Source organism: Mesorhizobium sp. M1334, assembly GCF_040317995.1.
Classification (GTDB): domain Bacteria; phylum Pseudomonadota; class Alphaproteobacteria; order Rhizobiales; family Rhizobiaceae; genus Mesorhizobium.
The window spans coordinates 1-54,487 of sequence record NZ_JAMYLM010000003.1; the positions used below are offsets into that span (position 1 = coordinate 1).

Here is a 54,487-nt window from a genome sequence, read left to right on the forward strand (position 1 = left end):
TCGGCTTGGGCACCAGGCTCTCGGTCTTTCGATAGTTCCTCATCAGGATCACGACGAACGAAACCGACACCCCAAAATGTGCCGCCGCCGCACGCCGCGAATGGCCAGCCTCGACAAACCGCACAACGCGTTCACGCAAATCGAGCGAATAGGGCTTGGGCATGGCAAATCACCTCCTTAAGGAAGTGAATCACAAACCCGACGTTAGCGGAATCCTTCGCGATTCAACCTGAATGTCCGACGCTCTAGTCTCGAGGAAGTAGTTCCAGGCAGCTTGTAATCGCATCAGCTTCAACTGGTTTCTCCAGAAACGCACGGGCGCCTGCAGCCATCACCTTGTTTCGCGTCGCCTCGTTTGGGAAAGCCGTCATGAAGATCATCGGAAAAATCCGGCCTCTTGCTATCAGCTCCGCCTGAAGTTCGTCGCCCGACATTCCGGGCATCTGGATGTCAGTGATCATGCAGCCAGGATCGTCGGCAATTTTATCGTCAAGAAATTCGAGCGCCGACGCATAGCCACACACTTCATAGCCGAGAGATCTGAGCAGGCTGGCGAGCGAGCTTCGCACTCCGTCATCGTCATCGACGATCGCAATCTTGGGAATCTTGAGCATAATCAAAGGCGTTCATGCCGCTCGATTGCAGCAGGTCATCTCCACAGAGCCACCCGTCATCCATGAGGCACATTGGCCCGAAAGGAAATCATACGGAGGTTTGCACCACGCCGGTCAGCGACCTGAAATACCCAGCGCCTCTGCCTTGCGAACAAGGTCCGCGAGCGTGCGGACGCCCATCTTGCGCATGACATTGCCGCGATGGATCTTCACCGTGATTTCCGAAAGCCCGATCACGCCCGCCACCTGCTTGTTCATCAGGCCGGCGACGACATGACCCATCACCTCGCGCTCGCGCGGCGTCAACGTTTCATATTCCGCTCGCAGGCGATCGCTCTCCGTGCGCTCGACCCTCCTGACCCGATCCCGCTCGATCGCGCTTGTTACCGCGTCCAGCATGTCCTGGTCGCGAAACGGCTTTGACAGGAAATCGACGGCGCCGGCTTTCATGGCTCGGACCGTCATCGGAATATCGCCGTGACCGGTCATGAAGACCACCGGCAGTTCGATTCCCTGTTTCGTCATCTGCGACTGGAAGTCCAGGCCGCTGACGCCCGGCAGACGGACATCGAGGATGATGCAGCCCGGCGACTGGGGAAGGCTGGCTTGAATCATCTCGGCCGGACTGCCGAACAAGTAGGTCGACATCCCGACCGAACGGAACAGGCTGTCGAGTGCGTCGCGCACGCCCGGGTCGTCGTCGACGACGACAACAAAGGGAGATGGTCCTGTCGGAGACGAAGCAACTTTCATGGAAGTAGCCCTGTTCATGCGGTCGCGCTTGCATCGACGGAGGGTAGGGTCACGCGGAACGTCGCGCCCTGCCGCGGCAGGCTCTCAACTGTCATTCGCCCGCCATGCGCCTCAATCGTTGTCTTGCATATGGCAAGGCCCATTCCCATGCCGTCCTGCTTGGTCGTGAAAAACGGTTCGAACAATCGCTGAAGATGCTCATTCGGTATTCCCGGCCCGGTGTCCTGCACGATGATCTCGATGTCGTCCACCTCGGTTTTGGCGGCGGTTATGAACTGCATGCGCGCGCCGTCCTGCCCGGCCATGGCGTGCGCCGCATTGATCATGAGGTTGACCAGGACTTGCTGCAGCTGAACGCGGTCACCGCGTATGTTGGGAAGGTGAGGCTGCAGGTCGATCTTGAGCTGTATGTTGGCCTTCGCAATCTCACGCTGGACGAGCGCCACGGCGTCTTCCACCAATGCGGACAAGGCCAGTTCGTCTCGATGTGACGGCGCCTTCTTCAGGAAAGCCCTGATGCGCTTCACGATGTCGCTTGCCCTTCGCCCCTCGGCGACAGCGCGCCCGAGCGCGAACTCCACCTCGTTGAGCTCGGGCGGATCGCGGCGGAGCCAGCGCATCCCTGCCTCGCCGTTCGTCACCACCGCCATGAGCGGCTGGCTGACCTCGTGCGCAATCGACGCGGTCAGCTCACCGAGGGTGGCGACGCGCGCGGCGTGGGCGAGTTCGGCCTGTGCCTGCTGGATAGCGTCCTGGGCGCGCTTACGGTCCGTGATGTCCATTACGTATACCAGAGCCTTGTCGCCGTCGTCAGGTGAAGAGGGAAAGGTGATGGTGAACAGCACAGGGACGGCCTTCCCGTCGCTCGAGACCATCTCCGTCTCCCCCTCATAGAAGGCGTCACCGCGCGCAAACGCAACGAGCGCGCCCGGGAAAGTCGTATCGGCCGCACCCAGGACATCGTCCAGCGTGTTCAGGAACTGCGTGCGATCATCCACTGAAAGCATGGACAGGAACGCTGCATTGACGTCCACGATTCTGATGAGCCGTCTGGCGCGCGTGTAGAAGTCCGGGTTGGCGGCGAGATGGTCGGCAATCGAGGTCCCTTCCTCCGCTACGTTGGCAAGCTCGGCTTGGACTGCGCTCCAGTCTTCTTCGATGACGCCGATCCGGCTTGTATCGAACATGCGCCTGTAGCGCCGCTCACTCCTGACCAGTGCTGCATGAGCTGTCTGGCGCTCCGTTATGTCGGTGTGCGTTTCCAGGACGCCAACGCCGTTTCCGTGGCGGTCCCGCTGTATCGCCCACCGGCTGTCCAGCACGAGCCGCGCACCGGTTCGTGTCTGATGCTCTAAGATCCCCTCCCATCGCCCGCTTTTGAGCAATGCAGCTTCAACCACCGCCCGGTCGGCAGGGTATTTCGTACCGAGCAGTTCGTCCGCCACCCGACCGATCGCCTCGGCTGCGGTCCAGCCATAGACCTCCGCGGCAGCGTCGTTCCAAAAGGTGATGACACCGCGGATGTCGCGAACGAAGATCATGTCGTGCGAGAGGTTCAGCAAGCGAGCCTGCGCAGCCAGGGTTTCCGTGGCGGCCTGACTCTGGAGCGCCAGCGCGGTGGCGATGGCGATGGCCGCAAGGCTTACGGCCGCGCGTAAGGCGGGAGATCCGAAGCTCTCCATGGCGTGGGAAATGACATAGGCCAGCACCGTCAGTACGATGGCGCCAGCAGCGGCGACCAATACGTCCGCTCGCCGCGAGGTGCGGGCCGCAATGAGTACGACGAGCACGTAGAGTACCGCGATCGCTCCCTCGAGCGGCGACAGCACGTCGAACAGGAAGATGCCAAGCGCAAGGAGGACTGCCGCCAAGCGGTAGACGCTGTTGCTCATGCTATGTCTCGGTTTAGTGAACCGAAGTCGCTTGGCAAACCTGGGGAGCCGAGCGCCGAGATGGCCCGGCGTACTGCAGATGAGCAGAACAGCCGACCATCCGGCCACGGGCGTTCACCGGCTCGGCCGGCTGGAAGGTCTTATCGCAAAGGGGCCGCATTCCTCGAAATCCCTCCAGGTCATATCACCGCCTTCTGACAGCCCATTTTCGGGCAGGTAGAATGGCAATTCAACCGAAAAGACCGAGCCATCGTTCTCGACCGACTGGCCACAGATCGGATGGGGGGAGCAGGTCGGCGGCCTGACGCACGATTGTCAGACCGAGACCCAGCCAGTCGATCGGCCGTCTGGCCGCCCCACCCGACGGCGACGCTACCCGCTTCCGGTGATCGGCCTCATGAAGCTCGGCTTCACGGCGCTGTCTCGCCTGCGGCTTGCTCGATCAACTCCGCCACAGCCGCAGGGTGCGACACCATCACGACATGGGACGCGCCCTTGACGGAGACGGTTTTGCGCGCACGAGCCCGTTCAGCCATGAACTCGGAGACCCGTGGCGGAATGTTCTTGTCGGCATCGCCGTAGATGAACCAGCTGGGTATGGCTTTCCAGGCCGCATTGGCCTGGCGTTCGTTGAGAGCGGCTTCGGTGATCGGGCGTTGCGTTGCCGCCATCAGCTTCGCTTCGCCGACCGGGACGTCGGCTGCAAACTGGTCGTGAAACTTGTCCTGCTGGATGTACAGATCCGAGCCGCCTTCGGACAATGCGACTGGCTTGGCGAGCGTCGGGCCAAGCGAACTGCCGGGAAACTTGCCGGAAAGCTCCACGGCCGTTTCGCCGACCTCCGGTGCGAAGGCAGCGACGTAGACCAGCGCCTTCACATTCGCCTGGCCCGCGGCGGCTTCGCTGATCACTGAACCCCCATACGAATGGCCGACGAGTACGACAGGAGCCTCGATGCTGGAAGCAAGAGAGGCTATATAGCCGCCGTCTTTCTTGACGCCACGCAAGGGGTTGGCTGCGGCCACGACGGAGTAGCCGTCCTTCTCGAGGATAGCGACAACGCCGTTCCAACTCGACGCATCCGCAAACGCGCCATGCACCAGAACGACAGTCGGCTTTCCGGATTGCGCCTGTGCGCTGCCCAAAGTGGCGGCAATGATGGCCAACCCTGCCAGTAAGGTTTTCATTGTGTGGTCCTTTCGTGTTGGAGATAATTAGACAGCGGAGTTCAGAGCGAGGAAAGACGGCGACGCAGGCCGAGAGCCTGACCGGTCGTCCGTTTCGTCGCGAGGGAAGTCGGTCGACTGGCTTAGTTCCCGCCACCGTTCCAGCTCTTCCAGCCTTCTTAGATCCGCCTGCACGAGAATCTTCAGGGCATCGCTTCCCACTGGCAGTCGGAATGGCGGATCATCCATTGCCGCTATCTTCAGGATGGCCTGGGCCACGCGAGCCGGGTCGCCCGGTTGCCGACCGTCATAATTGCGCTGCATGCGGGCCGTCTCGCCCACCACTCGATCATATTCGGGGCGGCCCTCCTTGAGGGTGGTCGATACACCGGAGAAATCGGTTCGCATGCCGCCGGGCTCGATCACGGTGACTTTCACCCCGACAAGTCCCATTTCGCGGGCGAGGCATTCCGAGAACCCCTCAATGGCCCACTTCGCCGACGAATAGGGTGCGCGTCCAGGAGCCCCGATACGCCCTCCCACGGACGAAAACTGGATGATGTGCCCGCTGCGCTGCTCGCGCATGATGGGGATAGCGGCCTTGGTCACGATGATGGTGCCGAACAGGTTTGTCTCGATCTGCCTCCGAAAATCCTCCAGTGCAGTGTCCTCTACCGAATTGACGTTTCCATACCCGGCGTTGTTGACCAGCACGTCGAGCCCTCCGAACGTGTCGACGGCAAGCCTCACCGCAGCCTCGGCGGCGTTCGGATCAGTTACATCCAAGGGGAAGGTCCTGACCGATTCACCGAAGCGTGCGCCCAGGTCGGATATCTGTTCGGGATTGCGGGCCGTTGCGATAACCTTATGCCCGGCCTCGAGGACCGCTTGGGCAAGCGCGCGGCCCGTTCCTCTCGAAGTCCCAGTGATAAGCCATCTCTGCGTCATTTGTTGTCCCTTTCCATTTTCGCCGCCAAGCGCTCTGCACCAAACGCGCGTGGCTATGGTGCGTAGCGCGTGAAGACGTAGTCGTCGTTTTGGACGCGGGCCTCGTGGCAGGCGAAACATGTCTCGTGCTGCGCTAGGTCGACCGGCTTGCCATCAATGAAACGGCCGAAACCCCAGCCGCCACTCGCCGCGTATTTCTTCGCATCCTTGACCATCACCTGCACGGTCGTTGGGGCTCCCGGCACGGATGCCGATTCGAACTCCGCCGACTGGGTTCGCTTCCAGGCCAGCTTCACGAGAACGCTGCCATCGGGGAACGGCAGCGTGCCTTTCCTGTAGGCGTCCAGTGCGACCGCGTTTCCGACGACCGCACGGAGTTCGTTCAGCGGGTCGCCTTCCAGCGCGGGCGCGACCAGCTCCCATTTTCGGTATCCATCCGGAATTGTCACCCCGTAGATCGGGGATACCTGCAAAGGCTCTTGGGCGCCGGCCCTGTCAATCGCCACGCATGTGATCGCAAGTGCCGCGGACAAGGCTGCGACGGCTGCAATGGCCAGATATCGTTTCATCACGCTTCTCCCCTCAGAAGCCGTCTACGTCGACGATGGCCTTGGCGAACGCCTCCGGCGCTTCCTGCGGCAGGTCGTGGCCAATGCCGCCCGACACAAACCGATGCTCGTACTTGCCCGAGAACTTGCCGGCATAGTTGGCCGGATCGGGATGCGGCGCGCCGTTGGCGTCACCTTCCATGGTGATGGTTGGAACGCCGATCACGGGCGCCTTGGCGAGCTTTTCCTCCATCTCGTCATAGCGACGTTCGCCGTCGGCAAGGCCGAGCCGCCAGCGGTAATTGTGGATGACGATGTCGACGTGATCGGGATTGCGAAAGGCCGCGGCGCTCCTGGCGAAGGTCGCGTCATCGAAGTTCCAGTGCGGCGAGGCGAGTCGCCATATCAGCTTGGCGAAATCATCAGTGTTCTTCGCATAGCCGGTGCGTCCCCGATCCGTGGCGAAGTAGAACTGGTACCACCATTGCAACTCGGCCTGCGGCGGAAGCGGCGCCTTGTTGGCCGCCTGGCTGCCGATCAGATAGCCGCTGACCGAAACCATCGCCTTGCAACGCTGCGGCCAGAGAGCCGCAACCACATTTGCGGTGCGCGCTCCCCAATCATAGCCGCCCAGGATCGCCTTCTCGATACCGAGCGCGTCCATGAAGTCGACGAGATCGACGCCGAGCGCGGCTTGCTGCCCGTTGCGAAAAGTAGCGTCCGAACGGAAGCGGGTCGTCCCGTATCCGCGAAGATGCGGGACGAGGACACGGTAGCCAGCGCCGGCAAGAAGAGATGCTACGTCGACATAGCTATGGATGTCGTAGGGCCAGCCGTGCAGCAGAATGACGGCGGGGCCGTCCGCAGGACCTTGTTCCGCATAGCCCACAGAGAGCAGGCCGGCATCGACCTGCTTCAGGGCGGCGAACGCGGCCTTTGGCGATGTAGCTTGCGACATTGCCGGTCGCACCGCCACCAACTGCGCAATGGCCACGGCTGCGGCCCCGACCGCCAGGAGGCGACGGCGATCGAGGTCGATAAATTCAGGGTTGGTTCCGGTCTGCATTGGTGGCTCCAGTCGAGTCGGGATGAAGGGATTGGCGGCGGTGCGCGTTAGGCCAGAGTGATGGCCACTTCGATGTTGCCGCGCGTAGCTTTCGAATAGGGACAAGTCCGATGCGCGGCATCGACAATCGCCCGCGCTACGTCAGGATCCAGGCCGGGAAGGCTCACATCCAGGCGCGCGCTGAGGAAGAAGCCGTCGTCGCCGGAGTTCAGGTCGACCTCCGCGTCGATCGCGGTTTCGGCGGGCAAAACTACTTGCATCTTGCGCGCGGCGATCGCCATGGCGCCTTCAAAGCAGGCCGACCAGCCAGCCGCGAAGAGCTGCTCCGGATTGGTGCCTTCACCGGGGCCGCCAGGCGTGGAAAGCCTGACATCAAGCCTGCCGTCGGAGCTGCGCGAGAAGCCACCGCGGCCACCGGTGGTATGGACCCGGCCGGTGTAGAGCCGCTTCGGTTGCGTGGTCATCGTTTGCATCCTTTCTATGAAGAGCGTCAATCACGCAGCGACCTGAAGGCCGCTCGTATTTCGCGTGTGAAGATTTCCGGCTGTTCCCAAGCGGCGAAGTGGCCGCCGTTCTCCGCCTCGTTGAAGTAGATGAGGTTGTGGTAGCAGCGCTCAGCCCAGCCGCGCGGCGCACAATAGATTTCACCGGGGAACACGGTCACGGCGACCGGAAGCGCCTGAATGTCGACCGCGTTGAAGTTGTTGGAATGGTCTTCCCAGTATATCCGCGCGGCCGATGCACCCGTTGCGGTCAACCAATAGAGCGAGATGTCGTCGAGCATCTCGTCCCTTGTCAGCACACGCTCCGGCTGTCCGTCACTGTAGGTCCACTGAGCAAACTTTTCGTAGATCCACGCGGCAAGCCCAAGTGGTGAATCGACCAGCGAATAGCCAATGGTCTGGGGCCGTGTGACCATCATCGCCGCATAGCCGGAACTGTCCCTGTAAAATTTGTCGAGCGCGTCGAACGCCTTCCTTTCATCGTCGGGAAGGTCTTTCGGCGCTGGCCCGCCGGCCGCCAGAATAGCCGCGATCTCGCTTGGAACCGTACCCGGCATATTGACGTGAATGCCGATAAGCCCCGGCACGTTCTGCAACGCCATTCGATGCGATATCACCGAGCCGCAATCGCCGCCCTGCGAGACATAGCGATCATAGCCCAGCCGCTGCATCAGAAGCGCCCATGCTCTGCCGATGCGATCGGAACCCCACCCCGTCTTGGTCGGCTTTGCGGAGAAGCCGAAGCCGGGGATCGAGGGCACGACGAGGTGAAAGGCGTCCTCAGCATCGCCGCCGAAGGCTGTCGGATCTGTGAGCGGCCCCAGGACTTTGAGAAACTCCAGAATCGAGCCGGGCCAGCCATGCGTCATGATCATCGGCAAGGCGTCGGCATGTGGCGAACGAATATGGATGAAGTGGATCTCGAGCCCGTCGATTTCGGTGACGAACATCGGCAGCCGGTTGAGGTGAGCCTCGATCGTTCGCCAGTCGTAGTCGGTCGTCCAGTATTCGATGAGGTCGCGAAGCCGTTCAAGCTGGACGCCCTGCGAATGAGCTGTGACGGTCTCTTTGTCCGGCCAACGCGTCGCCGCCAGGCGCTGACGAAGATCAGCGACGGCTGCTTCCTGAATGTCGACGCGGAAGGGTCTTATAGCTGTGCTTTCAGCCGCAGCGGCCGTGCTTGACGGCAACAGGCCAACGGCGCCGGCAGCCGCAGAGATGGCGAGCAAGTGGCGTCTTGTAAGGATAGGCGACATCGTGGACATCGATCATTCTCTCGGGACAGGAAGTCTTCTTGCCTTAAGGTAGAGGCGACTGGACCGAGTGGCTGCTATACATAGATATGGATCGCTAGCACTTGTGGGTCGCAGAGCGTCGCCATCCAGCCTCGATCGGCCAATCGCATGTCATGGGACCAGCAGCAGCTTGCCCGTCGTCCCGCGGCTTTCCATGTCGGCATGGGCGGTTGCTGCGTCCGCCATTCCGTATTCGCCACCGATCCGGACACTGAGCCTGCCCTCCATGATCCAGTCGAAAAGCTGCGCCGAATGCGATCGCAGCAGTTCAGGCGTGTGGATGTGGTCGGAACAGACCGCATAACCGATCTTGATGCTTTTCGGTAATTGCATGATGTCGAACGGTCCGGGACCGCCGAGCACGGGCCCGTACCAGCAAAGGTCCCAGAATGGCGGAGCGCGTCGAGCGATCCCTGGAATGTCGTAGGACCCGACGACAACCCCGAGGGAACACCATGGAGGTCTTCGACGGCTTTCGGACGGCACTGGCCAGCAACCGCGCGCAGTTCTTCCTCGACGTCCCGTCGGGCCCGTTCTACGGCTTCAACCGCGAGGGTGCGACGGTCCATGAGGGCGTGATCCAGAACTGGTGGCGGCAGGGCATGATGGGTAGCGCCAAGGCGCACTACGATGGCATCAAGGCCTTCTCGGAAACCGACCAGACCGATGACCTCAAGGCGATCACCGTGCCGACGCTGGTGCTGCACGGTGAGGACGACCAGGTCGTTCCGATCGCCGCCTCGGCTTTGAAGGCGGTCAAGCTGCTGCCGAACGGCACGCTGAAGACCTATCCTGGTTTTGCGCACGGGATGCTCACAATGAATGCTGATGTGCTGAACGCCGACCTTCTGGAGTTCGTCGCCAACTGAAGTGGCTGCGGGCGCGGCTCCCGGCCCCGGCCCACAGTTCAAGTCGACGCTTAAAAGGTGTGCGTTCGTCGGCGCCGCGCTCATCGCGGTCTCAGTGGCTAGTCCTATTGCTGGGGCCGAACCAGACGGTCAGCAGCCGGCCCCAAACGCGACGGGTCAAGCGGCCTTCGGAAGGACGGCGCGATAGCGGCCGTAACCCACCTTCACGAGCAGTCCCTCGTCGCACATCCTGGATAGATAGCATCGGGGGATGCCGATGGCCGTGAGTTCAGCCGTGCGCACCTCGCCCCGCTCTCGCGGCAGAGCGACGGCCAGCTCCCTGAGCGTCGGTGTCGGGCCACCAGCGGTCCCGGTCGCGTTTGCGGAGTTTCGGTCCCACCGGCGCGTTCTTGCGAAGCGGAATCGCGAATTCATATTTCTCAGTTTCGACGATCCCGGGGAGCCACAATCGCCAGAAAAGTCTTGAAACCCAAGGATTGCAAGGGTTTCCGCTTCCCCAGAGATACACCGCGAGATACACTGCGGGGTACCCTGAGCATGAAGATTGACGTGAAGCATATACAGAAACGTGGCAAGGCTGGCTGGCGCTACAGGGGCAAAATCCCTGAGGAACTTCGGGCAATTTTGGGCAAACGGGAACATCTCGTCCCGCTTGGAGCGACCGAACAGCAAGCCCTTAAAAAATTATCCGAAGGTTCATGCCGAGCCCTAGAGACTCCTGCTATCGGCCATTGCCAGCAAGAAAGCGCCGTCCCTCAACTCCCCCCAACCATTGACCGCGTTGGAACAGTTCAAATCGGGGCAGCAGTATGTTCGCAGATTGCAATTGGACCCGGAATGGTCTGGTTCCGATGACGAACACGACAGCGAAACTCTCAGACGCGAAATAATCGCTGAGCAGATCGCCGCGAAGTATCCCCTGGACGATCAAGGAAACCCGACAGGGATTAGCTTCGAGGACGCCGCAACCCTTCGGGCGCTTATGTACGGCGCCCGACAAGGTCTCCCTGCCCCGACCTTAGAGGACGCCAAAAGGCTGTATCTGAAGGAGCGCGTCGGGGACGACGAAACGAAGCAAATGGAGCTTGAGCGGGTCTTCAAGCTCGTCAGGGCCGCACTGGGTACGGATCGCAAGCTGGCAAGCATTAAGCGCGCGGACGCCAAGGAAGTCCGCGATCACATGCTTGACGGTCGCAAAGCGTCTTCGGTAGATCGCTACTTGAACGTAGTTCGCGCGGTCATCAACCACGCCATGAGAGACTTTGACCTATCTGGCGTCACCAATCCCTTCATGAATTTGGAGGCCGCGTCGAAGGATAAGGCCGAGCCCAACAAGGACAAGCGCCGTCCTTTCACCTTGGACGAGGTCACCGCCCGCATCTCGTACCATGCCAAGGCGGACCTTCAACACATTTGGACAATTCTGAATGGCACCGGCTGCCGCCTCGCTGAGGTGTCGGGCCTGCGGGTGACGGACGTACACCTTGACCACGCGATTCCGCACTTAGGTGACCCCAGGTCGTTGGGTCTTGAGAAAGGCCGGCCGGTGGCAGCAATGGTCAGTTTCCTGCAATGCTAGATCGGTAAGTTCATGTCGGAAGTTGACGCTCTGCTCCCCGGACCTGGATGGCGAAGTAGAGCTGGTCGCCAGCGAACGCCAGTGCGCGATGGCGGCCAGTTGGTCTGAGCGTTATCTCTTCACGCACTGCCCGGAGCCGCCGGGATCGCAGACTTCTCCTACACCGCAATCGAAATCGCGTGTGCAGGCGGGCGGCGACAAGGGCGGGGCGAGGACGATATAAGGCGTATGGACCTTGTCGCCAGGCGGCACGAAAGCCGGCGCTCGCTCGCCTGCGTCACCGAGCGTGCGGATATAGAGATAGAGCGATTTCTTGTCCTCATCGCTCATCGCACGTACGTTATACCCTGGCATCGGTGGATAAGTCCCAAGGCCTCGAAGATATGAAACGAAGCCGTCGGCTGTGAGGTCGGCGGCCGTCAGCCGTAGGTTTGCCGCATAGCTGGTTCCCCACGGTCCCTGAAAGCCGAGTGCATTTCCCTTGAAAGCCTTGGCCGGATCGATCTTGCCGCCACTTTCGCTATATCCTTCGGTGTGGCAATCGTGGCAGCCGCCGATGATGGAGATGTAGAGTCCTCGCTCGACCGAAGGTTCCCCTGCCGCCGGCGCGGCATTGAGAACAAGCGCGGCAATGCACATCAACCAATATGCACGCATCACATCCCCTTCCTTGGTGCCGAACGGCTTCTGGAAGGGACTTGTGTCCGACGTTGTCGCGCTTTGTCATGTCGGCCGAGCTTCCCCGCCTGTCGCGCAACTCGGAGATGAGGGAATGGTTGCATTAGGGATAAGGGTGCTGGAGAGGGTATCGGGCTGATTGTTTGACGGACTGGCTTTGCGTTGTCGTCCGTGCCTATGAAGCATCACGCTCACCAGCTGGTTGCAATTGCCGTTGGCGCAACTTTCTGATGTGAATAACCCCACCACTAGCTATGAAGGCGATCTCCGCGCCTTCGCGCGGACCGGTCGCCTGGAAGAAGGTAACCTTGCTTTCCGGCTCAAGCGTGACGATCTCGCGCAGATCAGCACCGGCGATCATAGCTTGGCGCACGAAGTGGGTCGCGCTCTCCTCCACGACGTCGCAACGGGTGCAGAGGCCTGCGGGCAGGAACAGGCGGGCGTTGCGCGCCTTGAGTTCCAGGCCCTGCCATATCTGCGCACGGGTCAGCTTGGTCTCGCCTCGGGGATTCACCGGAACGGTGGCAGTCGAGCAAATCATGATATGTCTCCTGGACAGAACGTCGGTGATGGGGCTCAGACGGCAATTGCGGCCGCATAGTCGCGATAGGAGCGCAACGGCCGGCCCAGCAGCGCGGTCAGCCGATCGACATCGCCGGCATCGGGGACCATACCGTCCGTGAGGAAGCGCTCGGCCATCAGGCGCATGTCGAGCGCCATCCAGCTCGGCATGAACTGCCGCAGGTTCTGCTCGAAGCCGGCGGTGTCGTCGCCGGGATACGCGATATGGCGACCGAGGACGTCCGTCCAGATCGCTGCGACGTCCGTGCCAGTCAGCGTGTCGGGGCCGACCAGGTTGATGCGATTGAGCGGGAGCGGCGCGGCGGCCTGCTCACGGCGGAGGAGTTCGATCGCGGCGATCTCGCCCAGGTCCCGCGCGTCGATCATGGCGATGCCCTTGGCTCCGATCGGCATCGGATAGATGCCGTAGCCGATCACCACGTCCTTGATCGTGATGTCGTTGTCCATGAAGTAGGCGGGCCGCAGGATGGTGGCGTTGAGCTCCATCTGTTCGATCATCCGCTCGACGCCGAACTTGCCCGCGAAATGCGGCACATTGACGTAGATGTCGCTGTGGATCACCGACAGATAGACGATCCGCTCGATGCCGGCCTCACGGGCAACTGCCAGCGCTACCAGCGCCTGGGTGTATTCGTCGGCCACCACCGCGTTCAGCAGGAAAAGGGTGGAGACGCCGGAGAACGCCTTGCGCAGGGAATCGACATCGAGCAGGTCGCCCTGCACGACATCTACGCCAGTGGGGAAATTGGCCTTCGAGGGATCGCGAACCAAAGCGCGCACATCGGCGCCACGCTTCACAAGCTGTTCGACTACGTTGCGGCCGACATTGCCGGTCGCTCCGGTAACGAGAATGGTCATGGGATTACTCCTGAGTTGAGCCGGATGGCGTCCCAGAAAATTAGTGATCCACATTTGTGTCGGTAGGCATTATATCTGAACACGCCGTCCCACAGGTGGAACACATGGATCTACTTGCCCTTGCTGATTTCAATCTGGTCGCCCGCCACGGGGGCTTCGGTAAGGCCGCCCGCGCCGCCGGGCGCCCGAAGGCCACCTTGTCCCGACGCGTGGCGGAGCTGGAGGCGAGTCTGGATCTACGGCTGTTTGAGCGTGGCGCGCGCGCGTTAAAGCTGACGGAAGAAGGACGCGCGCTTTTCGAGCGCGCGGGCCGGTTGCTTTCCGAGCTCGAAGAGACGACGGCGGCGATCGCCTCAGGCGGCGAAAGGCCACGCGGCCGGTTGCGGATCAGCGCCCCATTGCTGTTCGCACAGACCGCGATGGGGAAGATCGCCGCCGGCTTCGCCCTGAAATACCCGGAGGTCAGGCTCGAGGTCACTACCGAAGACCGCGTCGTCGACATGATCGAAGAGGGATTTGACCTGGTGATCCGGGTCAATCCGGATCCGGATGAGAGCCTCGTTGGGCGAGCCTTTCTGCGTGATCGGCTGGTGGTCGTGGCAAGTCCTGACCTCGCCCAGCCGGCCGAAGGGCTGGCGACCCCGGCCGTCATGCGTTCGACAGATCGCAGGGTTTGGGACGTGAAGACGCCCACCGGCCGGTTAACAATCGCGATCGAGCCCGTCCTTGCGTTGTCGTCGCTCATCATGGTCCGGGATGCAGTGCGAGCGGGCGTCGGCGCGGGACGCCTTCCAGTGTCGCTAGTGAGCCATGATCTGGCGGACGGAACGCTGGTACTTTGGGGCGATGTCGAGGGACCCGACATCGCCCTGTGGACACTCTATCCCTCTCGGCGGCTGCTGAGCGCGCGCGTCTCCGCATTCCTCGACCATCTGAAACGCGCCTTTCCCATGGGGACACCTGACGAGCTGGCCGCCTATATCGGCAAATGACTCCCAGGAAACTGGCTAACCAAGCTGATGCGTTACTCCATAAATCTTTCAGCGTTACTTCACATCCGAATTACGAAGTTACGGTGACTGTGCACGTTTTGCCGCGGCATTCAGGGGCCTTTCCGCCGCAAATCTCGAATGCGCGTTTTTTAGCCTTGCCTGACCGGCAGCGCCTTTTCCCCGGAATCGACCGCCCTATTTCGCCTCGACAGGTGGGTGGCTGCTTGCTGGACGAGTCCTTGCGGCGAGTACGGCATGTGCTTCGAGGTACCCCACATGAACTTCCACGATCGGCACCTATTGAAGTTGCGGGTGAACGGAGAGGATCACAGCCTTTCCGATCTCGATCCCCGCGTCACGCTGCTCGACCTGCTGCGCGAGCGGCTTCATCTGACCGGAACGAAAAAGGGATGCAATTTCGGCGAGTGCGGCGCCTGCACCGTGCACCTCGACGGGCGGCGTGTGAATGCCTGCATGATACTTGCCGTGTCCTGCGAAGGACGCGAGGTTACCACGATCGAAGGGCTGGCGGACGGCGATGCGCTTCATCCCGTGCAGCAGGCGTTCATCGATCATGATGGTTTTCAGTGCGGATTCTGCACGCCCGGCCAGGTGATGTCAGCGGCGGCGCTGATCGAGGAGGGACATACCGGCTCCGATGCCGAGATCCGCGAATGGATGAGCGGGAATCTGTGCCGCTGCTCGGCCTATCCGCAAATCGTCGAGGCGGTGCGCGCAGCGGCCGGGAGGGCGAGCCAATGACCCCATTCGTCTATGCACGCGCCGACAGCCTGGGCGACACGATCGCAGCCGGTGCCGCGCCGGACAGCGCCTTTCTCGCCGGCGGCACCGAATTGCTCAACTGGCTGCGCCTTGGCATTGCGGAGCCGACCCGGATCATCGACATCTCCCGCCTCGACGGGCTGGATCAGGTTGAGGCACTGCCCGGCGGCGGCTTGACGATCGGCGCGCTGATGCATCTCAACGATGTCGCGCTGCATGCGTTGGTCGTGCGCGACTATCCGGTGTTGAGCCAGGCGATCCTCAACGCCGCATCGCCGCAGCTGAGAAACCTGGCAACGATAGGCGGCAATCTTCTGCAGAAGACGCGCTGTGCCTATTTCCGTGCCGAAGAGCAGTTGCCATGCAACAAGCGTCAGCTCGGCTCCGGCTGCTCGGCATTGCATGGCATCAACGACAATCACGCGATATTCGGCTGGACCGAGGATTGCGTCGCCACCCAGCCATCCGACCCGGCCGTGGCGCTGGCAGCACTTGATGCGGTCATCGTCACCGCGCACCGCAGCGGCGGCCGGCGCATTCCGGCAGCGGAATTCCACCTGCTTCCCGACACGCGGCCCGAGGCAGACAATGTGTTGCAGCAAGGCGAACTGATCACGGCAATCGAGCTGCCGGCGCCGGCGCCGCGATCGGCTTACCTCAAGGTGCGCGAGCGCGAATCCTACGAATACGCCATCGTCTCTGCCGCCGCTGTGCTGGAGATGGACGGCCAAACCATCCGTCGGGCCGCCCTGGCGCTGGGGTCCGTGGCGCTGCGGCCGTGGCGGCTGAGCGCCGCCGAGGAGCAGCTCGCCGGTGCCGAAATCGGCGATCGCGAGGCGTTGAGCACCGCTATCGAGCAATCCTTCACCCAAGCGCGTCCCTTGTCGCAGAACGCCTACAAGATCGAACTGGCCAAGACCGCCGCTTTGCGGGCGATCGAAAGAGCAGCGAGGATGTCGTCATGATGATCAGCCAGCCTGTTGCCCGCCCTGACGGCGGCGTCAAGGTCACCGGCCGCGCCCGCTATGCGGCCGACTATTTCGCCCCCGACCTGCTCTATGCGGTACTCGTGACCGCGCCCGTTCCGGCCGGCCGCGTGACGTCGATCATGGTCGACGACGCGCTCGCCGAGAAGGGCGTCGTGCGTGTGCTCACGCATGAGGACATGCCCAAATTCGGCCGGTTCGCATCGCCGAGGGCCGAGCCCGATACGCAGATGCAGCAGGCCGAAGGCCCACCGGCAGCGCAGAGCTTCATGCCCATGCAGGGCGACGAGATACGTCACGAGGGTCAGCCGCTTGCCATTGTGCTGGGCGAGACGCTGGAGGCGGCGGAGGCCGGTGCCCGCCACGTCGCATTGCGCTTCGAGTTCGCCGAGCCGGAATTGCCGGCAACGCCGGAGTGGACCGCCATCGACAAGGCTGCGGTCGTGCCGAGGGAGAGCGGCTTCCTGTTCCTGGAGCCGACATTTACCAAGGGCGACGTCGACCGCGGGCTTAGCGACGCAGCCGCCATGGTCGAAGCCGTCTACCTGCAGCCGTCGCGCCACCACAACGCCATGGAGCCCTCGGCGACGCTCGCTGAGTGGAACGACGGAGAGCTGACGCTGCACGACGCCACGCAGCACGTCTATGGTGTCCGCCAGGTGCTTGCCGCCCGTTTGAATGTCCCCGCCGGGAAGGTCCGCGTGATTTCCCGCCATACCGGCGGTGGCTTCGGCGGCAAGGGTTGGATCTGGCCGCATCAGGTGCTGGCCGCCGCCGCGGCGCGCATCATGCAGCGCCCGGTCAGGCTGGCGCTGAGCCGCGCCAATGCCTATTCCTGCCTCGGCTACCAGCCGCGCATGGCACAGAAGATCGTGCTGGCGGCGGACAGGTCGGGCAAGCTGACCGCCGTGCAACAGGACGTGGTCAACCTGACCACCGTGAGCGACGATTTCGTCGAGTTCGCCACCGAAGCCTCGAAGGGTCTTTACGCCACGCCGGCCATGCGTCTCAGCCAGCGTGTCGAGCGCGCGAACGTCGCCATGCCGACGGCGCTGCGCGCGCCGGTCGAGGGTCCGGGTACCTGGGCCCTCGAAAGCGCGATGGACGAGCTCGCCCACCGCCTCGGCATCGATCCGCTCGACCTGCGTCTGATCAACCATGCGGACACGGATCCGGCCACCGGCCAGCCCTGGTCATCGAAGAAGCTGCGCGAGGCTTATGAGGAAGGCGCCCGCCTGTTCGGCTGGCGCGAGCGCCCGCGCAAGCCGCAACGCGATGGCGATTGGCTGATCGGCTACGGCATGGCAACCTGCAGCATGGGCTGTTTCCGCCACCCGACGCCTGCAGCCGAGGTCAGGCTGCACAGGGACGGCAGGGTGCTCATCCGCACCGGCACCCAGGACATAGGGACCGGAACACTCACCATCTTTCCGCAGATCGCGGCCGATGTGCTGGGCCTGCCGATGGAGAAGATCGAGTTGGAAATGGGCGATACAGAGCTGCCGGAGGCGGGACCGACCTATGGCTCGTCATCGACCATGGGGGTGGGCGCGGCGGTGCTTGCCGCCGCCGAAGATGCGCGTTCGCAGCTTGCCCGTCTTGCCAATCTGCTGCCGGACGAGGTGGAGATGCAGGACGGCAAGATTCGGCGCAAAGGCGCTGCCGGCGGTCAGACGATCGCCGACGTTATGAGCCATACCGACATCGGCGAGATCATCGGCTCCGGCTCGTTCGATCCGGCGCAGCATGGCAAAGGCCTCGCCATGCGCACTTTCGGCGCGATTTTCATGGAGGTCGGCGTCGATCCGGGGCTCGGCCTGCTCAGGCTTCGTCGCGCCGTCGGCAGCTACAGCGCCGGCCGCATCGTCAATCCCCGCACCGCACGCAGCCAGATGACGGGCGGCATCATCTGGGGCTGGGGCATGGCGGCGAGGGAGCAGAGCAGGCACGAACCAGTGCTTGGGCGGTTCCTGTCGAAGAACCTTTCCGGGGTCGCCATTCCGGTCAATGCCGACATTCCCGGCGACATCATAATCCACTTTGTCGACGAAATGGACGAGCATGCCAGCCCGATCGGCGGCAAGGGCATCGGCGAGCTCGGCGCCACGGGCGTTGCCGCTGCGGTGGCCAATGCCGTCTTCGACGCCACAGGCAAGCGGATCCGGGAGTTGCCGATCACGCCGGAAAAACTGCTGTAGAAGGACCGGCCCGCGGAAGCGTCTGCTCGACGAGGTTGACGTAATAGCGCATCACCGTCGGCACGATCTCGTCGTTGAAAACGTAGCGGTCGCCGTGCAGGCCTTCGCCCGGGCCGACCTCGCCGGCACCGATCCACGCATAGCAGCCGCCGGCGTCGCGGATCATGAAAGCGAAATCCTCGCAGCCGAGACTGGGGCTGAACTCGGTCAGGACATTCTCCCGGCCGACGACGGATGCCGCCGCCTCGACGGCGCGGGTCGTCGCGTCCGCCGTGTTGATCAGCGGCGGATAGCCCTTCCGGTAGTCGAGCCTGGCGTTGAGCGAATGCGCGGCGGCAATGCCTTGTGCGATCTCGCCGATCAGCCTCTCGCAGTGATCGGAAAGTTCGGGCTCGAAGAAGCGGCAGGTGCCTTGCAGCCAGACCTTGCCCGGCACGATGTTGCCGACATTGCCGCCATGGATCTGCGTGAGGCTGACGACAAGCGCGCTTTGCGGGTCGACCGAGCGGCTGACGATGCGCTGGACGGCTTGCACGAAGGCGCCGGCGGCCAGGATCGGGTCATCGCCGAGCTGCGGCATCGCGGCATGCGCGCCAAGACCCTCGAAGATCAGTTCGAAATTATCCACGGCCGCCATTTGCACACCAGCGCGGGCAGCGATCGTCCCCAGCCTGACGCCCGGCCAGTTGTGGACCGCATAGACCGCCTCGACCGGAAAGCGCTTGAACAGGCCGTCCTCGATCATGCGCATGCTGCCGCCCTCGTTTTCCTCGGCCGGCTGAAAGATGAAAGTGACGGTGCCGTCGAAGGTGCGCGATTGACTGAGCAGTTTGGCGGCGCCGAGCAGCATGGCGGTGTGGCCGTCATGGCCGCAGGCGTGCATTACTCCTTCTTTCCTGGAGGCATAGGCCAAGCCGGTTTTCTCCAGCACCGGAAGCGCGTCGAGCTCGGCGCGAAGGCCGATGGCGCGTGCGCCGCCACCGCTGCGCAGGACACCGACGACGCCGGTGCCGCCGATCCCTTCATGCACCTCGTCGACGCCGAAGGAGCGCAGCTTCTCTGCAACGAAACGCGCCGTTTCGTATTCATTAAATCCGAGCTCCGGATTGGCATGGATATGGTGCCGCCAGCCTATGACCTCTGGTGTCAGCGCGGCTATGGGGTCATTATGCAGCATGATGCCTCCTTTCACGCCGGCAAGGCGGCGCGGTTTGATCCTGCCAGCCATAGAAGGCCCGACGAAAAGCGTCTTGAACCGGATTGACCATGGCAAAGACAAACGAAGCGGCAGAGACCGGGAAATACTGGCGCCATCCGTGCTTCCCCGACCTGGGCCTGTTCGAGGCGCGCTTCACCCAGCACCGCTACGACCTGCACACGCACCCGACCTATGTGATCGCCCTGATCACCGCCGGCTGCGAGCGCATTCGCATCGGCCGTCAACGCGTTCTCGCTCCGGCGGGCGCCATTGCCGTCGTCAATCCTGAAGAGTGGCATGACGGCGAACGCGGGACGGATGAAGGCTGGGCCTACCGGACATTTTATCCTTCGGTGCCGATGATGACCGCGCTTACCCGCGAACTCGGCCGCGACGGCGCTCCGGTGTTTTCGCGCGCGACGATCGAAGACAGCAGTCTCGCCGCAGCATTGACCGCAGCGCACCACGGCTCGACATCCCCGGACACAATGACGGCCGAGACGTCCCTGCTCGTGGCGCTGAGACAACTGATCGTTCGGCATGGCGACTCGAGCGGACCGGCCGAAGAGATCGAAAGCTGCGGATCGCAGCGAAGATTTTCGCTCTACCGCGATCTTGTCGAAAGCGAGCTTGGCTCGCAGCTCGACCTCAAGCGGCTTGCCGGCGCGGCTGGCGTGACCCGGTTCCAGGTCATCCGCGATTTCAACAAGGCAATTGGCCTGACGCCGGCGGCCTATATCCGCGACCGGCGATTGCGCCGGGCGAGCGCGCTGATCGAACAGGGATTTGGCCTCGCCGACGCCGCTATTACGGCGGGTTTCGCCGACCAGAGCCATTTTTCCCGTACATTCCGGGCCATGCATGGTATGACGCCGGGCATGTTCAGAAGAGCGGGATAAGGCGCTCCTGAACAGACAAGCTTGCGCCTCAAAGCTTGCTGCGCAATGCTGACGCAGTTCGGGGGGAATCATGCGAAAAATCTTGGCACCGACGCTGCTGCTCACGGCTGCACTGTTTGCAAACAGCGCCCAGGCGCTGGATGCCAGCGGGACGCCGGTTGTCGTGACCCCGCTTGCCTCTCGCACCGAGACCGCGTCCGGCCAGCCGATCACGCTGCCCCAGAAGAACGTCCAGGTCCTGGTCTCGGCCTATCAGATCGCGCCGGGCGCGACCTTGCCGGTCCACAAGCATCCGTTTCCGCGCTATGCCTATGTCGAGGCTGGCACGCTTCAGGTCACCAACGTCGAGACCGGCAAGAGCAACACCTATCAAACAGGTGATTTCATCATCGAGATGATCGGGCAATGGCATCAGGCGACCAATGTCGGCGCCGATCCGGTCAAGCTGCTGGTCATCGACCAGGTCGAAGAAGGCACCAAGAACACCGTGTTGCGCCAGTAGCTGCCACGTCTGAAAATGGCGTCCGGGGCGGATCCAGCATAGCGCGTAACCGACGTCAGAACGCGAACCCCTCCGGCAAATTGTGATTCCAATAGCCTTCCTCGACAAGTTCACTTATGCGCCAGCCCTCGGACGTGCGTACGACGCGGTCGCGATACCAGAGCCCTTGGAAGAAGACCTGCCTTTTGCCTTCGCCGAGGTCGACCACCATCGGGCATGAACAATGCACGCGCGCGCTGGCCTCATCCCCTCGGAGATCCAGAAGGATTGTCGAAATGGCGTGCTGCGAGATCAATATCTTCGAAAGGGCGCCTTTCATGTAAGCGACATGCTCATCCACACCGCTCCTGATTCCACCTGTTACAGTGTCGTCAAGCACGGCATCGAGTGTGAATATTTTGCGATAGGCGTCCCAGTCGCGATCGTCCACAGCGTAGCAATAGCGAACAAGCAGCTGTTCGATCTCGAGCCGATCCGAAACCTCTTGCAATGAAAGGGTCATGTCCGGTTGGCGGCACTAATGCCGCATGCGCCAAGCCTGCCCCGACATTTCGATCAATATTCACGTTGCCGATCCTCCGAGCAACCTCGCCGCGCGACTGGGCATGCGCAAACCCGAACACTCATTTGGCCTCCGCTTTTACCCGGTCGGCCGCAGCGGCCAGAACGGCGCGATCCCCCTCTTCGTACAAGCGGCGGATGGAGATTGCCTTGACGCGCCAGCCTTCCGGCGTCCGCACCAGCCGGTGGAGATAGCTGCCACCGACCGTCCAGAACCGCCCGTCGATCCAGTGGGCTGCGCGGACATGGCTGCGTGCAACCGCGTCATTGCCTGCGCCTTCGACAATGATGTTGGTGATGAGGTGCTGGGTGGCGTCGAAGCCCGGCAGCAGCCCTTGCCACTGGGCGATCAGCGCGTCGCGGCCGCTGGTCGCGGCTTCGCCGCCGAAGAGGCTGGTATAGTCGATCGTGACGGACAGCACTTAGTTGGCGGCATGGTGCGACCCTAGCTGCCGCTTGCTGATAGCTCGGGCAAGTCCGGATCTGGTGCTCGGCATACGGCACGATGAATGGCCCGGTTTGGCCTCTGCGGACATCAACGCGGATACAAGAAAGCCGTCTTAGGTCTCCGACGCCATTTCTTTTGCCAATTCGCCGATCATCGAACGCAACCACCTGTGGGCTGGGTCGTGGCGGTAGCGAATGTGCCAAGCCATCTGCACTGGAAAAGTGCCGAGGTCGACGGGCGGCGGTAGTATCTTCAGGCGCGGATCCCTCTCAAGGCTGCGGCAGATCAGTCTCGGCAGCGTTGCGCAGTAATCCGTGACGGCAAGCATCTCTGGCACGGCCAGGAAGTGCGTGACAGAAAGGGCAATCTCTCGCTTGAGGTTTTGTTGCTCCAATGCCTGGAAGAGGCCCGCCCGCAGCCGGCCCGGCGGGAGCACGTTCACGTGCTTGAGCCTTTCATACTGTTCTCGGGAAATATGGTCTCGAACGTCGGGATGATCCTTGCGCACCGCGCAGGCGAGCCCATCGTCCATAAGATGCTGGACGACAAGATTGCCCGGCGGATCGACGATCCGGCCAATCACCAGGGCCGTGGTACCGGAAATGACGCCGGTCTCGGCGAGATCGTTGCCAAATGCTGTCATGCGGAGCTTGATACCAGGCGCCAGCTCACGCGTCCTCGCGACGAGGGCCGGCATCAACACAAGCTCCACGTAACTGTTGGGGGCAAGCGTGAACAGCCGTTCGGCCTTTGCTGGCTGAAATTCCTGCTGGTTCAAAATGAGATCGTCCAGTTGCGCCAGCGCTGCATCGATCGTCGGAGCGATCTCCTCAGCCAATTGCGTCGGCTTAATGCCATACCTTTCCCGGATGAATAGCGGATCCCGGAGGGTGTCGCGCAGGCGGTTCAACGAATTGGACAGCGCCGGCTGGGTGATGCCCAGTCGCGCTGCTGCCCGTGTCACGCTCCGCTCTTCCATCAGGGCGAGGAAAACCGGGAGCAGGTTCAGATCGTATCTCATCGAGATATAATCTGACATGAATATATAAAGTAAATGAAATAAATTTCTAAAATACATGGGCAGGTGCCATTATCCGTGCATCGACAAGCCGACGCGGCCGATTGAGCTCCAAATCAACCAACTACGACGCCTCATTGGCGCGGCATCACCTGAGAAAAGGATCTGACAATGAAAGTCCTGATGGTACTCACCTCCCACGACACTCTCGGTAACACCGGCAAGAAGACCGGCTTCTGGCTCGAGGAACTGGCAGCCCCCTACTACGTCTTCAAGGACGCCGGCGCCGAGATCACCCTCGCCTCGCCGAAGGGCGGCCAGCCGCCTCTCGATCCGAAAAGCGACGAGCCTATGTTCCAGACCGACCTTACACGGCGCTTCAGTGCTGACGATGTTGCCAAGGCGCAGCTCGCAGAAACCGTGCGCCTGGACAGTGTCGACCAGAAGGACTTCGACACGGTCTTCTACCCCGGCGGCCACGGCCCGCTGTGGGATTTGGCCGAAGATCCGAATTCGATCAAGCTGATCGGATCCTTCATCGCGGCCGGCAAGCCGATCGCCCTCGTTTGCCACGCACCGGGCGTTCTGCATCGCGTGACCAGTCCCGACGGCACGCCGTTTGTGCAGGGACGCTACGTCACCGGCTTCACCAATAGCGAGGAGGAGACCGTAGGTCTCACGAATGTCGTGCCGTTCTTGGTCGAGGACGAACTGATCAGCCTCGGCGCGGTTTTCTCCAAGGTCAAGGACTGGGGCGTCCACACAGTCGTCGATGGTCAGCTTATCACGGGTCAGAACCCAGCATCATCGAGCGAGGCAGCTGAGGCGCTGCTAGGCGCTTTGAGCCAGAGGAAGAGCAAGACCGCCTGAGCGGTCTGGAACAACCGTGATCTGCCGACGGCTCGCGTCGGCGGATTAACTCGGCGGATTAACTTCAGAACCCGCTACAGTCTCAAGCCGATCCGAAACCTCTTGCAATGAAAGGGTCATGTCCTGTCTCCGCGGTGGCGCCACTAATGCCGCATGCGCCAAGCCTGCCCCGACATTTCGATCAATATTCACGTTGCCGATGCTCCGAGCAACCTCGCCGCGTGACTGGGCATGCGCAAACCCGAACACTCATTTGGCCTCCGCCTTTACCCGGTCGGCCGCAGCGGCCAGAACGGCGCGATCCCCCTCTTCGTACAAGCGGCGGATGGAGATTGCCTTGACGCGCCAGCCTTCCGGCGTCCGCACCAGCCGGTGGAGATAGCTGCCACCGACCGTCCAGAACCGCCCGTCGATCCAGTGGGCTGCGCGGACATGGCTGCGTGCCATGGCATCATTGCCCGCGCCTTCGACAATGATGTTGGTGATGAGGTGCTGGGTGGCGTCGAAACCCGGCAGCAGTGCTTGCCACTGCGCGATCAGCGCGTCGCGGCCGCTGGTCGTGACCTCGCCGCCGAAGAGGCTGGTATAGTCGGTCGTGACACGGGGCGCGAGATAGGATCTGACCCGGTTCCATTCACGCAGGTCGGCATAGAGGCCGATCCCGGCCACTGCCTCGGCGATTGTGATCCTGTCTTTGACCGTCAGCGCATCTCCCGGGGCGCTCGAGGCGGGCGCCGAGACGGCGGAAACCATCGCAGCGGAAACCGCCGAGGCCAGGACATGCCGGCGGGTGACGAAGCTCATTGTCCCGCCTCCCCTGCACTGCCGAGCGTCGCGCGGAAGTGCGCGGCGGCGGCATCGCTCGCCGCCTTCACCGGCGCGGCGCGATCGTAGAAATCGAACTGGGTGACGTTGTCGAGCCACAGCTCCTGCCTGGAACTGGTCAGCCGCGCGTAGAACTTGTGCGCACCCTGCGGAATGGCAGCCGCCTCGCTATGCACCATCAGAAAGGGCTGGTGCAGGCGCGGGGCAGCCTGGATGGCGTCGAACCTCAGCCAGCCGCGCCAGAAGGCCGGATCGGCCTCGTTACGCCAGGCCGGGATCATGCCGCGATCGGGTTCGGTGTAATAAGGCACCTTAAACATGATCGCGCGCTTGTCGGACAGGCTCGCAGCCGGCAGGAACGCCTGTTTGCCGGTGCGGCGATACGCGGCCTCGGCCGCATCGCTCGCGGCCTCAAGCCTGGCGACGCCGTGCCTGCCGCCGTAGGCCTGCTCCACCACTTCGGCATCCTGCAACCAGGGCGCAACGAGGGCGACCGATTTGATCGCGGCGTTTTCGGCCGCTGCGGTGACCATATAGCCGGAACTGGCGCAAATGCCGAGCCCGCCGATGCGGTCCTGATCGGTCTCGGGCCGGGTCGCGAGATAGGCGACCGCCGCTTCGATGTCGGCGATCTTGGCCTTAGGATCCTCGTACTGGCGGCGTAGGCCGCCGCTTTCTCCCCAACCGCGAAAATCGAAGGTCAGGGCGACGAACCCGCGATCCGCCATCTCGCGGGCGTAGCGGGCCGGCATCTGTTCCTTCACCGTCATCCAGGCGCCGGTCACGACCACCGCGGGCCGAGGTTTTGCCGCCTCCAAATCCTCCGGCAGATAGAGCTCGCCGACGATCTGCTCACCGTGCGAGGAGAATGTGACGCGCTCGACGCGCGGTGCGGCGGCGGCATTGGAGGCGGCTAGCGTCACGGCGGTTGCTGCAGCAAGTGTCAGGGTTTTAAGCATTGCAAGTCTCCTTTGGCTTGGAGTGAGAACCGCGGCGCGTTGCGAAAAAGACCGCCGTCTCAGCGCTCGCCAGCAAGTCGGCCGGGCAGTGGCTTCAGCAGGTAATGCGCCCAGTAGAAGGCGTCCGACTGGTACATGTCGGTCAAAAAATTCTGTGCCTCGGTGATCTTGCCGTCCTTGATGCGGAACATCAGGGCGTAGAGCTGGTCGATCTCGGGACCCGAGCCGACATTCGACCAGCCGCGATGGACATCGACGACAAGGTCGCCTTGCGCCTAGAAGAAGATCGGCTCGGCCTTGAATTTGCCGTCGGCCAAGCCGCGGAAGAAGGCGACCACCTCGTCCGGCCCGCGCTTGTCGCCGGCAAGCGGATGATGGCCGGGAATGCGCCACACGATGTCGGGTGCGAGGAAGGGCCGGACGGCCTCGGGATTCCCGGTCGCATAAGCGGCGTAGTAGTCCTTGACGAGTTGGATGTTGCTGTCTTCCAGCGGGCCGCCATTCGCCGGGGCGGCAGACACCGCCAGAAGAGCGGCGGCGGCGAGCGAAGCAAGCCTGGTCATCGGTCCTGTTTCCTTCCCTGTTCGAGCCGTTCCCAACACCGAGGCCCGTTCGTCGGACTCAACATGACGCCTTTTGTTCACCGGAAAAACCAGTAGAATTCGACAGGGCTATTTGGAAAATCCTTACAATGCGCCTCGACCAGTTCAGCGGCATCGTCGCTTTCGTAAAAGTTGCGGAGGCCAAAAGCTTCACCCGCGCCGCCGCCGAGCTCGGCGTCGCTCCGGCCTCGTTGAGCGAGGCGGTCAAGGGGCTCGAGGAGCGCTTGGGGGTGCGGTTGCTCAACCGGACGACCCGTAGCGTCGGCTTGACCGAAGCTGGCGCCCAGTACCTCGACCATGTGCGCCCGGCAGCCGAAGATATCCGGGCGGCTGGTGCGGCGCTGCGCGAGGCTCGCGACCGCCCAGCCGGCACGTTGCGCCTCAGTCTGCCGTGGATCGCCGCCCCGCTGCTGATCGAGCCGCTGATGCGGCCGTTCATGGATGCTTATCCCGAAGTGCGGCTTAGTCTGATTTTCGACGACAGCTTCGTAGACATCGCCGCCGAGGGCTTCGACGCCGGTCTGCGCATCGGCGAGCTTCTCGACAAAGACATGATCGGCGCGCGTCTGGGCGGGCCCTTGCAGATGGTCGTGGTGGGCAGCCCGGACTATCTGGCGCGCAATGGTACGCCGAAGCGGCCGGCCGACCTCGCCGCCCATCGCTGCATTGCATTCGCCCTCACCCGCGCGATTTCGCCATGGGAGTTCATCGTGGAGGGACGCGAAGTCGCATTCACGCCGGACGCATGTCTGGTCGCGAACACGCTTCTGCTGTGCATTACCGCCGCCGAGCAGGGGCTTGGCCTCGCCTTCGCGGTCGAGGGCCTCGCCGCGCCGCTTCTTGCCTCAGGCGCGCTGGTCAAGGTGCTGGAGCCTTTCTGTCCCGCTTACGAGCCGCTCCACCTCTATTATCCCAGCCGCCGCCTCGTACCGCCGAAGCTGCGGGCCTTCATCGACTTCGTGCGCGCGAACGCTCACAAGCTGCGTATCTGATGTGACCTTTCGAGAACCCGGCCCCGTTCAGCCCCAGGCGCCGACCATCTGCCTGGTAGTTGCGTTGAGGCAGTTGAATGCGTTGATCAGGGCAATCTGGATGACCAGGGCGGCAAGAGCCTTTTCGTCATAGTGCGGGGCGGCCTGTCCCAGACCGCATCCGGCATCGGATCCGGCCGGTCAGCCAACCGGGTTGCCGCCTCGGTCAGCGCCAGCGCGGCGCGCTCGGCGTCGGTGAAGTAAGGTGTTTCCCGCCAGGCGGACACGGTGAAGACGCGCTCGTCCTTTTCACCGGCCTTCTCCAATTCTGGCGCATGCATATCGATACAGACGCTGCATCCGTTGATCTGGCTGGCGCGCAAATGGACGAGCTTGCGCGTCACATAGGACAGATCGGCCGTTTCCGTCGACTTGTCCAGCGCGAGCAGCGCCTGCAGGGCCCGGGAATGAGCATCACCGGGTTTTTCAATCGTGCTTGTATAATGGCCTCCTTCAGGCGTGTTTTCGCAAACCCGGACGCCGAACATCCGGGGTATCGACATCCTTGGCTCTGTCAGTTCGCCGGCCGCCGCGTTGCGGCGAGCGCAGGGATCTTCAGCTTCGCGAGGCAGTCACCTGCTCAAGCCGCTCGAGAATGCGCGGCCAGCCGCTTCCCATTCCGATGTACCCGCGCTCGTCCTCGGCCCGGAACCCGGAATGCTCCATGCGCACCCGGGTCGCCGTACCTTCGGGCGTCAACGACCATGTCACGACGGTCTTCAGACCGCTGTCGGATTCGGTGCCGTCGCCCCAGCTGTAGGCGAGTAGGCGCGGCGGCTCGATCTTCAGCACCTCGCAGTTCGTCACGCCGGACCAGCCCGGTACCGGCGTCGCGCGAAAGGTGAAGCGATGGCCTTGCACAGGCGCGAAGTCGTTCTTCATCAGCCATTCGGCAACCAGATGCGGTACGGTCAGTGCGCGCCATATCTTTTCAGCCGCGTGCGGTATGAGACGCTCGACGACAATGGATTTGGTTTCGACTGTAGTTGCTCCAGTCATAACTTCGGACCCGTTGTTTGCGGTTTGGCTGGTCTGTTCACCAACGCGCTCTCCACGAGAACCAATAACCCACCAGCTATCGTTTACGTATAACTCTGAAGTTATGAATGTGTCAAGCGGCGGAATGGCAGGCGCGATCGCAAGCACATTGAGCCAACACTTCCGGCTTTCATCGCACCATGCCCGATGCTACCGCTGGCCAGCTGAAATCATGAACGGATCCCCCATGCCCGAGACCGAACGCCCTCGCCTGCCGCTGATCGAAATCTGCGTCGAAGGCATAGACGGCCTGCTGGCCGCGCAAGCCGCCGGCGCCGACCGTGTCGAGCTCTGTGCCAGCCTGATCGAAGGCGGCATCACACCGAGCTTCGGCACGGTGCGCACGGCGCTCGAGCTGGCGACGATCCCGTTCCACGTCATCGTGCGGCCGCGCGGCGGCGATTTTCTCTATAGCGAAGCCGAATATCGTTCGATGCTCGCCGATGTCCACGCGCTTGCCGACACCGACGTCGCCGGTGTCGTTATCGGCTGCCTTAATGCCGACGGCACGATCGATGAACAGCGCATGAGCGAACTGGTGCAGGCGGCGGGGCGATTGAACGTCACCTGCCACCGCGCCTTCGATATGACGCGCGACCCGACAGAGGCGCTGGAGACACTGATCCGCTGCAAGGTCGGCCGCGTGCTGACCAGCGGCCAGCGCGACACGGCGCTCGAGGGCGCTGACCTGCTCGCCGATCTTGTCAGGCAGGCTGGCGACCGCATCATCATCCTCGGCTGCGGCGGGCTTGACCCAGAGAACATCGGCAAGGTGCGGAGGAAAACCGGGTTGAGCGAAATGCATTTCGCCGCGCTCAAGGACGTGCCGAGTGCCATGCGTTACCGCAACCCAAGGGTCGGCATGGGCGGCACCGATCTCGACCGCGAATACCGCAACACCGTGACCGACGAGGCGAGGGTGGCGGCGACCATTGCCGCCGTCCGGACATGATCCCGGAAGACAGAAAAAACATGATCGAAACGCGTTTGCCGATCGAGCGGGTTTCGCCGCGTGATGAGCCGGCCGTCCTCGCGCTCAACAACGAGCACGCCGCCGAATTGTCGTGGCTCGAACCCGACCACCTTTCCTTCTTGCTCGGCGAAGCGTTTTACGCACGCCGTATCGGTTCGCTCGAAGCCTTCATCATGACCTTCGACCAGGACGCCAGCTACGATAGCCCGAACTTCCTGTGGTTTCGCGATCGTTACCCGCGGTTCGTCTATGTCGATCGCGTCGTGGTCGCCGCTGCAGCGCGCGGGCGCGGCCATGCCCGCCGGCTGTATGAGGATCTGTTCGAGCAGGCGTCACGCGCCAGCCAGGCGATCGTCACCTGCGAAGTCAATGCCGAGCCGCCCAATCCGGCTTCGGACGCCTTCCATGCCGCACTCGGCTTTGCGGAAGTGGGCGACGCGGTAATCCACGGTGGCAGGAAAGCCGTGCGGTATTATGCAAGGCGGATCGCCGGCTAAAACGGCGGGCGCCGTTCGCCCTACCAATTGCGGTTCAGCCAGGAGCGGGCCGGCCTTTCGATGATATAGTAGCTGCACAGCGCGCAAGCGAACGCCGCCGCCAGCATCAGCCACGGCGATCTGCCTTGTATGTCGACGAATTGATAAAAGGGCTGCTGCCACAGATAGAGCGAATACGACCACAGCCCCAGCATCGTCATTGGCAGGGACGACAGAAACCCGGTCAGGTAGCGGCTGCTGAAGTCGAGCAAATTGACGGCGAGCGCCAGCAGCGGCACCGCGACCAGATAGTGAATGGGGGTTGGCACGGCAGCCATGAAAAGGAGCACAGCCACGACTGTGGCCGCCAGGGCAACGTGCGGCCCCTTGAGCAGCGCCGGCAGCCTGTCGTCGGCCTTGAGCAGGCATAACACCGCCGACAGCAGGATCGAGGCGATGTGCACGTCGGTGCGCCAATAGGTGCCCTCGTAGCCTATTGCGAGCACCCAGTAGGAGATGGCGCCGTTCGCCATGGCCAGCAGCGACAATGCGCCGAGCAGCATGATGACGCGGGACCGTCCACGGACGACGACGCTGATCAGAGCCAGAATGATATACGCATGCTCTTCGACGCAGAGCGACCAGATATGGTCGAGCGAGCCGGCGCGGGTAACGAGAACTCCGGCGTAATTGTAGGTGAACGTCAGCGCCGTCAGCGCCGCCTTCCACTTGAAGGCGATGAACGTGCCGGACAAGGCGATCATCGCGACGACGACGAAAACCAGCAGTGCCGGATAGATGCGAGAGAACCGGCGCTTGAAGAATTTCTTCAGCGGATAGTATTCGACGAACAGGATCTCGGCCATCAGCCGGCCGCTGAGCACGAAGAAGAATTCGACGCCCAGGACGCCGAGATTGATGCCGGGAACGGGGAAGAAATGGCCGATCAGCACCAGCGCGATCGACAGGCCGCGCCAGCCGTCGAGATAGGCAAGCCTCGCCCTTGACGATGTGTCGGCGACAGGCCTGGCCACGACAAGACGCGTCGCGGAGATGTCCGTCATGCCGGTCCCCTCTGCGAAAGGCGGGCTCAAGGCCGCATTCCCAGCCATATTGCAGTGCACTACAACTTTGTGCAAGTGCGAGATAACGACACGCCCGACGGGACGCACAGCTTCCGTCCGTGAGCGGCTGCGCTGACGCCGTCAAACGGTAGAAACTTCAAATCCATCATGTTGGCTCATTGCCAAAGCACCGCTTCAAGACAACAATGACCTCGACGCCGGCGCGCCAGACGCGCACAAAAAAGCGTCGGAGGAAATGGAGGAGGAAGCCGCTGGCCAAGTCACGGACGCGCTATGCATGCGGCCTCTCGGTGCTCACGACCGACGAATCCGACGCGGATGCCTTCGCCCGGGCGGTGGCAGCGGAAGCAGTGGCCATTGACGCCGGGTTTGCCCTCCTGTTTTTCTCGCAGAGGCTCATAGAGGCCGTCGCCCTGTCGGAAGCCCTGAAGACCCGCGCGCCGGCGCTCCACTATGCCGGCTGCTCGACGGCCGGTGAGATAACGCCCAAAGGGCTGGAGGAAGGCCAGATCCTGGCGATGCTGCTTCCCTCCGCCTCGTTTTCGGCAGCCAGCACCATGGTCGAAAATCTGTCCTCATCGGGCATGGACGGGATTACCGGCGAAGTCGAGGCGCTGAGGCGTTCGTTACGCGAGCGCCTCGGGCACGAGCGAGCCGACACCACTTTCGCGCTCTGCTTGATCGACGGGCTGTCCTATGCCGAAGAAGCGGTGACCTCCGCCATCCATTGGGGGCTCGACGATATTCCATTGATCGGCGGGTCGGCTGGCGATGACTTGAAATTCGAGACAACGCGGCTGATCTCGAACGGCAAAGTGACCTCCGACAGCGCCATCATCGTGCTGATCACCACGGAAATTCCTTTCCACGTGTTCAAGACCGACAATTTCGTTCCCACCGACGAGAAGCTGGTGGTGACGGCATCCGATCCCGACCACCGCATCGTGCGCGAATTCAACGCCACCATTGCCGCCGAGGAATATGCCGCCTCGGTCGGCGTCGTCGCGCAGATGCTGACGCCACTGAGTTTTGCCTCGCACCCGGTGGTGGTGAAAGTCGGCGGCGAATTTTACTGCCGTTCAATCCAGAAGATGCACGCGGACGGCTCGCTGTCGTTCTTCTGCGCCATCGACGATGGTGTCGTGCTTGCCGTCGCCCAGCCTAAGGACATGGTCGAGGCGACCCGCGCCGCTCTCAGCGACGTCAGCGAAAGGCTTGGCGGCATCGACCTGATCCTCGGTTTCGACTGCGTGCTGCGCCGGCTCGACGCGCGCAATCGGCAGGTCTATCGCGAGATTTCGGAACTCTACAAGGTCAACAACGTCCTCGGCTTTGGCACCTATGGCGAACAGTACCGTTCGATGCATCTGAACCAGACCTTCACCGGCATCGCCTTCGGTGAACGCAATGCGGCCGAAGCGGCGGAGTAGGAAATCCGGCATGCCGCTCAGGAACATCGACGACCTGGAAAGGCTGAAGAAGATCAACGCCGCGCTGATCAGCCGCGTCGAGCGCTCCATGGACCAGCAAGGCAATGCTTTTTCGCTGTTCCAGACTGCCATTTCGCTTGAGAGCCGAGTGCGCAGCCGCACCGAAGAGCTGCATTCGACCTTGCGCCGGCTGGAGCAGTCGAACATCGACTTGAACGCAGCCAAGGAAAACGCCGAGCTGGCGAACCTGTCCAAGACCAGGTTCCTGGCGGCCGCCAGCCATGACGTGCTGCAGCCGCTGAACGCCGCGCATCTGTCGGTCTCGGCGCTTGCCGAAGTACAGACCAGCGAGGAAGGCAGAAACCTGGTCCGCCAGGTCGAGCGATCGCTGGAGACGATGGAGGACCTGCTCCGCACCTTGCTCGACATTTCCAAGCTCGATGCCGGCGTCGTGCAGCCCGACATCACCGATGTCAGCCTGGAGACGCTGTTTTCGTCTCTGCGCTCGGATTTTCAGCCGGTCGCGGAGATGAAGGGGCTGACGCTGAAGTTCCGGCCGGTCGATGCGCTCGTTCGTTCGGACCGAACCTTGCTGCGCCGCATCCTGCAGAACATCCTGTCCAATGCACTGCGCTATACCCGCTCGGGCGGCGTGTTGGTCGGCACCAGGCATCGCGGCGACACGATCCGCATCGACGTCGCCGATACCGGTTGCGGCATCCCCGACGACCAGCGCGAGGCGGTGTTCGAGGAATTCCATCGGGGCGTGATCCCGACGGATGCCGGGCTTGCCGCCGGCGGGCTGGGGTTGGGGCTGGCCATCGTGCGCCGCATCGCCGCGGCACTCGGCCATCCCGTCACGTTTTCGTCGAAGGTCGGACATGGCACGATTTTCCATATCGACGTTCCGGTCGGGATCGGCGACACGGCCGATCCAATCGCCGGCACCGTCGACATGGAGCGGCCGCGCGGGTACGGTCTGTTCGGCACAAGGGTGCTGCTGGTCGAGAACGACATCGAGGTGCTGCAGGCGATGACCTCCCTGCTCGAGCGCTGGCAATGCCTGGTGCGCCCCGCCACCTCGACCGGTGACGCGCTCGACATGCTTGGCGATACCGACTGGTTGCCAGACATTGTCATAGCCGACCAGCATCTCGACGGCGGCGACCTCGGCACCACCACCATCGCCGAGGTCCGTGATTATCTCGGCCGCGCCGTGCCGGCGCTGATCGTCACCGCCGACGGTTCGGAGACCGTCGCCAACGCCGCCCGCGCCGCTGGCATCGAGCTGATGCGCAAGCCGCTGAAGCCCGCGCAGCTAAGGGCGCTGCTGGCGCATTTGCTGGCTTGATCCCATCTGAGGGCATGGGCGAACTGCATCAGGCAGAACCAAATTTTGAAAAGGCCAAGGATGTATTGGAGAATAGAAGAAAACGCCCGAGACTACTGTATTCTCGTCGACGACGGAAATACAAATGGATCCCAGGCTTTCCTCGAGATGGAGGAGGCTGGGCCTGTCGACAAAAGTAAGTTGCTTTTTCGCTTTGATGACGAGCGGCCGCTGCATATCTCGGATTTCGTACCAAGCTCTCATCCAGGCGTCTTGTTTGCAAAGCGCGAGATATTCGAGGCGTTTGGTCCGATTGTTTCGAGAAGCAAGCACCTCTTTTATACGGCCAAGACGGATAGGGGCGACTTGAAAATATATGTACCCATGGAGGAGATAAAAGGGTTCGACTTTTCCGAGTCTACTTTCGAAACATTTGAAGACGGAGACATATACCGCATTGATCAGCTAAGGCTTGTTGATGGTTTCTCGACCGAGTTTGATATTTTTCGCCTGAATGACAACTTCGGGACGAGATTCCATATAATTGTTTCTGATAAATTCAAGTACATGTATGAGTCGCATGGAATGACGGGGCTGCGGTTTTCTGCGACATGAGCCGCTGAAGCCGGCGCGACTGCGCGGCGTGCTGGCGCATGTGCTGGCTTGACGTCTCAGAGGCGTTAGCTTTGCGCAAGGGATCAGGTGTTCCATGTATACAATGGACACGACGAACGCTCGTTATTGGATTTTCGCATATTGGTCCTTGTTCACTTTGAGGGTTTGTAGGCAGTGCAAGAATTCCAGTTGCGATACGATCATGGTCTGTGGCTCTTGGAGACGAGCAAGGGCTCCTACCCTCTCAGCGAGGTGAGAGATTTTTTCCGCTTTTTCATCCTCTTAGACGAACCGTTTGAGCGAGCGTCCAATATCATCGCTCGATCGCTAATTGGAGGCAGCGGCCAGCAGTTTCCTCTTTGGAAAATTGTGGCGGCGGCGTTTTTGTCGACGTCCGAAATCAATGCTCAGACGGCTCTGGTTGGCTGCCGTCACTCTCGAGCGAGGATCGATAATAATTACAGCCGTATTTGTCATCAATGTCATCGTCCCGATCGGCCAACCAGAAGACGCGCCACCTCGTAAGGAAATACGTCAATCGTGTTCCTTGAAGCGACAAGCTGCAGAATTTGGAACAAGCAATGACGCCAGGAATGAAAGTTCGGATCTAATAGATGCAATTACAGCAACAGTGCACTTTTCTACTGTTCGCCTGGCCGTAGTTGTCCGTAGATCGACTGCATGGCTCGCCTCGCCCGCCCTATCGTTCCCGGTCTGCCGCACTAAGTAACGCAGCTGACCGGGTTGCGCTGCAAATCGACAAAGCCGTGAACCCACGAAAAATAAGGCAGGCGACGCAAGAAACATGGTGCGCTGTCACCGGATTTGGATTGCAGACATTGAAGCCGTCGCGGGCAAGACCAAGAACGACGTTGCAGAATATCTGATGATTAACTCTGTCGGATTCAACTACGATAAAACGTTTGACAGCGATTCAGACCGCGGTCTTCGCCTGCACGATGGAGGAAGTATTCATTTCTATAACAAAGATGGAATATTCTATCTTGGTTCAGTTTTTTTGATGAAAATTTAGAACAACAGAAGGCGTGAAGAGTCCGTCTTTATTCGCAGACGACCGTGCGATCAAAACCCCGCCGGATCGCGAAACAGCTCGGCATTGTCCAGCTTCGAGACCTCGATCACCGCCTGGGTGCGGCTGTAGACGTTGAGCTTGCGCAGGATTTCCGAGACATGCGCCTTGACGGTGGTCTCGCCGACCTGCAGCTCGTAGGCGATCTGTTTGTTGAGCAGGCCCTGGCGCAGCATCTGCAGCACCTTGAGCTGCTGCGGCGTCAGCGTGGCCAGGCGCTGTACCATCTCGGCGCGGTCGGTGCTGTCGGCGTCGGGCGGCCGGCCCTCATAGGTCTGGGGAACATAGATCGCACCTTCCATCACCGAGCGGATGGCCGCGGCAAGATCGCTCTTGCGTGCCGATTTCGGGATGAAGCCGGCCGCGCCGTAGGACAGCGCCTCGGAAATGATCTTCGGCTCCTCATAGCCGGACACGATGACGACCGGCAGGCGCGGATAACGCGTCCTGAGCTGCAGCAGCCCGTCAAAGCCATGCACGTCGGGCATACTGAGATCGAGCAATGCGAGGTCGAACGGCTTGGCATCCGTCAGAAGCTCGAGCGCCTCGGCAATCGAGCGCGCTTCCACCGTGTCGACCTCCGGATAGGCCATCTGCACTGCGCTGTGCAGGGCCTCGCGAAACAGCGGATGGTCGTCGATGATGAGGAACCGGGCGCGATCGTTGACTGCGGTCATTAGCTTCACTTCGGTTCGGTCTGGTCTGGTCTAGAATAGTCCGGCAACCATGGCCAGCTTATTGCCAAATAGTACATTGCCATCTTGGCTGGCTAAAGCAGGATGGACCGACGATTTCCGCGGCACCGTGCGGCAGGCCTGCTCTTCCGCCATCCAATGCCTTGCCCGTTTGCCCAAATCGGCCGAATGTGCCGGCGACAGATCCACTGAACAGAGACAGTGCATGACCGGCTTCGTCCTTCCCCTGCCCGCAACCCCGTCGGTGGCCGTGGCCGGCTCGCCGGAGCGTTTTGCCGTGCGCCGCATTTTCTGCGTCGGCCGCAACTACGCCGCCCATGCCCGCGAGCTCGGCAATGACGAGCGCGATCCGCCCTTCTTCTTCACCAAACCGGGCGACGCAGTGGTCGACGCGGTAGTCGGTTCGGGCACCACGGTCCCCTACCCGCCGCTGACCCAAAACCTGCATCACGAAATCGAGCTGGTCGTCGCCATCGGCAAGGCCGGCTTCCGCATCCCGCGCGAGCGGGCGCTGGAGCATGTCTGGGGCTACGGCGTCGGCGTCGACCTGACCCGCCGCGACCTTCAGGACGAGGCGAAAAAGGCGGCACGACCGTGGGACTGGTCGAAAGCCTTCGACCGTTCAGCACCCTGCGGCCCGCTGGTCCCGGCGCAACAATCCGGTCATCCCGAAAACGGCCGCATCTGGCTCGCGGTCGACGGCGAGATCAGGCAGGACGGCGACCTTGCCGAACTGATCTGGCCCGTTCCCGACATCGTCTCGATTTGCAGCGAGGCGGTAGAACTTAGGCCCGGCGACCTGATCTTCACCGGCACGCCGGCCGGCGTCGGCGCCGTTGGGCCGGGCGAAAAGATCACCGGCGGCGTCGACGGCATCGGCGAAATCGAACTGACCATCGGCCAACCGAGCCCGTGACACAATGAGCGATATCGTCCTTCACAACTACTACCGTTCCTCGACCTCTTACCGGGTGCGGATCGCGCTGGAGATGAAGGGCTTGGCCTACGAGTACGTGCCGCATCATTTGCGCCACGGCGAACATCTGGATCCCGCCTACCTCGCGGTCAATCCGCAAGGGCTGGTGCCGGCGCTGGTCCTAGGCGATGGCACGCTGCTGACGCAATCGCTGGCGATAATCGAATATCTCGACGAGACCACGCCCGAGCCGCCGCTGCTGCCCAAGGATGCGCCTGGCCGCGCCCGCGTCAGAATGCTGGGGCAGATGATCGCCTGCGACATCCATCCGGTGAACAATCTGCGCGTGCTGACCTCGTTGCGCACGCTGTTCGGCGCCGGCGACCAGGATGTCGTCAACTGGTTCCGGCACTGGGTCAACGAAGGCTTCCAGCCGCTTGAAAAGATTCTGGCTTCCTCCCCCGAGACCAAGACATTCTGCCATGGCGACACGCCGGGGCTGGCCGACATCTGCCTGGTCGCACAGGTCACCAGCAATGCCCGCTTCGGCGTCGACATGACGCCCTACCCGACGATCGCACGCATCCACGCCGCCTGCATGGCGCTGCCGGCATTCCGGAAGGCCGCGCCGGAGAACCAGATCGATGCCGAATAGACCGCAATTGCATGAAGTGATGAGGAACTGCCGATGAAAGCCGTCGTTTTCGAAAAGTTCGGCGAAACGCCAACGATTCAGACGGTGCCGGATCCGACGCCTTCGCCGGAAGGCGTCGTCATCAAGGTGGAGGCGACTGGCCTCTGCCGCAGCGACTGGCATGGCTGGATGGGCCACGACGACGGCATCCGGCTGCCGCATGTGCCGGGCCACGAACTGGCCGGCGTCGTGGTCTCCGCAGGCAACCGGGTGACCCGCTGGAAGGGCGGCGAGCGCGTCACCGTGCCGTTTGCCGTCGGCTGCGGCCGCTGCTTCGAATGCACGTCGGGCAACCACCAGGTCTGCGAGCACCAGTTCCAGCCCGGCTTCACCGCCTGGGGGTCGTTCGCCGAATATGTCGCCATCGACCATGCCGATACCAATCTCGTACGCTTGCCCGACGAGATGGAATTCGCCACCGCCGCCAGCCTCGGCTGCCGCTTCGTCACTTCGTTCCGCGCCATCGTCGATCAGGGCCGCGTGACGCCCGGCGAATGGGTGGCCGTACATGGCTGCGGCGGCGTCGGCCTGTCGGCGATCATGATCGCCAGCGCCATGGGCGCCAATGTCGTCGCCATCGACCTCACCGACGAGAAGCTGGACTTTGCCAAAAAGATCGGCGCGGTGGCGACGATCAACGCGGCGAACACGCCGAACGTGGTCAAGGCGGTCAAGCAGATCACTAATGGCGGCGCGCATATGTCGATGGACGCGCTCGGCCACCCGACAACCTCGTTCAACTCGATCGCGAACCTGCGCCGCCGCGGGCGCCACGTGCAGGTCGGCCTGATGCTCGGCGACCATGCCAGGCCGCAGATTCCGATGGACAAGGTGATCGCATTCGAGCTCGAAATTCGCGGCAGCCACGGCATGCAGGCGTTTCGCTACGAGGCGATGATGGAGATGATCCGCACCGGCAAGCTCAAACCCGAACTCCTGGTCGGCAACAAGATCAGCCTCGAGGAAGCGCCGGCCGCTTTGATGGCGATGGGCGGCTTCGAAGGCATCGGCATCGGCGTGGTTACCAGATTCTAGATCACGCCCCGACTCTGGATCAACGAAACGACGCGCAGACCTCCCGCACGCAGGCTCGCAGCCAGCGCTGCGCCGGATCGACATCGAGCCGCGGATGCCAGAGCATCGAAATGGTGACCTCCTCGATATCGACTGGCAACGGGAAGCTGTACATGCCTGCGCGCGCGCCCAGCGTGTGCCGTTCGGGGACGCTGGCGATCAGATCGGAGGCGCGCGCCATGGCGAGCGTGGCCGAGAAGCTGGAAACCATGCACGCAACCGTCCGCTGGAGACCCAGCAGTTTCAAGGCCTCGTCGATCGGGCCCTTTTCGCGGCCACGCCGCGACACGCTGATGTGGCGACCGGCCGCATAACGTTCCGGGCTCACCGGGCCCTCGCTCAGTTTATGTCCCGTTCGCACCACACCGATGAAGCGGTCGCGAAACAGCGCCTGAATGCGCATTTCAGGGCTCGTTTCACTGGCAACCCCGATTTCGAGATCAATCGCCGCGTCGCGCAACGACGTGTCGCTCTTGTCGGATTTCGGCGCAAAACGCAGCCGCACGCCGGGCGCATCCGCTTCGACACGGGTCACAAGACGCGGTGCGAACTCCTCGACAAAACTTTCGTTGGCGCGCAGCGTGAAGACCTTGTCGAGAGCGGAGAGGTCGAGGGGCCTGGCCGGGCGGAGCAGCGCTTCCGCATCCTGCACGACGCGGCCCACTTGCTGCTGCAATTCGAGCGCGCGCGGTGTCGCAACCAGGCCACGGCCAGCCCGAACCAGCAATGGGTCGCCTGTCGCCTGGCGCAACCGCGCCAACGTCCGGCTCATCGCCGAGGGACTGAGGCGCAGCCGCCCGGCGGCGCGCGCGACGCTGCCTTCGCTCAGCAGCACATCAAGGGCGACAAGCAGATTGAGATCGGGCGATGACATGGAAGGACCGTAGCACAGCTCAGCCGTAATGTGGCGTTTCATGCACGAATAAGATGCAAATACTGCGCCTTCCGCCACATCATGCGAGGGAATAGCCTCCGACAGCTCCGATTTGGGGCTGACGGCAAAGGAGTTCACCTTGGCATCGACCGCTGAAAAGACCTGGGGCGAAGTTGCCCCGGTGAGCGCCCGCTCGACCCGATGGGCATTGGCAAGCCTGTCGCTTTCAACGCTGCTGTCGTCGCTCGCCACCAGCATCGCCAGCGTCGGGCTGCCATCGCTGATGCAGGCGTTCGGCGCATCGTTCCAGCTCGTCCAATGGGTCGTTCTTGCCTATCTGCTCGCCATCACCACCTTGGTCGTCAGCGCCGGGCGGCTCGCCGACATATTCGGCCGCCGCCCGCTATTGCTCGGCGGCATTGCCCTGTTCACCTTCGCATCCGTGCTTTGCGGGCTTGCCCCGACGCTCTGGCTGCTGATCGCCGCACGGGCGGCACAGGGGCTCGGCGCGGCTGTCATGATGGCTCTTACGCTGGCCTTTGTCGCGGACACGGTTCCCCGGGGAAAAACGGGCAGCGCCATGGGCCTGCTCGGCGCCATGTCGGCGATCGGCACCACGCTTGGCCCGTCGCTTGGCGGATTGCTGATCGCCGGCCTCGGCTGGCGCGCGATCTTCCTCATCAATCTGCCGTTGGGGGCGCTGGCTTTCGCGCTTGCCTGGCGCGTCCTGCCGGCCGGAAAAAAGACGCCAGATCGGCGCGGTTTCGACGGCATAGGCACGGCTTTGCTCGCGCTGACGCTGGCCGCCTATGCGCTCGCCATGACTCTTGGGCGCGGCAGTTTTGGTTCTCTCAATATCGGCTTGCTGATTGCCGCCGCCGTGGGTGGCCTGCTGTTCGTGATTGCGCAGACAAGGGCCGAGAACCCTTTGATTCAGCCTGGGAGGTTCCGCGATCAGGCGTTGAACGCAAGCCTCGCCATGAGCCTGATCGTCGCCACCGTGATGATGGCGACGCTGGTGGTCGCGCCGTTCTATCTGTCGCGTGCGCTCGGACTGGACGCAGCCATGGTCGGGCTGGTTCTGTCGACCGGCCCTCTGGTTACCGCACTGGCGGCGCTGCCGGCCGGACGCCTGGTCGATCGTTTCGGGGCGCACCGGATGACGATCGTCGGCCTGTTCGATCTCGCTATTGGTACTTTTGCTCTGTCGCGGGCGGAATTCGGTGTTGCCGGCTATATCGTGCCGATCATCATCGTCTGCACCGGCTACAGCCTGTTTCAGACCTCCAACAATTCAGCCGTGATGACCGGCGTGGCACCCGACCAGCGCGGCGTCGTCTCCGGCCTTCTCAATCTCTCGCGCAATCTCGGCCTGATCACCGGTGCGTCGGTAATGGGCGCGGTGTTTGCCTTCGCATCGGCTGGCGGAAGCGAAGGTACCGGTCAGCAGATATTGGCATCTGCGACAGCCGCACGCGGCATGCAGGTCACTTTCCAGGTCGCGACGGCCCTGGTAATGGCGGCGCTGATCCTTGCGATTATTTCGGGTCGCCGCGGCTAGCGCGCTTAGCTGAGCCGCCAGCGACGAACTCCAGCATCAGTTCAGCAGCTTTGAGCGCATGCGTCTCCAGGAGGAAATGGCCTGCGTCGAAGACGTGAGCCTCCATCCGGGGAAGATCCACAAGCCAGGATTGAACCTCTGCAATGTCGAAGAAGGCATCGTGGCGACCCCAAAGAAGCATCGCTCGGGGCTGATGCTTCGCCAGATAATCAGCCACTTCCCCGAACCGGTCGACATACCGGCCGTAGTCGGCAATGAGCGCCTTCTGCAGATCAAGTCGTCCCGGCAGGCACATGACCCGCCAGTCTTCAATCCAACCACCTGGATCGATCTGCGCCGCGATCTCGCCGGGCAGGCCGGCGACATACTGGTCGCGGGTTCCCTCGAGGGTCAGATGGGCGGTGGCGGCCTGCTCATTCGCCGCATTCGGCGCAGCCCAGAAGTCCAATGTGTCTGCCCATTGCGGACCAAAACCGGAGCGGTGGGCATTGGCATTCTGGATAACGAGGCCTTCGACGAGTTCCGGCGCGCGCATGGCGAGATGAAGCGCTACCGGGGTTCCGAAATCATGAAGATAAAGAAACCTGCGGCCAACGTTGAGACGCGAGAGCAGCTCGTCAATCGCGCCGGCCAGCATGTCGAACGATGGCTCGGGCGGCAGATCGGACGCGCCGAAGCCCGGCAGGTCAGGCGCCACGACATAGGCGCTGCCGGAGAGCGGCGCGATCACGTCGCGAAACGTCCGCGAAGAGCTAGGAAAGCCGTGCAGCAGCACGAGCGCGGGCTTGGAAGCGTCACCAGCCGTCCGGACGGCCACCTCGCCGCCGGAGGACAAGACTATCTTCTGGACCCCAGGCACCAAAATCGTCCCTTTTTCCTCCACGCCGACATGAGGCCACCTCGCGCCTTGTGCCACTCTGGCCGACTCGGCACCTCGAGACGCCGTTCCGCCAGGTCGGCAGCTCTTGGTATCAATTGGACGCGATTGTATCGAGTCAAGAGTGTGCTGGCGCACCTATTTTGCATATCTCTTGGCACCGACGACGCAAAGTACGACGGCGGCGGTGACGGCGATCATGGCGGGACTGACCTGCTCATGCAGCAGCGCTGCCGCCAGCCCAAGGCCGAAGAAGGGCTGCAGCAGCTGCAACTGCCCGACCGCGGCGATGCCGCCTTGCGCCAGGCCGCGATACCAGAACACGAAACCGATCAGCATGCTGAACAGCGAAACATAGGCCAAGCCTATCCATGCGCCCCTGCCGGCACTTTCGAGCGACGGCGGCATAGTGATGAACGTCAGCGCCAGCATGAAGGGCAGCGACAGCACCAGTGCCCACGAAATCACCTGCCAACCGCCGAGTTTGCGCGACAGCGCCGCTCCTTCGGCATAGCCCAATCCACACACGATGATGGCGGCCAGCATCAAGATGTCGCCGAGCGGCGAGACCGACAGACCTTGGGTGACTGCGAAACCGGCGACAAGGGCGCTGCCGAGGCACGAGAACAGCCAGAACGCCGGCTTCGGGCGATCGCCGCCTCGAACCACGCCGAAGATCGCGGTCGCCAACGGCAACAGGCCGACGAAAATGATCGAGTGAGCCGACGTGATGTGCTTGAGCGCCAGCGCCGTCAGCAGGGGAAAGCCGACCACGACGCCAAGCGCCACGATCGCCAGCGGGAACAGATCTCGCCGCTCCGGGCGCTTCTGGCGAAAGAGAAGCAGCAGCGCCAGGCCGAGGATGCCCGCCGAAGCCGCACGGGCGACCGTTACGAACACCGGATCGAAATCCATCACCGCCACGCGCGTCGCCGGGAGCGAACCGCTGAAGATCAGCACGCCGATGAACCCGTTGACCCAGCCACTTGCCGCCCAGCCACTCGCCGCCCAACTGCTCGCCGCCCAGCTACTCGCCGCCTTGTCCATAGATGCCCCGCTGATTTCGCCCTCTATCGGGCCGAGCGTATGGCTCCACCAGAGACAATCGGGTACAGTTTGACAAAACTGTCATGGTGGGGCGAGCAGTACGGATGGACGAGCAGACGACAACAGATGAAGGCAACCGAACGCTTGTCGAAAGCGTCATGGCGACGATCAGGCACAGGATCGCCTCGCGCAGCCTGACACCGGGAATGCGGCTGCCTTCGATCCGGGCTTTCGCCAAGGCCATGCAGGTTTCCAAATCCACCGTGGTCGAAGCCTATGAACGTCTTGCGGCGGAAGGCATGATCCGCTCGCGGCCAGGCTCGGGCTTCTATGCCGCCGGACCGCTGGCTCCGCTGTCGCTGGCCGAGATCGGCCCCAGGCTTGACCGTGCTGTCGACCCGCTCTGGGTCTCGCGCCAATCGCTGGAAGCCGGCGACGGCGTCCTGAAACCGGGTTGCGGCTGGTTGCCGGCGTCATGGATGCCCGAGACCGGATTGCGTCGCGCGCTGCGGACGATGGCCCGCGCCGACGACGCAGCGCTGACCGATTACGGCACGCCGCTCGGGTTGCCGGCGTTGCGACATCTGCTGGCGCGGCGCATGGCCGAGCACGGCATCGAAGCGTCCCCGGAACAGATCATGCTGACGGCATCGGGCACTCAGGCGATCGACCTGCTGTGCCGGTTCCTGCTCGAACCGGGTGACACGGTGTTGGTCGACGATCCCTGCTATTTCAACTTCCATGCCCTGTTGCGCGCCCATCGGGCCAAGGTGATCAGCGTCCCCTACACGCGCTCGGGGCCGGACACCGAACTGTTCGCGCAGGCGCTGAACGAGCACCGGCCGCGCCTCTACATCACCAATTCGGCGCTCCATAATCCGACCGGTGCGATATTGTCCCCGGTCGTTGCCCATCGGGTGCTGAAGCTCGCCGATCAGTCGGGGCTGACGATCATCGAGGACGATATCTTCGCCGATTTCGAACACTCGCCCGCGCCCAGGCTGGCGGCCTTCGACGGCCTCAGCCGGGTCATCCATATCGGAAGCTTTTCCAAGACGCTGTCGGCATCGGTGCGCTGCGGCTTCATCGCCGCTCCTCGCGACTGGATGGAAGGTTTGACCGATCTCAAGATTGCCACATCCTTTGGCAGCGGGCGACTTGCATCCGAACTGGTGCTGACGTTGCTGAAGGACGGCCTCTATCGCAAGCACGTCGATCTGCTGCGCGCGCGGCTCTCGCGCGCCATGGAAGAAACCGGCACCCGGCTCAGAGCAATCGGCATTGTGCCGTGGATAGATCGGCCGGCCGGCATGTTTTTATGGTGCAGGCTGCCGGAGGGAATAGATGCCGCGGACGTCGCCCGTCACGCTTTGTCGGCCAACGTCGTGCTTGCGCCCGGCAATCCGTTCAGCCTGTCCCGTTCGGCCAGCCGTTACATGCGCTTCAACGTCGCCCAATCGGGAGACGACCGGATTTTCATGGCGCTTGAAGAGGCGATGTCGCGTTGATTGCGCTGCCGGAAGCCTGCTGGCCTGAGGCTGTGCCCTCAGGCCCCTGCCCGCTTGCGGCGTGCATAAAGCATGACGAGCGTCTCGGCGGTCAGCGCCGGCTTTTGCTCGCCTTCGATCTCGACTGTATTGGCGGCCTTCATCAAATACTGCCCCGGACCTTTGTCTTCCATCGACAACAGCGTGGTGCGCAGCCTGATTCGCGAGCCGACCCTGACCGGTGCCACGAAACGCACTTTGTCGAAACCGTAGTTGAACGCGGCCTGCGTGTTTTCGGGCACGATCCCCATCTCGAGCGCCAGCGCGCCGATGATCGACAGGGTCAGATAGCCATGCGCGATCGTGGTGCGGAACGGGCTTTGCCGCTTCGCCCGTTCGGGATCGACATGGATCCATTGATGATCGCCAGTGCATTCGGCAAACTGGTCGATGCGGTGCTGATCGACCAACGTCCAGTCCGAAACGCCCAACTCCTGCCCGGCCATCGCCCTGAGTTGCTCGAAGGTCGGCGGCGTCCTCGGCCGTATCTGCGTCATTCCTGCTTTCCCGATCGCTTGCCTGTTCCGGACCACGACCGGCCGCCCCTGTCAATTCGCCAGTGCGATTCCAGCCCATAATCTTCGGCCGCGAACCGCCGGTCTTCGCTGCCGGCAAGCGTGCTGCCGGGGAACAGCTTACCCCTTGTGGTGGCCGGCGCGGATCTCCTCCATCGCCTCCTTGATGCGGCTGCGCAGGATTTCGATCGATTCGGTGCCGGACGCCCTCGCCAGTTCGGCCATCTCGCCGGCATTCTTCAGCGCGGTCTCGAAGGATTTCCTGGCGAACGCCGCCTGCTTCTGCATCATTTCCTGGGGATTGCCGGGCGCCCTGTAGTTTTGTGCCATGTCGGTGATTTCGCGCAGCGTGTCCTGCAGCATCTCGCGTTGCCTGGACAACAGCGCCGACGCTCCGGCGGCACTCGCCCGGGCCGACTTCTCCAGCGCTTCCAAGTTTTTGCGGTTGTGAGCGAGGATCGCCTCGACATCGACATTCGGCAGCTTCAGGTCGCGGCCGAACTTGCCGAACATGTCGATGAAGGACTCAGGCTCCGGTCGTTTTGCCATGCTGGTTCTCTCCCGCTGTTGCCGTGAACGCCGTCACTGCACCGAAGATAGTGCAGCGAAGCTCAGCGGTCCATTCGGACGAGTCAGCCGACGAGAAACAGCCGCTCGGCGATGTAGAGCACGAGCCCGGCAAGGCCACCGATGATCATGCCGTTGAAGCGGATATATTGCAGGTCCTTGCCGATGTTCATTTCTATAAGCCTTGTCAGTTGCGCGAGGTCCCAGCGCTTGACCTGGTCGGCGATGAACTTCGACACGCCGCTTTTCTGGCTTTCGACGAAGGAGGCCAGCGCCACGATGAAGCCCTGGTTCATGTCGGCCCTGATCTGCGCGTCGTCGGCAAGATGGCGGCCGACCTCGACGAACATGGTGGCGAGATGGTCGCGGATCATCGAATTCGGCGCCTTGGCGTCCTGTTCGATGAACAGCCGCAGGCTGTCCCACATATCGCCGGCCAACGCGCTGAGCTCTGGCCGGGCAAGGAAATCGCGCTTCAGCTTTTCGGCGCGCCTGGCATATTGTTTGGATGTCCTCAACCGCTCGACGAAGGTTTCGACGAAAAGGTCGAATTCGGCTCGCATCGGGTGGTGCGGATCGGCCCGCACCTCATCGAGCAGCGAGCCGGCCGACGCAACGATCTTCTTCAACAGATAGGCGTCGGCGCGAAACAGGTTGAACAGCGACGGCAGTTCCTCGCGGATCTTCTCGCGCATCGTCGCCAGCGCCTGCTCGTCGCTCAGGAAGCGGCCGACCACCTTGGTGAACTCGTCGAATAATTTCTGGTGGCGGCGATCGTCGGTCAGCGCCGACAGCAGCTCGGCGGCAAGCGGCGCCAGCGGTACCTTCTCGATCTGCTCCAGCATGCGGCTGGTGACGAATCCGCGCAGCCCGGATTGCTCGACCGCTGCCAGCGTCTGCGGCACCAGCCGGCCAACGAAACGCGACAAATCGGCGGCGCGGTTCGGGTCGGCCAGCCAGTCCGCGACCAGCGCCGAAAAGTCCACCTCGGCGAGCTTTTCGCGCACCGGTTCCGGCGCCAGGAAATTGACCTCGATGAAGCGGCCGAGATTGTCGGCGATGCGGTTCTGGTTTTCCGGGATGATGGCCGTATGCGGGATTGGCAGGCCAAGCGGCCGCCGAAACAGCGCCACCACCGCATACCAGTCGGCCAGCCCGCCGATCGTCGCCGCCTCGGCGAAAGCGGCGACGAAGCCCAGCCACGCATGCCGGCTCTCGAGCGATTTCGCCACCGCAAAGACCAGCACGCAAAACGCAAGTGCTGCGGCGGCAACGAACTTGGTGCGCCTGAGCGCCGAAAGCTTGGCATCGGCATCGAACCGGGCGGACGCGACAGATGCAAATGCCGGGGCTGGTCGAGACATGATGGGCCGCTCCTGATCGTGTATGCGAACTTATCTAGTGCCGCCTGCCCCGGAAAGCGCGCCGCTGGTTTCAGCGCGCGCAATCGTGCACGCAAACTTGAGGCCGAAATTCATCTATTATGCAGCGCCAGTCTGGAATTGTTCCAAACTATAGGCCATATTGACGCCAACCACTGCTATGTGAGGACACGATGCGGCTTACCCGTCAGACAAACTACGCCATGCGCATTCTGATGTATTGCGCCGCCAACACCGAACGGTTGAGCCGCATCCCCGAGATCGCCGCCGCCTATTCGGTATCGGAACTTTTCCTGTTCAAGATCCTGCAGCCGCTGGTCGAGCACGGGCTGATCGAAACGGTGCGCGGCAGGAATGGCGGCGTCAGGCTCGGCCGTGCGGCCGAATCAATCAGCCTGTTCGATGTCGTGCGGGTGACTGAGGAAAGCTTTGCCATGGCCGAGTGCTTCGAGAACGATGCCGCCGAATGCCCGCTGGTCGACAGCTGCGCCTTGAATTCGGCATTGCGCGAAGCGCTCAACGCCTTCTTCGCGGTACTGTCGCGCTACACGATCGCCGATCTGGTGGCGGCGCGCCCGAATGTGCGGCACCTGCTCGGCATCGACATGCTGGTGCAAAGCGCGCCGGCCGCTTGAGTTCTCTGATTGCCTAAGCCGCCGATTGCGGCAGTACGAACGGCATGTTTGCCGCCGGCAACACGCCGACCTTCAGCCGGCAATCGAAGACCTTTTCGATCAGTTCGTCGCTGAGCACCTGTTGCGGCGAACCTGTAGCGGCGAGCCTGCCGCGATGCATGACGAAGATCCGGTCGGCATACATCGCCGTCAAATTGAGGTCGTGCAGGATGGCGACCACGCCGCCGCCGCGCCTGGCGAAATCACGCGCGATTTGCATGATGATCAGCTGGTGTTTGATGTCGAGGCTGGACACCGGCTCGTCGAGGAACAAATAGCGCGGCTTGCCGTCGAGCACCGGCGCCCATACCTGGCACAGAACGCGGGCAAGCTGCACGCGCTGCTGCTCGCCGCCGGACAGCTCCTGGTAGAAGCGGCCGGCAAAACCGTCGAGGTCGACGCGAGCCAGCGCCCGTTCGGGCAGGCGCTGGTCCTCGCCGGGCAACGCGCCGGAGCGCCCGCCGACCAGGCCTAGCCTGACGATCTCACGCACGGTGAACGGGAAGGACAGCGTCGTCGCCTGTGGCAGCACCGCGCGCACCGTCGCCGCCTCGACCGGCTTCATCGCGGATAGATTGCGGCCGTTGACGGTGACCTCTCCCGAATAAGCAAGATCGCCGGACAGTGCTCTGAGAAAGGTCGTCTTGCCCGAACCGTTGGGGCCGACGATGGCCGCGACCTCGCCGGGCCAAGCCGCGAAATCGATATGGGCGACAATGCGCTTGCCGCCGATCGCCACCGAGACATCCCGCGCTTCGATCATAAAAACCTCTTAGAGACTGTTTCGAAATTCGCTCTGGCGAGTCATATGGTGGTGGTTTCGAGAACCGGAGCGGAGCGGACATTTGTGTCCGTGAGCACCGGAAGCGCAGAAAACGCCATCAAATGGCCGCCAGAGTAGAGTTTCCAAACGGTCTCTCACAGGTCGATGACGCCGCGCTTACGCAGCAGGATCCACAGGAAGAACGGTGCGCCGGCGACCGCGGTGACGATGCCGATCGGCAATTCGGCCGGGGCGACGATGGTGCGGGCGACGGCGTCGGCCAAAAGCAGCAGCGCCGCACCAAGCAGTGCCGATGCAGGCAGCAGATAGCGGTTGTCCGGGCCAATCAGCAAACGTAGCAAATGCGGTACGACGATACCGACGAAGCCGATGCCGCCGCTGACCGCGACGGAGGCGCCGACCGCTGCCGAGACGCCGATGATGGCGGTGTATTTCAGGCGCTGCACCGGGATGCCGAGATGGCCGGCGGTGGCCTCGCCAAGTGCCAGCGCGTTGAGGCCGCGCGCCAGGAACGGCATTGCCGCCAGCGCCAGCACGATGACCGGCCCGACCGAGCCGATCTTCTGCCAGGTTGCGCCGCCCAGCGAACCGAGCTGCCAGAAGGTCAGGTCGCGCAATTGCCGGTCGTCGGCCATGAAAATCAGGATGCCGGTCAGCGCCATGGCAAGCGCCGCCAGCGCGATGCCGGCGAGCAGCATGGTGGCGACCGAGGTCCGGCCTTGTCGTGTCGCGACCCGATAGAGCAGCAATGTCGTCGCCAGCCCGCCGCAGAACGCAGCCAGCGGCAAAGCCGTCGTGCCGAGCGCTGAAGTCAGCGGCGCCAGCATGGTCGAACCAAGCACGATGACGGCGACCGCACCGAGGCTCGATCCAGCCGAAACGCCGATCAGGCCGGGGTCGGCCAGCGGATTGCGGAACAACCCCTGCATGACGGCACCGGAGACGGCAAGCGATGCACCGATCAGCACGCCCAGAATCATGCGCGGCAGACGGATGTCATGGATGATCAGGCGGTCGCGGGCGCTCAACGCCGCGTCGCCGGGCAACGCGCCGAACAGCCAGTTGTGCATGACGCCGATGGCCGAGGCATCGGACGCGCCGGAGGTCAGCGACAACAGCACGGCGATAGCCAGCCCGACGCAGAGCAGCACGATGACGATGCGGGCGCGCCGCGAACGGTCACCCTCGGCTGCCGTCGCCATGATGGCCACCGCACCGGCGATCGAATGATCGGCCATCGCGCTCAATCCGTGACCTGGCTGCCATAGAGCGAGACGGCGAGATCATGGATGGCGTCGGCCGTGCGTGGACCGAAGCCGAGCAGGTAGCCGCCGTCCATGCGGATCAGCGTGCGGGCTGCACCCGCCGGCGTCGAAGCGACGGCAGGGTTCGAAAACAATTCGTCATCCGCGGTGGCCGGCCCGGCGTTGTTCATCATCAGGATCACGTCGGGCCTGGCGGTGATGACTGCCTCGTCCGACAATTGCTTGTAGCCGGCAAATCCGTCGATGGCGTTGATGCCGCCCGAAAGCTTGATGATGCCGTCGGCGGCGGTGTCGCTGCCAGCGGCAAGCAACTTGCCGCCCTGCATCGACAGCACGAACAGGATGCGCCTGCGCTCCTTGATCGAGGCGGTCTGCTTTTCAACTGCCTTCAGCTTGGCGTCTGTCTGGGCCGCCAGCGCATCGGCCTTGGCCTCGGTGCCGAGCGCCTTGCCGACGATGTGGATCTTTTCTAGAATGCCTTCGTGGTCGTAGCGCTCGGGCACCTCGATGAACGGGATGCTCGTTTTCTTCAGCACGTCGACGGCTTCCTTCGGTCCGCTGCCGTGCAGCGCCAGTATGCCCGACGGATTGACCGACAGCACACCCTCCGGCGACAGCTGGCGCATGTAGCCGACATCAGGCAGTTCCGCCGCCGCTTGCGGATAGCGGCTGGTCGAATCGCGGGCGACCAGCCGATCCTGCTCGCCGAGCGCAAAGACGATCTCCGTGATCGAGCCGCCGATGGCGGCTATCTTTGACGGGTCCGCAAAGACCTCCGTGCCTTCAGTGGCGTGGGCCGGCAGCAATGCGGCAAAGGCCAGGAAAAGGGCGATCGCCGGCCCGAGCGCCATTCTGAAAACACGCGCCCGTTTGAGCAAAGACACCATAGTCGTTGTCCTCAGGCTGCGGTCGGGCTTGGAATGCGCGGCAGGTTTTCGGCCAGAAAGCGCCAGTCTTCGCGCTCGCTTTCGCCTTCGTGCCGCTTACCGAAGAACTGGATGATCATCTTGCCGTCGGCGCCATAGACTTCGAGCGACGTGACATGGCCGTCCTTGGTCGGCTTGCGCACTGCCCAGACCTCATCGATGTGGTCGGTCCGCAGGTGCAGATGGAAGGTCTCGTCGAGCACGTTGAGCCATGGTCCCATCGGCTTGATCGAGGCGACGGGGCCGGAATGGATCTGGATGCAGCCGCGATTGCCGACAAAGCACATGATCGGAATGGCGTCGGCAGCGGCGTGGTTGAACATGGCGTTCACCGCATCCTTCTCGACCAGCCAGGCGTAGTCCTGGCCGACCATGCGCACCGCCTGTCGGCGGCTGATCTTCAGTGTCTTCAGCATGCCGAAGAACTGGTGCACGTCGGTCAACTGGCTCCAGCGGTTGCGCAGATCGTCGACGCTCGCCGAATTGTCCGCAGTCTCGGTCTCGTCAGCCGTGCCCGCTGAAATCGCCATCGTCGGCTCCTGGTTCGGCGATTCCAGCCCGGCCACCAGTTTCTGATAGGCGTAGAGGTTGGAGGCTGGCCTGAGATGCATCTTGTGTACCGCCTCGCCTGCGGTGTCGAAGAACTGCAGGCTGCGGCGGATGTCGGCGCCATCGCGCTTTTCCACGGCAAAGCCGTGCGCCCAGACTTTGGGGAAAATGCGCAGGTCGATGTTTTCGCCGAGCACCATGGCATTGTGATTGCCGGTGACGACCTTGTCGTAGACGCCAATCTTCTCGTGCACCGCGCTTTCGTTGCGGGTCAGCGCCATCACCTCACCGACAGCTTCGAGGCCAGTCAAGAGGTCGTTGACACGCGGCTCGACGCGCACGACCCCGTCGCCGCAATGCGCGGCGACCAGTTCGGCCTCCGAAATCCTCAGCCGGGCGGCGAGATCACGCTCGCGCATTTTCGGATTGTCTGCCCGTGCCCGCCGGATCTCGTGCGGGGCGGGTTTTACGCGCTGGTCCATTTCTACCACCTACTTGTTGAGGATGAGCTTGCCCTGCCGGGTGATCTTCAGCCGATACAGCGCACCGTGATGCTCGATGCCGATCTCGTGCTCACCCTGGAACAGCGTGTTGCTGGACAGCGTTCTCACGGCCGATTGGACCCGTTCGAAACGGACGGAATTTTCGTCGGAACGGCGGACGCGATAGCGAAAGTCGCTGGGATTGTGCGTGTTCATGGGTTCGCTCCCTGTTCTGTGCCGGGCATCTGGCTCGGCGCCTGCGTGAAATGCCGATTCAATTCTTGACTCGAATGGTCATGTTATCTAGCAGTGCAATACCGGAGTAAATGAGTCAACATTTAAGACGCCGGACGCGATGAAAAATGCCAGCGAGCCCCAAGCCAGCCAGCATCGAACATGGATTCTTGGAGTTGCAGCATGGGGTTGGCGAATTGGGGACGGCCGGCGGGCAGCGGCCTGGCACACTGGTCGACAGCAAGAAAAATGGGGTCTATGGCAAGCAAAATGGCCGCGTTGCTGGCCGGCGCGGCGGCGATCCCGCTGCTCGCCACACCGGCCGGCGCCCAGCAGGCCGCCCAACCGGCAACCGGGCAGCAACGGACTGACCCGTCACAACAGCCCGAACAGGCAAAGCCGGCTCCGACGGGTACCACGCTGCTCGACAAGATCCTGATCCTCAGCCGCACCGGCGAGACGGCGATCGAATCGCTTGCTTCAGCCAGCCATGTCGACGAGGAACAGCTCGAGCGCCGCATGGCGACGACGCCCAACGAAATGCTGTTCGGTGTGCCGGGTGTCGCCGTCCAGGCCGACGCAAGGCGTGTCAGCTCCAGCATCAACATCCGTGGCCTGCAGGATTTCGGCCGCGTCTCCGTCATCGTCGACGGCGCCCGTCAGAATTTCCAGCGCTCGGATCATGGCACGCAATCGACCTTCTACATCGATCCCGAATTAATCAAATCCGTCGACGTGATCCGCGGCCCGGTCGCCAACACCTATGGCTCCGGGGCGATCGGCGGCGTCGTGTTTTTCGACACCAAGGATGCGCAGGATTTCCTCAAGTCCGACGAGACCTGGGCAGCAGCAGCGACCGGGCGCTACGAAACCAACGGCGAAGGCTGGACCACCAGCGCCAGCGGTGCCTATCGGATCAACGAGAATTGGGACGTGCTCGGCAACATCGTCTACCGCGATTATGACGACTACAAGCATGGCGGCGGCGACACTGTAGCGGGCACCGGCTTCGACGTCTTGAGCGGGCTGCTCAAGACGACCATCCGCCCCAGCGACAACAGCGAACTGAAGCTGGGTTGGATCGGCTCGAACGACGGATGGACCGAAACCAGCGGCAGTGCGCCGGTGAACGACGCCGACCTGAAGGCGAATACCTTCACGGCCCGCTACAACATCACCGACGAAGACAGGAGCTGGCTCGATCTCCACATCAACGCCTCTTACAACAAGACCAAGCTCGATCTGACGACCCTTGTCGCGCAAAACCGGTTTGATCCGGTCACCGGTCTGCCCGTGGTTTTGCCGGCGGGTTCGAAATCGATGTTCGACATCGGCACCTCTGGCATCGACATCTGGAACACGTCGAGATTCGAGACCGTTGGAATCGCGCATGAGCTGACCTATGGCGGCGACTGGGTCGGCGACGATGTCGAGACAGGCGGCGCGGCGGGCGGCGACAGTTTCTACACGCCTTCGGGCGATAGAAACGTCTCCGGCGCTTACGTTCAGGACAAGCTCACCTGGTACTGGCTCGAGGTCATCGCCGGGTTGCGTTACGACAGCTACAAGCTCGACAGCGATGTCGGCGAAACCTCTGGCAACCGGCTGTCGCCACGCATCACAGTGGGCGTTTCGCCCTTCGAAACCGCCGGCCTTTCCGGGCTGCAATTCTACGGCACCTATGCGGAAGGCTACCGTTCTCCGTCGCTGTCGGAGACGCTGATCAGCGGCAATCATCCGTCAGGCGTCAGCTTCCCGTTTCTCCCCAATCCGAATTTGAAGCCTGAAATCGGCAAGACGGTGGAGTTTGGCGTCAATTACAGCACCAATGGCGTCATCGAGGCTGATGACGCGCTGCGGCTGAAGGCGGCCTATTTCAACAACAACGTCGACGACTACATCGACGGCGTGACGTTGTCGCCGTTCGACCCGACCAGCGGCTGCCCATTCGGTCCGGGCATCCCGATCTGCTTCCAGTACCAGAATTTCGCCAAGGCCAGGATCCACGGCTTCGAGATGGAGGGCGTCTATGACGCCGCCTGGGGCTTTGCCGGGCTGTCGGCGTCGGTCACCGACGGCCACACCATCTCCTATGAAGGCGAACGGGCGGACCTTGTCACGGTCCCCTCCTCCCAGGTCACCGGGCAACTCGGGTTTCGCTTCCTCGAGGACAGGCTGACTATCGGCGGCGAGGTGCAATACAACGGCAAGCCGCAGGGCAACGCGGTGGCCAAGGACTATACGCTGGTCAATGCCTTCGCCAGCTACCAGGCGACCGACAATTTCAAGGTCGATTTTCGCGCCGACAATCTGTTCGACGTCAAATACGCCAACCCGCTGAACGCATCGACGACGAGCGTCGTCTACGAGCCCGGCGTCACCCTGAAGCTGGCGGCGACCATGAGGTTTGGAGGCTGACGACAATGACAGGCATGACGGCATCCCTTCGTCTGTTCGCCGCGGTGCTGGCAATATCGCTTGCGGCGGCTCCGGCATGGACACAGCAGCCAGCGCCGGCGCTGAACCTAGAACTGAACGGCGCGCAACCATCCGACAAGGGCTGC

General features: G+C 62.6%; 58 protein-coding genes and 3 pseudogenes (1 of these 61 cut by a window edge). 24 read left to right on the forward strand and 37 right to left on the reverse strand.

What is annotated here, in order from left to right:
- The 11 genes from NKH17_RS07015 to NKH17_RS07065 all read right to left on the reverse strand — a co-directional run.
- A partial coding sequence (locus NKH17_RS07015) for a helix-turn-helix domain-containing protein (protein ID WP_352970631.1) occupies window positions 1–163 on the reverse strand: 163 nt, incomplete at its 3' end.
- 82 nt (window positions 164–245) lie between these two features.
- On the reverse strand, window positions 246–614 hold the full coding sequence (locus NKH17_RS07020; RefSeq protein ID WP_254818283.1) for a response regulator transcription factor: 369 nt from the start codon (window positions 612–614) through the stop codon (window positions 246–248).
- A 114-nt stretch (window positions 615–728) separates the two neighbouring features.
- Window positions 729–1,367 (reverse strand): response regulator transcription factor, encoded by a 639-nt coding sequence (locus NKH17_RS07025; protein ID WP_254818282.1) that lies wholly within the window; start codon window positions 1,365–1,367, stop codon window positions 729–731.
- A gap of 14 nt (window positions 1,368–1,381) precedes the next feature.
- Complete coding sequence (locus NKH17_RS07030) at window positions 1,382–3,259, reverse strand: sensor histidine kinase (protein ID WP_352804967.1); 1,878 nt, start codon at window positions 3,257–3,259, stop codon at window positions 1,382–1,384.
- A gap of 410 nt (window positions 3,260–3,669) precedes the next feature.
- Complete coding sequence (locus NKH17_RS07035; RefSeq protein ID WP_352804970.1) at window positions 3,670–4,446, reverse strand: alpha/beta fold hydrolase; 777 nt, start codon at window positions 4,444–4,446, stop codon at window positions 3,670–3,672.
- A gap of 27 nt (window positions 4,447–4,473) precedes the next feature.
- Complete coding sequence (locus NKH17_RS07040; protein WP_352804973.1) at window positions 4,474–5,373, reverse strand: oxidoreductase; 900 nt, start codon at window positions 5,371–5,373, stop codon at window positions 4,474–4,476.
- A gap of 53 nt (window positions 5,374–5,426) precedes the next feature.
- Window positions 5,427–5,942: a cytochrome P460 family protein gene (locus NKH17_RS07045; protein ID WP_352804976.1), complete on the reverse strand. Its 516-nt coding sequence runs from the start codon at window positions 5,940–5,942 to the stop codon at window positions 5,427–5,429.
- A gap of 13 nt (window positions 5,943–5,955) precedes the next feature.
- On the reverse strand, window positions 5,956–6,987 hold the full coding sequence (locus tag NKH17_RS07050) for an alpha/beta fold hydrolase (protein WP_352897324.1): 1,032 nt from the start codon (window positions 6,985–6,987) through the stop codon (window positions 5,956–5,958).
- A 47-nt stretch (window positions 6,988–7,034) separates the two neighbouring features.
- A complete protein-coding gene (locus NKH17_RS07055) occupies window positions 7,035–7,451 on the reverse strand; it encodes an organic hydroperoxide resistance protein (RefSeq protein WP_352897322.1) in 417 nt (138 codons plus the stop codon).
- A gap of 26 nt (window positions 7,452–7,477) precedes the next feature.
- Window positions 7,478–8,755 carry an epoxide hydrolase family protein gene (locus tag NKH17_RS07060; protein ID WP_352897320.1) on the reverse strand — a complete coding sequence of 426 codons (1,278 nt, stop codon included), beginning with the start codon at window positions 8,753–8,755 and terminating at the stop codon, window positions 7,478–7,480.
- 141 nt (window positions 8,756–8,896) lie between these two features.
- The gene (locus tag NKH17_RS07065) at window positions 8,897–9,148 is read right to left on the reverse strand and encodes a zinc-binding dehydrogenase (protein WP_502910581.1); all 252 of its coding nucleotides are present in this window, start codon (window positions 9,146–9,148) and stop codon (window positions 8,897–8,899) included.
- A gap of 69 nt (window positions 9,149–9,217) precedes the next feature.
- Here NKH17_RS07065 and NKH17_RS07070 point away from each other — a divergent pair.
- Window positions 9,218–9,654: pseudogene (locus NKH17_RS07070) on the forward strand (alpha/beta fold hydrolase); the annotation flags it as partial.
- Between the two features lie 781 nt (window positions 9,655–10,435).
- Complete coding sequence (locus tag NKH17_RS07080; protein WP_352897316.1) at window positions 10,436–11,233, forward strand: hypothetical protein; 798 nt, start codon at window positions 10,436–10,438, stop codon at window positions 11,231–11,233.
- 111 nt (window positions 11,234–11,344) lie between these two features.
- Here NKH17_RS07080 and NKH17_RS07085 read toward each other — a convergent pair whose 3' ends face one another.
- The 3 genes and pseudogenes from NKH17_RS07085 to NKH17_RS07095 form a co-directional block, all read right to left on the reverse strand.
- Window positions 11,345–11,890: a hypothetical protein gene (locus NKH17_RS07085; RefSeq protein ID WP_352897314.1), complete on the reverse strand. Its 546-nt coding sequence runs from the start codon at window positions 11,888–11,890 to the stop codon at window positions 11,345–11,347.
- A 283-nt stretch (window positions 11,891–12,173) separates the two neighbouring features.
- Window positions 12,174–12,452, reverse strand: a pseudogene (locus NKH17_RS07090) (AtaL-like protein); the annotation flags it as partial.
- 35 nt (window positions 12,453–12,487) lie between these two features.
- Window positions 12,488–13,351: an SDR family oxidoreductase gene (locus tag NKH17_RS07095; RefSeq protein ID WP_352897312.1), complete on the reverse strand. Its 864-nt coding sequence runs from the start codon at window positions 13,349–13,351 to the stop codon at window positions 12,488–12,490.
- A gap of 104 nt (window positions 13,352–13,455) precedes the next feature.
- Here NKH17_RS07095 and NKH17_RS07100 point away from each other — a divergent pair, with 104 nt between their 5' ends.
- The 4 genes from NKH17_RS07100 (at window position 13,456) to NKH17_RS07115 (ending at window position 18,310) form a co-directional block, all read left to right on the forward strand.
- Window positions 13,456–14,343: a LysR family transcriptional regulator gene (locus tag NKH17_RS07100; RefSeq protein ID WP_352897310.1), complete on the forward strand. Its 888-nt coding sequence runs from the start codon at window positions 13,456–13,458 to the stop codon at window positions 14,341–14,343.
- A gap of 276 nt (window positions 14,344–14,619) precedes the next feature.
- Entirely contained in the window at window positions 14,620–15,105 is a 486-nt protein-coding gene (locus NKH17_RS07105) for a (2Fe-2S)-binding protein (protein ID WP_352804160.1), read from the forward strand.
- Window positions 15,102–16,091, forward strand: a complete 990-nt coding sequence (locus NKH17_RS07110) for an FAD binding domain-containing protein (protein WP_352477696.1) — start codon at window positions 15,102–15,104, stop codon at window positions 16,089–16,091. The genes NKH17_RS07105 and NKH17_RS07110 overlap by 4 nt, the downstream gene beginning before the upstream one ends.
- Complete coding sequence (locus NKH17_RS07115; protein ID WP_352970463.1) at window positions 16,088–18,310, forward strand: xanthine dehydrogenase family protein molybdopterin-binding subunit; 2,223 nt, start codon at window positions 16,088–16,090, stop codon at window positions 18,308–18,310. Before NKH17_RS07110 ends, NKH17_RS07115 begins: the two co-directional genes overlap by 4 nt.
- On the opposite strand, the gene NKH17_RS07120 is transcribed toward NKH17_RS07115, so the two are convergent.
- Complete coding sequence (locus NKH17_RS07120; protein ID WP_352897305.1) at window positions 18,288–19,487, reverse strand: M20 aminoacylase family protein; 1,200 nt, start codon at window positions 19,485–19,487, stop codon at window positions 18,288–18,290. The genes NKH17_RS07115 and NKH17_RS07120 overlap by 23 nt on opposite strands.
- Window positions 19,488–19,576: 89 nt before the next feature.
- Here NKH17_RS07120 and NKH17_RS07125 point away from each other — a divergent pair, with 89 nt between their 5' ends.
- Window positions 19,577–20,407 (forward strand): AraC family transcriptional regulator, encoded by an 831-nt coding sequence (locus tag NKH17_RS07125; RefSeq protein ID WP_352897303.1) that lies wholly within the window; start codon window positions 19,577–19,579, stop codon window positions 20,405–20,407.
- Between the two features lie 70 nt (window positions 20,408–20,477).
- A complete protein-coding gene (locus tag NKH17_RS07130) occupies window positions 20,478–20,909 on the forward strand; it encodes a cupin domain-containing protein (RefSeq protein WP_352477692.1) in 432 nt (143 codons plus the stop codon).
- A 55-nt stretch (window positions 20,910–20,964) separates the two neighbouring features.
- On the opposite strand, the gene NKH17_RS07135 is transcribed toward NKH17_RS07130, so the two are convergent.
- The 3 genes from NKH17_RS07135 to NKH17_RS07145 all read right to left on the reverse strand — a co-directional run bounded on the left by NKH17_RS07135 (window position 20,965) and on the right by NKH17_RS07145 (window position 22,939).
- A complete protein-coding gene (locus NKH17_RS07135; protein ID WP_352505818.1) occupies window positions 20,965–21,411 on the reverse strand; it encodes a nuclear transport factor 2 family protein in 447 nt (148 codons plus the stop codon).
- A 121-nt stretch (window positions 21,412–21,532) separates the two neighbouring features.
- Window positions 21,533–21,892, reverse strand: a complete 360-nt coding sequence (locus tag NKH17_RS07140; RefSeq protein ID WP_352897301.1) for a nuclear transport factor 2 family protein — start codon at window positions 21,890–21,892, stop codon at window positions 21,533–21,535.
- 138 nt (window positions 21,893–22,030) lie between these two features.
- Complete coding sequence (locus tag NKH17_RS07145; protein WP_352897299.1) at window positions 22,031–22,939, reverse strand: LysR family transcriptional regulator; 909 nt, start codon at window positions 22,937–22,939, stop codon at window positions 22,031–22,033.
- Between the two features lie 168 nt (window positions 22,940–23,107).
- On the opposite strand from NKH17_RS07145, the gene NKH17_RS07150 reads away from it, so the two are divergent.
- Complete coding sequence (locus NKH17_RS07150; RefSeq protein ID WP_254818257.1) at window positions 23,108–23,806, forward strand: type 1 glutamine amidotransferase domain-containing protein; 699 nt, start codon at window positions 23,108–23,110, stop codon at window positions 23,804–23,806.
- Window positions 23,807–24,055: 249 nt separating this feature from the next.
- On the opposite strand, the gene NKH17_RS07155 is transcribed toward NKH17_RS07150, so the two are convergent.
- The 4 genes from NKH17_RS07155 to NKH17_RS07170 all read right to left on the reverse strand — a co-directional run bounded on the left by NKH17_RS07155 (window position 24,056) and on the right by NKH17_RS07170 (window position 26,153).
- Window positions 24,056–24,610 carry a nuclear transport factor 2 family protein gene (locus NKH17_RS07155; RefSeq protein ID WP_352804136.1) on the reverse strand — a complete coding sequence of 185 codons (555 nt, stop codon included), beginning with the start codon at window positions 24,608–24,610 and terminating at the stop codon, window positions 24,056–24,058.
- Window positions 24,607–25,590 (reverse strand): alpha/beta hydrolase, encoded by a 984-nt coding sequence (locus NKH17_RS07160; protein ID WP_352897297.1) that lies wholly within the window; start codon window positions 25,588–25,590, stop codon window positions 24,607–24,609. Before NKH17_RS07160 ends, NKH17_RS07155 begins: the two co-directional genes overlap by 4 nt.
- Window positions 25,591–25,649: 59 nt before the next feature.
- Window positions 25,650–25,781, reverse strand: a complete 132-nt coding sequence (locus NKH17_RS07165; protein WP_352897295.1) for a hypothetical protein — start codon at window positions 25,779–25,781, stop codon at window positions 25,650–25,652.
- Window positions 25,782–25,865: 84 nt separating this feature from the next.
- Window positions 25,866–26,153, reverse strand: a complete 288-nt coding sequence (locus NKH17_RS07170) for a nuclear transport factor 2 family protein (RefSeq protein WP_352897293.1) — start codon at window positions 26,151–26,153, stop codon at window positions 25,866–25,868.
- A gap of 128 nt (window positions 26,154–26,281) precedes the next feature.
- On the opposite strand from NKH17_RS07170, the gene NKH17_RS07175 reads away from it, so the two are divergent.
- Window positions 26,282–27,184 carry a LysR family transcriptional regulator gene (locus tag NKH17_RS07175; protein ID WP_352646782.1) on the forward strand — a complete coding sequence of 301 codons (903 nt, stop codon included), beginning with the start codon at window positions 26,282–26,284 and terminating at the stop codon, window positions 27,182–27,184.
- 27 nt (window positions 27,185–27,211) lie between these two features.
- Here NKH17_RS07175 and NKH17_RS07180 read toward each other — a convergent pair.
- Both NKH17_RS07180 and NKH17_RS07185 read right to left on the reverse strand, forming a co-directional pair.
- Window positions 27,212–27,665 (reverse strand): annotated as a pseudogene (locus NKH17_RS07180) (carboxymuconolactone decarboxylase family protein).
- A 113-nt stretch (window positions 27,666–27,778) separates the two neighbouring features.
- Window positions 27,779–28,222 (reverse strand): SRPBCC family protein, encoded by a 444-nt coding sequence (locus NKH17_RS07185; RefSeq protein ID WP_352804124.1) that lies wholly within the window; start codon window positions 28,220–28,222, stop codon window positions 27,779–27,781.
- 226 nt (window positions 28,223–28,448) lie between these two features.
- On the opposite strand from NKH17_RS07185, the gene NKH17_RS07190 reads away from it, so the two are divergent.
- Window positions 28,449–29,213 (forward strand): copper homeostasis protein CutC, encoded by a 765-nt coding sequence (locus NKH17_RS07190; RefSeq protein WP_352704589.1) that lies wholly within the window; start codon window positions 28,449–28,451, stop codon window positions 29,211–29,213.
- A 20-nt stretch (window positions 29,214–29,233) separates the two neighbouring features.
- Window positions 29,234–29,731: a GNAT family N-acetyltransferase gene (locus NKH17_RS07195; protein ID WP_352804120.1), complete on the forward strand. Its 498-nt coding sequence runs from the start codon at window positions 29,234–29,236 to the stop codon at window positions 29,729–29,731.
- A gap of 20 nt (window positions 29,732–29,751) precedes the next feature.
- On the opposite strand, the gene NKH17_RS07200 is transcribed toward NKH17_RS07195, so the two are convergent.
- The gene (locus NKH17_RS07200) at window positions 29,752–30,774 is read right to left on the reverse strand and encodes an acyltransferase family protein (RefSeq protein WP_352804117.1); all 1,023 of its coding nucleotides are present in this window, start codon (window positions 30,772–30,774) and stop codon (window positions 29,752–29,754) included.
- A 311-nt stretch (window positions 30,775–31,085) separates the two neighbouring features.
- Between NKH17_RS07200 and NKH17_RS07205 the strand changes: the two genes are divergently transcribed.
- The 4 genes from NKH17_RS07205 to NKH17_RS07220 all read left to right on the forward strand — a co-directional run bounded on the left by NKH17_RS07205 (window position 31,086) and on the right by NKH17_RS07220 (window position 35,203).
- Window positions 31,086–32,225: an FIST N-terminal domain-containing protein gene (locus NKH17_RS07205; protein WP_352897291.1), complete on the forward strand. Its 1,140-nt coding sequence runs from the start codon at window positions 31,086–31,088 to the stop codon at window positions 32,223–32,225.
- Window positions 32,226–32,235: 10 nt separating this feature from the next.
- Window positions 32,236–33,576: an ATP-binding response regulator gene (locus NKH17_RS07210; RefSeq protein WP_254818247.1), complete on the forward strand. Its 1,341-nt coding sequence runs from the start codon at window positions 32,236–32,238 to the stop codon at window positions 33,574–33,576.
- Window positions 33,577–33,636: 60 nt separating this feature from the next.
- Window positions 33,637–34,170: a hypothetical protein gene (locus NKH17_RS07215; protein ID WP_352897289.1), complete on the forward strand. Its 534-nt coding sequence runs from the start codon at window positions 33,637–33,639 to the stop codon at window positions 34,168–34,170.
- A gap of 805 nt (window positions 34,171–34,975) precedes the next feature.
- Complete coding sequence (locus tag NKH17_RS07220) at window positions 34,976–35,203, forward strand: hypothetical protein (RefSeq protein WP_352477675.1); 228 nt, start codon at window positions 34,976–34,978, stop codon at window positions 35,201–35,203.
- A 50-nt stretch (window positions 35,204–35,253) separates the two neighbouring features.
- On the opposite strand, the gene NKH17_RS07225 is transcribed toward NKH17_RS07220, so the two are convergent.
- Window positions 35,254–35,937, reverse strand: coding sequence for a response regulator (locus NKH17_RS07225; protein ID WP_254818245.1), 684 nt, complete (start codon window positions 35,935–35,937; stop codon window positions 35,254–35,256).
- A 223-nt stretch (window positions 35,938–36,160) separates the two neighbouring features.
- On the opposite strand from NKH17_RS07225, the gene NKH17_RS07230 reads away from it, so the two are divergent.
- Genes NKH17_RS07230 through NKH17_RS07240 form a run of 3 tightly spaced genes read left to right on the forward strand, consistent with a single transcriptional unit; the run spans window position 36,161 to window position 38,600 of the window.
- Window positions 36,161–36,871 (forward strand): fumarylacetoacetate hydrolase family protein, encoded by a 711-nt coding sequence (locus NKH17_RS07230; RefSeq protein ID WP_352897286.1) that lies wholly within the window; start codon window positions 36,161–36,163, stop codon window positions 36,869–36,871.
- A 4-nt stretch (window positions 36,872–36,875) separates the two neighbouring features.
- Window positions 36,876–37,526, forward strand: coding sequence for a maleylacetoacetate isomerase (gene maiA / locus NKH17_RS07235; protein WP_254818243.1), 651 nt, complete (start codon window positions 36,876–36,878; stop codon window positions 37,524–37,526).
- Window positions 37,527–37,559: 33 nt separating this feature from the next.
- Complete coding sequence (locus NKH17_RS07240) at window positions 37,560–38,600, forward strand: zinc-dependent alcohol dehydrogenase family protein (protein ID WP_352477672.1); 1,041 nt, start codon at window positions 37,560–37,562, stop codon at window positions 38,598–38,600.
- 19 nt (window positions 38,601–38,619) lie between these two features.
- Here the strand turns inward: NKH17_RS07240 and NKH17_RS07245 are convergent, their stop codons facing one another.
- Window positions 38,620–39,513, reverse strand: a complete 894-nt coding sequence (locus NKH17_RS07245; RefSeq protein ID WP_352477746.1) for a LysR family transcriptional regulator — start codon at window positions 39,511–39,513, stop codon at window positions 38,620–38,622.
- A 139-nt stretch (window positions 39,514–39,652) separates the two neighbouring features.
- On the opposite strand from NKH17_RS07245, the gene NKH17_RS07250 reads away from it, so the two are divergent.
- Window positions 39,653–41,074, forward strand: coding sequence for an MFS transporter (locus NKH17_RS07250; RefSeq protein ID WP_502901848.1), 1,422 nt, complete (start codon window positions 39,653–39,655; stop codon window positions 41,072–41,074).
- Here NKH17_RS07250 and NKH17_RS07255 read toward each other — a convergent pair.
- Both NKH17_RS07255 and NKH17_RS07260 read right to left on the reverse strand, forming a co-directional pair.
- Window positions 41,052–41,909, reverse strand: coding sequence for an alpha/beta fold hydrolase (locus NKH17_RS07255; RefSeq protein WP_352477670.1), 858 nt, complete (start codon window positions 41,907–41,909; stop codon window positions 41,052–41,054). The genes NKH17_RS07250 and NKH17_RS07255 overlap by 23 nt on opposite strands.
- A gap of 180 nt (window positions 41,910–42,089) precedes the next feature.
- Complete coding sequence (locus NKH17_RS07260) at window positions 42,090–42,998, reverse strand: DMT family transporter (RefSeq protein ID WP_352477669.1); 909 nt, start codon at window positions 42,996–42,998, stop codon at window positions 42,090–42,092.
- A gap of 104 nt (window positions 42,999–43,102) precedes the next feature.
- On the opposite strand from NKH17_RS07260, the gene NKH17_RS07265 reads away from it, so the two are divergent.
- Window positions 43,103–44,506, forward strand: coding sequence for an aminotransferase-like domain-containing protein (locus tag NKH17_RS07265; protein ID WP_352897283.1), 1,404 nt, complete (start codon window positions 43,103–43,105; stop codon window positions 44,504–44,506).
- Window positions 44,507–44,544: 38 nt separating this feature from the next.
- Here the strand turns inward: NKH17_RS07265 and NKH17_RS07270 are convergent, their stop codons facing one another.
- The 3 genes from NKH17_RS07270 to NKH17_RS07280 form a co-directional block, all read right to left on the reverse strand.
- Window positions 44,545–45,042, reverse strand: coding sequence for a MaoC family dehydratase (locus tag NKH17_RS07270; protein WP_254818237.1), 498 nt, complete (start codon window positions 45,040–45,042; stop codon window positions 44,545–44,547).
- A gap of 138 nt (window positions 45,043–45,180) precedes the next feature.
- Entirely contained in the window at window positions 45,181–45,609 is a 429-nt protein-coding gene (locus NKH17_RS07275) for a phasin family protein (protein WP_352805048.1), read from the reverse strand.
- Window positions 45,610–45,692: 83 nt separating this feature from the next.
- The gene (locus tag NKH17_RS07280) at window positions 45,693–46,991 is read right to left on the reverse strand and encodes a DUF445 domain-containing protein (protein ID WP_352477666.1); all 1,299 of its coding nucleotides are present in this window, start codon (window positions 46,989–46,991) and stop codon (window positions 45,693–45,695) included.
- Between the two features lie 191 nt (window positions 46,992–47,182).
- Between NKH17_RS07280 and rirA the strand changes: the two genes are divergently transcribed.
- Window positions 47,183–47,644 carry an iron-responsive transcriptional regulator RirA gene (rirA, locus tag NKH17_RS07285; protein WP_352970476.1) on the forward strand — a complete coding sequence of 154 codons (462 nt, stop codon included), beginning with the start codon at window positions 47,183–47,185 and terminating at the stop codon, window positions 47,642–47,644.
- Window positions 47,645–47,657: 13 nt separating this feature from the next.
- Here the strand turns inward: rirA and NKH17_RS07290 are convergent, their stop codons facing one another.
- From NKH17_RS07290 to hemP, 5 genes are all read right to left on the reverse strand, one after another.
- A complete protein-coding gene (locus NKH17_RS07290) occupies window positions 47,658–48,446 on the reverse strand; it encodes a heme ABC transporter ATP-binding protein (protein WP_352477663.1) in 789 nt (262 codons plus the stop codon).
- A 155-nt stretch (window positions 48,447–48,601) separates the two neighbouring features.
- Complete coding sequence (locus NKH17_RS07295) at window positions 48,602–49,705, reverse strand: FecCD family ABC transporter permease (RefSeq protein WP_352477662.1); 1,104 nt, start codon at window positions 49,703–49,705, stop codon at window positions 48,602–48,604.
- Between the two features lie 5 nt (window positions 49,706–49,710).
- A complete protein-coding gene (locus NKH17_RS07300; RefSeq protein WP_352477660.1) occupies window positions 49,711–50,619 on the reverse strand; it encodes a heme/hemin ABC transporter substrate-binding protein in 909 nt (302 codons plus the stop codon).
- 11 nt (window positions 50,620–50,630) lie between these two features.
- On the reverse strand, window positions 50,631–51,689 hold the full coding sequence (locus NKH17_RS07305; RefSeq protein WP_352646817.1) for a hemin-degrading factor: 1,059 nt from the start codon (window positions 51,687–51,689) through the stop codon (window positions 50,631–50,633).
- A gap of 9 nt (window positions 51,690–51,698) precedes the next feature.
- A complete protein-coding gene (gene hemP, locus NKH17_RS07310; protein ID WP_023720005.1) occupies window positions 51,699–51,905 on the reverse strand; it encodes a hemin uptake protein HemP in 207 nt (68 codons plus the stop codon).
- 276 nt (window positions 51,906–52,181) lie between these two features.
- Between hemP and NKH17_RS07315 the strand changes: the two genes are divergently transcribed.
- Window positions 52,182–54,341, forward strand: a complete 2,160-nt coding sequence (locus NKH17_RS07315) for a TonB-dependent hemoglobin/transferrin/lactoferrin family receptor (RefSeq protein ID WP_352897279.1) — start codon at window positions 52,182–52,184, stop codon at window positions 54,339–54,341.
- Window positions 54,342–54,346: 5 nt separating this feature from the next.
- A protein-coding gene (locus NKH17_RS07320; protein WP_254818227.1) for a hypothetical protein crosses the window boundary here: on the forward strand, window positions 54,347–54,487 show its start. 291 nt of this gene lie beyond the right edge of the window; the window shows 141 of its 432 coding nt (coding positions 1–141); it begins with the start codon at window positions 54,347–54,349; its stop codon lies beyond the right edge, outside the window.

What these genes read in the sequence shown, in the direction of transcription:
- NKH17_RS07020 (WP_254818283.1), bottom strand. Translation starts at nt 614, where the DNA reads ATGCTCAAGATTCCCAAGATTGCGATCGTCGATGACGATGACGGAGTG.
- NKH17_RS07025 (WP_254818282.1), bottom strand. Translation starts at nt 1,367, where the DNA reads ATGAAAGTTGCTTCGTCTCCGACAGGACCATCTCCCTTTGTTGTCGTC.
- NKH17_RS07030 (WP_352804967.1), bottom strand. Translation starts at nt 3,259, where the DNA reads ATGAGCAACAGCGTCTACCGCTTGGCGGCAGTCCTCCTTGCGCTTGGC.
- NKH17_RS07035 (WP_352804970.1), bottom strand. Translation starts at nt 4,446, where the DNA reads ATGAAAACCTTACTGGCAGGGTTGGCCATCATTGCCGCCACTTTGGGC.
- NKH17_RS07040 (WP_352804973.1), bottom strand. Translation starts at nt 5,373, where the DNA reads ATGACGCAGAGATGGCTTATCACTGGGACTTCGAGAGGAACGGGCCGC.
- NKH17_RS07045 (WP_352804976.1), bottom strand. Translation starts at nt 5,942, where the DNA reads ATGAAACGATATCTGGCCATTGCAGCCGTCGCAGCCTTGTCCGCGGCA.
- NKH17_RS07050 (WP_352897324.1), bottom strand. Translation starts at nt 6,987, where the DNA reads ATGCAGACCGGAACCAACCCTGAATTTATCGACCTCGATCGCCGTCGC.
- NKH17_RS07055 (WP_352897322.1), bottom strand. Translation starts at nt 7,451, where the DNA reads ATGACCACGCAACCGAAGCGGCTCTACACCGGCCGGGTCCATACCACC.
- NKH17_RS07060 (WP_352897320.1), bottom strand. Translation starts at nt 8,755, where the DNA reads ATGTCCACGATGTCGCCTATCCTTACAAGACGCCACTTGCTCGCCATC.
- NKH17_RS07085 (WP_352897314.1), bottom strand. Translation starts at nt 11,890, where the DNA reads ATGCGTGCATATTGGTTGATGTGCATTGCCGCGCTTGTTCTCAATGCC.
- NKH17_RS07095 (WP_352897312.1), bottom strand. Translation starts at nt 13,351, where the DNA reads ATGACCATTCTCGTTACCGGAGCGACCGGCAATGTCGGCCGCAACGTA.
- NKH17_RS07100 (WP_352897310.1), top strand. Translation starts at nt 13,456, where the DNA reads ATGGATCTACTTGCCCTTGCTGATTTCAATCTGGTCGCCCGCCACGGG.
- NKH17_RS07105 (WP_352804160.1), top strand. Translation starts at nt 14,620, where the DNA reads ATGAACTTCCACGATCGGCACCTATTGAAGTTGCGGGTGAACGGAGAG.
- NKH17_RS07110 (WP_352477696.1), top strand. Translation starts at nt 15,102, where the DNA reads ATGACCCCATTCGTCTATGCACGCGCCGACAGCCTGGGCGACACGATC.
- NKH17_RS07115 (WP_352970463.1), top strand. Translation starts at nt 16,088, where the DNA reads ATGATGATCAGCCAGCCTGTTGCCCGCCCTGACGGCGGCGTCAAGGTC.
- NKH17_RS07120 (WP_352897305.1), bottom strand. Translation starts at nt 19,487, where the DNA reads ATGCTGCATAATGACCCCATAGCCGCGCTGACACCAGAGGTCATAGGC.
- NKH17_RS07125 (WP_352897303.1), top strand. Translation starts at nt 19,577, where the DNA reads ATGGCAAAGACAAACGAAGCGGCAGAGACCGGGAAATACTGGCGCCAT.
- NKH17_RS07130 (WP_352477692.1), top strand. Translation starts at nt 20,478, where the DNA reads ATGCGAAAAATCTTGGCACCGACGCTGCTGCTCACGGCTGCACTGTTT.
- NKH17_RS07135 (WP_352505818.1), bottom strand. Translation starts at nt 21,411, where the DNA reads ATGACCCTTTCATTGCAAGAGGTTTCGGATCGGCTCGAGATCGAACAG.
- NKH17_RS07145 (WP_352897299.1), bottom strand. Translation starts at nt 22,939, where the DNA reads ATGAGATACGATCTGAACCTGCTCCCGGTTTTCCTCGCCCTGATGGAA.
- NKH17_RS07150 (WP_254818257.1), top strand. Translation starts at nt 23,108, where the DNA reads ATGAAAGTCCTGATGGTACTCACCTCCCACGACACTCTCGGTAACACC.
- NKH17_RS07155 (WP_352804136.1), bottom strand. Translation starts at nt 24,610, where the DNA reads ATGAGCTTCGTCACCCGCCGGCATGTCCTGGCCTCGGCGGTTTCCGCT.
- NKH17_RS07160 (WP_352897297.1), bottom strand. Translation starts at nt 25,590, where the DNA reads ATGCTTAAAACCCTGACACTTGCTGCAGCAACCGCCGTGACGCTAGCC.
- NKH17_RS07165 (WP_352897295.1), bottom strand. Translation starts at nt 25,781, where the DNA reads ATGTTCCGCATCAAGGACGGCAAGATCACCGAGGCACAGAATTTTTTG.
- NKH17_RS07170 (WP_352897293.1), bottom strand. Translation starts at nt 26,153, where the DNA reads ATGACCAGGCTTGCTTCGCTCGCCGCCGCCGCTCTTCTGGCGGTGTCT.
- NKH17_RS07175 (WP_352646782.1), top strand. Translation starts at nt 26,282, where the DNA reads ATGCGCCTCGACCAGTTCAGCGGCATCGTCGCTTTCGTAAAAGTTGCG.
- NKH17_RS07185 (WP_352804124.1), bottom strand. Translation starts at nt 28,222, where the DNA reads ATGACTGGAGCAACTACAGTCGAAACCAAATCCATTGTCGTCGAGCGT.
- NKH17_RS07190 (WP_352704589.1), top strand. Translation starts at nt 28,449, where the DNA reads ATGCCCGAGACCGAACGCCCTCGCCTGCCGCTGATCGAAATCTGCGTC.
- NKH17_RS07195 (WP_352804120.1), top strand. Translation starts at nt 29,234, where the DNA reads ATGATCGAAACGCGTTTGCCGATCGAGCGGGTTTCGCCGCGTGATGAG.
- NKH17_RS07200 (WP_352804117.1), bottom strand. Translation starts at nt 30,774, where the DNA reads ATGACGGACATCTCCGCGACGCGTCTTGTCGTGGCCAGGCCTGTCGCC.
- NKH17_RS07210 (WP_254818247.1), top strand. Translation starts at nt 32,236, where the DNA reads ATGCCGCTCAGGAACATCGACGACCTGGAAAGGCTGAAGAAGATCAAC.
- NKH17_RS07215 (WP_352897289.1), top strand. Translation starts at nt 33,637, where the DNA reads ATGTATTGGAGAATAGAAGAAAACGCCCGAGACTACTGTATTCTCGTC.
- NKH17_RS07220 (WP_352477675.1), top strand. Translation starts at nt 34,976, where the DNA reads ATGGTGCGCTGTCACCGGATTTGGATTGCAGACATTGAAGCCGTCGCG.
- NKH17_RS07225 (WP_254818245.1), bottom strand. Translation starts at nt 35,937, where the DNA reads ATGACCGCAGTCAACGATCGCGCCCGGTTCCTCATCATCGACGACCAT.
- NKH17_RS07230 (WP_352897286.1), top strand. Translation starts at nt 36,161, where the DNA reads ATGACCGGCTTCGTCCTTCCCCTGCCCGCAACCCCGTCGGTGGCCGTG.
- maiA (WP_254818243.1), top strand. Translation starts at nt 36,876, where the DNA reads ATGAGCGATATCGTCCTTCACAACTACTACCGTTCCTCGACCTCTTAC.
- NKH17_RS07240 (WP_352477672.1), top strand. Translation starts at nt 37,560, where the DNA reads ATGAAAGCCGTCGTTTTCGAAAAGTTCGGCGAAACGCCAACGATTCAG.
- NKH17_RS07245 (WP_352477746.1), bottom strand. Translation starts at nt 39,513, where the DNA reads ATGTCATCGCCCGATCTCAATCTGCTTGTCGCCCTTGATGTGCTGCTG.
- NKH17_RS07260 (WP_352477669.1), bottom strand. Translation starts at nt 42,998, where the DNA reads ATGGACAAGGCGGCGAGTAGCTGGGCGGCGAGCAGTTGGGCGGCGAGT.
- NKH17_RS07265 (WP_352897283.1), top strand. Translation starts at nt 43,103, where the DNA reads ATGGACGAGCAGACGACAACAGATGAAGGCAACCGAACGCTTGTCGAA.
- NKH17_RS07270 (WP_254818237.1), bottom strand. Translation starts at nt 45,042, where the DNA reads ATGACGCAGATACGGCCGAGGACGCCGCCGACCTTCGAGCAACTCAGG.
- NKH17_RS07275 (WP_352805048.1), bottom strand. Translation starts at nt 45,609, where the DNA reads ATGGCAAAACGACCGGAGCCTGAGTCCTTCATCGACATGTTCGGCAAG.
- NKH17_RS07280 (WP_352477666.1), bottom strand. Translation starts at nt 46,991, where the DNA reads ATGTCTCGACCAGCCCCGGCATTTGCATCTGTCGCGTCCGCCCGGTTC.
- rirA (WP_352970476.1), top strand. Translation starts at nt 47,183, where the DNA reads ATGCGGCTTACCCGTCAGACAAACTACGCCATGCGCATTCTGATGTAT.
- NKH17_RS07290 (WP_352477663.1), bottom strand. Translation starts at nt 48,446, where the DNA reads ATGATCGAAGCGCGGGATGTCTCGGTGGCGATCGGCGGCAAGCGCATT.
- NKH17_RS07295 (WP_352477662.1), bottom strand. Translation starts at nt 49,705, where the DNA reads ATGGCCGATCATTCGATCGCCGGTGCGGTGGCCATCATGGCGACGGCA.
- NKH17_RS07300 (WP_352477660.1), bottom strand. Translation starts at nt 50,619, where the DNA reads ATGGTGTCTTTGCTCAAACGGGCGCGTGTTTTCAGAATGGCGCTCGGG.
- NKH17_RS07305 (WP_352646817.1), bottom strand. Translation starts at nt 51,689, where the DNA reads ATGGACCAGCGCGTAAAACCCGCCCCGCACGAGATCCGGCGGGCACGG.
- hemP (WP_023720005.1), bottom strand. Translation starts at nt 51,905, where the DNA reads ATGAACACGCACAATCCCAGCGACTTTCGCTATCGCGTCCGCCGTTCC.
- NKH17_RS07315 (WP_352897279.1), top strand. Translation starts at nt 52,182, where the DNA reads ATGGCAAGCAAAATGGCCGCGTTGCTGGCCGGCGCGGCGGCGATCCCG.